Origin of the sequence: Mycobacterium sp. 852002-51152_SCH6134967 (genome assembly GCF_001667105.1) — a bacterium.
Taxonomy (GTDB): Bacteria; Actinomycetota; Actinomycetes; order Mycobacteriales; family Mycobacteriaceae; genus Mycobacterium; species Mycobacterium neumannii_A.
Map to the genome: position 1 here is coordinate 54925 of NZ_LZIK01000038.1, position 54708 is coordinate 109632.

General features: G+C 66.4%; 61 protein-coding genes, 1 tRNA gene and 1 riboswitch (2 of these 63 cut by a window edge). Of the genes, 30 read left to right on the plus strand and 32 right to left on the minus strand.

All coding sequences use genetic code 11. The features are described from left to right. The 3 genes from A5790_RS12500 to A5790_RS12510 form a co-directional block, all read right to left on the minus strand. Nucleotides 1-5, minus strand: partial view of a serine hydrolase gene (locus tag A5790_RS12500; RefSeq protein WP_156656380.1) — the beginning only. It extends 1030 nt beyond the left edge of the window; 5 of the gene's 1035 nt are visible here — the first part of the coding sequence; its start codon is at nucleotides 3-5; the stop codon falls past the left edge of the window. A 124-nt stretch (nucleotides 6-129) separates the two neighbouring features. Beyond that, nucleotides 130-486, minus strand: coding sequence for a VOC family protein (locus tag A5790_RS12505; RefSeq protein ID WP_066844319.1), 357 nt, complete (start codon nucleotides 484-486; stop codon nucleotides 130-132). Nucleotides 487-500: 14 nt separating this feature from the next. After that, nucleotides 501-1772: a M18 family aminopeptidase gene (locus A5790_RS12510; protein WP_066844321.1), complete on the minus strand. Its 1272-nt coding sequence runs from the start codon at nucleotides 1770-1772 to the stop codon at nucleotides 501-503. 49 nt (nucleotides 1773-1821) lie between these two features. On the opposite strand from A5790_RS12510, the gene A5790_RS12515 reads away from it, so the two are divergent. Then, a complete protein-coding gene (locus A5790_RS12515) occupies nucleotides 1822-2856 on the plus strand; it encodes a Dyp-type peroxidase (protein WP_066844323.1) in 1035 nt (344 codons plus the stop codon). Beyond that, nucleotides 2856-3653, plus strand: a complete 798-nt coding sequence (locus A5790_RS12520; RefSeq protein ID WP_066844326.1) for a family 1 encapsulin nanocompartment shell protein — start codon at nucleotides 2856-2858, stop codon at nucleotides 3651-3653. Before A5790_RS12515 ends, A5790_RS12520 begins: the two co-directional genes overlap by 1 nt. Before the next feature lie 17 nt (nucleotides 3654-3670). On the opposite strand, the gene purQ is transcribed toward A5790_RS12520, so the two are convergent. Genes purQ through A5790_RS12535 form a run of 3 tightly spaced genes read right to left on the minus strand, consistent with a single transcriptional unit; the run spans nucleotide 3671 to nucleotide 5294 of the window. Then, nucleotides 3671-4345: a phosphoribosylformylglycinamidine synthase subunit PurQ gene (purQ, locus tag A5790_RS12525; protein ID WP_066844329.1), complete on the minus strand. Its 675-nt coding sequence runs from the start codon at nucleotides 4343-4345 to the stop codon at nucleotides 3671-3673. Beyond that, nucleotides 4342-4581: a phosphoribosylformylglycinamidine synthase subunit PurS gene (purS, locus tag A5790_RS12530; protein ID WP_064348053.1), complete on the minus strand. Its 240-nt coding sequence runs from the start codon at nucleotides 4579-4581 to the stop codon at nucleotides 4342-4344. Before purS ends, purQ begins: the two co-directional genes overlap by 4 nt. A gap of 35 nt (nucleotides 4582-4616) precedes the next feature. Next, nucleotides 4617-5294 carry an ATPase gene (locus tag A5790_RS12535; protein ID WP_066844332.1) on the minus strand — a complete coding sequence of 226 codons (678 nt, stop codon included), beginning with the start codon at nucleotides 5292-5294 and terminating at the stop codon, nucleotides 4617-4619. A gap of 46 nt (nucleotides 5295-5340) precedes the next feature. Between A5790_RS12535 and A5790_RS12540 the strand changes: the two genes are divergently transcribed. Continuing rightward, nucleotides 5341-5994 (plus strand): MBL fold metallo-hydrolase, encoded by a 654-nt coding sequence (locus tag A5790_RS12540; protein WP_066844336.1) that lies wholly within the window; start codon nucleotides 5341-5343, stop codon nucleotides 5992-5994. Nucleotides 5995-6010: 16 nt separating this feature from the next. On the opposite strand, the gene A5790_RS12545 is transcribed toward A5790_RS12540, so the two are convergent. The 4 genes from A5790_RS12545 to A5790_RS12560 form a co-directional block, all read right to left on the minus strand. Continuing rightward, the gene (locus tag A5790_RS12545) at nucleotides 6011-7648 is read right to left on the minus strand and encodes an FAD-binding dehydrogenase (protein ID WP_066844493.1); all 1638 of its coding nucleotides are present in this window, start codon (nucleotides 7646-7648) and stop codon (nucleotides 6011-6013) included. Nucleotides 7649-7672: 24 nt separating this feature from the next. Then, the gene (locus A5790_RS12550) at nucleotides 7673-8377 is read right to left on the minus strand and encodes a DUF2334 domain-containing protein (RefSeq protein WP_066844343.1); all 705 of its coding nucleotides are present in this window, start codon (nucleotides 8375-8377) and stop codon (nucleotides 7673-7675) included. Nucleotides 8378-8446: 69 nt separating this feature from the next. Then, nucleotides 8447-8944 carry a glutathione peroxidase gene (locus tag A5790_RS12555; protein ID WP_066844345.1) on the minus strand — a complete coding sequence of 166 codons (498 nt, stop codon included), beginning with the start codon at nucleotides 8942-8944 and terminating at the stop codon, nucleotides 8447-8449. Nucleotides 8945-8953: 9 nt separating this feature from the next. After that, nucleotides 8954-9511 (minus strand): TetR/AcrR family transcriptional regulator, encoded by a 558-nt coding sequence (locus A5790_RS12560; protein WP_066844348.1) that lies wholly within the window; start codon nucleotides 9509-9511, stop codon nucleotides 8954-8956. A gap of 83 nt (nucleotides 9512-9594) precedes the next feature. On the opposite strand from A5790_RS12560, the gene A5790_RS12565 reads away from it, so the two are divergent. After that, the gene (locus A5790_RS12565) at nucleotides 9595-10044 is read left to right on the plus strand and encodes a DoxX family protein (protein ID WP_066844350.1); all 450 of its coding nucleotides are present in this window, start codon (nucleotides 9595-9597) and stop codon (nucleotides 10042-10044) included. Here the strand turns inward: A5790_RS12565 and A5790_RS12570 are convergent. Together A5790_RS12570 and A5790_RS12575 are read right to left on the minus strand one after the other, a co-directional pair. Then, nucleotides 10003-12108, minus strand: coding sequence for a S9 family peptidase (locus tag A5790_RS12570; RefSeq protein ID WP_066844495.1), 2106 nt, complete (start codon nucleotides 12106-12108; stop codon nucleotides 10003-10005). The genes A5790_RS12565 and A5790_RS12570 overlap by 42 nt on opposite strands. A 29-nt stretch (nucleotides 12109-12137) precedes the next feature. Beyond that, nucleotides 12138-13037 (minus strand): phosphoribosylaminoimidazolesuccinocarboxamide synthase, encoded by a 900-nt coding sequence (locus A5790_RS12575; protein ID WP_066844352.1) that lies wholly within the window; start codon nucleotides 13035-13037, stop codon nucleotides 12138-12140. Nucleotides 13038-13068: 31 nt separating this feature from the next. On the opposite strand from A5790_RS12575, the gene A5790_RS12580 reads away from it, so the two are divergent. Together A5790_RS12580 and A5790_RS12585 are read left to right on the plus strand one after the other, a co-directional pair. Beyond that, entirely contained in the window at nucleotides 13069-13686 is a 618-nt protein-coding gene (locus A5790_RS12580) for a hypothetical protein (protein WP_064395203.1), read from the plus strand. 110 nt (nucleotides 13687-13796) lie between these two features. Beyond that, the gene (locus A5790_RS12585) at nucleotides 13797-14678 is read left to right on the plus strand and encodes a type IV toxin-antitoxin system AbiEi family antitoxin domain-containing protein (RefSeq protein ID WP_066844354.1); all 882 of its coding nucleotides are present in this window, start codon (nucleotides 13797-13799) and stop codon (nucleotides 14676-14678) included. On the opposite strand, the gene A5790_RS12590 is transcribed toward A5790_RS12585, so the two are convergent. Genes A5790_RS12590 through purB form a run of 4 tightly spaced genes read right to left on the minus strand, consistent with a single transcriptional unit; the run spans nucleotide 14658 to nucleotide 18837 of the window. After that, complete coding sequence (locus A5790_RS12590) at nucleotides 14658-15233, minus strand: DUF1707 domain-containing protein (RefSeq protein WP_066844355.1); 576 nt, start codon at nucleotides 15231-15233, stop codon at nucleotides 14658-14660. The two genes, A5790_RS12585 and A5790_RS12590, sit on opposite strands and share 21 nt — an antisense overlap. Then, entirely contained in the window at nucleotides 15220-16182 is a 963-nt protein-coding gene (locus A5790_RS12595; RefSeq protein WP_369829785.1) for a tellurite resistance/C4-dicarboxylate transporter family protein, read from the minus strand. Before A5790_RS12595 ends, A5790_RS12590 begins: the two co-directional genes overlap by 14 nt. Before the next feature lie 10 nt (nucleotides 16183-16192). Next, nucleotides 16193-17422 carry a cytochrome P450 gene (locus A5790_RS12600; protein WP_066844357.1) on the minus strand — a complete coding sequence of 410 codons (1230 nt, stop codon included), beginning with the start codon at nucleotides 17420-17422 and terminating at the stop codon, nucleotides 16193-16195. Next, on the minus strand, nucleotides 17419-18837 hold the full coding sequence (gene purB / locus A5790_RS12605) for an adenylosuccinate lyase (protein WP_066844360.1): 1419 nt from the start codon (nucleotides 18835-18837) through the stop codon (nucleotides 17419-17421). Before purB ends, A5790_RS12600 begins: the two co-directional genes overlap by 4 nt. Nucleotides 18838-18877: 40 nt before the next feature. On the opposite strand from purB, the gene A5790_RS12610 reads away from it, so the two are divergent. Continuing rightward, on the plus strand, nucleotides 18878-19741 hold the full coding sequence (locus A5790_RS12610; protein ID WP_066844363.1) for a DUF429 domain-containing protein: 864 nt from the start codon (nucleotides 18878-18880) through the stop codon (nucleotides 19739-19741). Here A5790_RS12610 and A5790_RS12615 read toward each other — a convergent pair. Both A5790_RS12615 and A5790_RS12620 read right to left on the minus strand, forming a co-directional pair. Next, complete coding sequence (locus A5790_RS12615) at nucleotides 19738-21156, minus strand: APC family permease (RefSeq protein ID WP_066844366.1); 1419 nt, start codon at nucleotides 21154-21156, stop codon at nucleotides 19738-19740. The genes A5790_RS12610 and A5790_RS12615 overlap by 4 nt on opposite strands. A gap of 15 nt (nucleotides 21157-21171) precedes the next feature. Next, entirely contained in the window at nucleotides 21172-21801 is a 630-nt protein-coding gene (locus tag A5790_RS12620) for a TetR/AcrR family transcriptional regulator (RefSeq protein ID WP_064395196.1), read from the minus strand. Between the two features lie 127 nt (nucleotides 21802-21928). Between A5790_RS12620 and A5790_RS12625 the strand changes: the two genes are divergently transcribed. Further along, a complete protein-coding gene (locus A5790_RS12625) occupies nucleotides 21929-22753 on the plus strand; it encodes an alpha/beta hydrolase family protein (RefSeq protein WP_197696778.1) in 825 nt (274 codons plus the stop codon). On the opposite strand, the gene purD is transcribed toward A5790_RS12625, so the two are convergent. Continuing rightward, nucleotides 22750-24018, minus strand: coding sequence for a phosphoribosylamine--glycine ligase (purD, locus tag A5790_RS12630; protein ID WP_066844377.1), 1269 nt, complete (start codon nucleotides 24016-24018; stop codon nucleotides 22750-22752). The genes A5790_RS12625 and purD overlap by 4 nt on opposite strands. 91 nt (nucleotides 24019-24109) lie before the next feature. On the opposite strand from purD, the gene A5790_RS12635 reads away from it, so the two are divergent. From A5790_RS12635 to A5790_RS12645, 3 genes are read left to right on the plus strand one after another with little or no spacing between them, the layout of a single operon-like run. Next, nucleotides 24110-25339, plus strand: a complete 1230-nt coding sequence (locus A5790_RS12635; RefSeq protein WP_066844500.1) for a cytochrome P450 — start codon at nucleotides 24110-24112, stop codon at nucleotides 25337-25339. A gap of 27 nt (nucleotides 25340-25366) precedes the next feature. Then, the gene (locus A5790_RS12640) at nucleotides 25367-25975 is read left to right on the plus strand and encodes a TetR/AcrR family transcriptional regulator (RefSeq protein ID WP_066844379.1); all 609 of its coding nucleotides are present in this window, start codon (nucleotides 25367-25369) and stop codon (nucleotides 25973-25975) included. Between the two features lie 52 nt (nucleotides 25976-26027). Then, the gene (locus A5790_RS12645; protein WP_066844502.1) at nucleotides 26028-26528 is read left to right on the plus strand and encodes an EspA/EspE family type VII secretion system effector; all 501 of its coding nucleotides are present in this window, start codon (nucleotides 26028-26030) and stop codon (nucleotides 26526-26528) included. Between the two features lie 31 nt (nucleotides 26529-26559). Here the strand turns inward: A5790_RS12645 and A5790_RS12650 are convergent, their stop codons facing one another. From A5790_RS12650 to A5790_RS12670, 5 genes are all read right to left on the minus strand, one after another. Next, a complete protein-coding gene (locus A5790_RS12650; protein WP_066844381.1) occupies nucleotides 26560-27786 on the minus strand; it encodes a hypothetical protein in 1227 nt (408 codons plus the stop codon). After that, complete coding sequence (locus A5790_RS12655; protein WP_066844384.1) at nucleotides 27776-28207, minus strand: carboxymuconolactone decarboxylase family protein; 432 nt, start codon at nucleotides 28205-28207, stop codon at nucleotides 27776-27778. Before A5790_RS12655 ends, A5790_RS12650 begins: the two co-directional genes overlap by 11 nt. Nucleotides 28208-28209: 2 nt before the next feature. Beyond that, nucleotides 28210-29061: an NAD(P)-dependent oxidoreductase gene (locus tag A5790_RS12660; RefSeq protein ID WP_082961693.1), complete on the minus strand. Its 852-nt coding sequence runs from the start codon at nucleotides 29059-29061 to the stop codon at nucleotides 28210-28212. Next, nucleotides 29058-29819: an SDR family oxidoreductase gene (locus A5790_RS12665; RefSeq protein ID WP_066844387.1), complete on the minus strand. Its 762-nt coding sequence runs from the start codon at nucleotides 29817-29819 to the stop codon at nucleotides 29058-29060. Before A5790_RS12665 ends, A5790_RS12660 begins: the two co-directional genes overlap by 4 nt. Before the next feature lie 85 nt (nucleotides 29820-29904). Next, nucleotides 29905-31371 (minus strand): aldehyde dehydrogenase, encoded by a 1467-nt coding sequence (locus A5790_RS12670; protein WP_066844506.1) that lies wholly within the window; start codon nucleotides 31369-31371, stop codon nucleotides 29905-29907. Nucleotides 31372-31510: 139 nt separating this feature from the next. On the opposite strand from A5790_RS12670, the gene A5790_RS12675 reads away from it, so the two are divergent. The 10 genes from A5790_RS12675 (at nucleotide 31511) to A5790_RS12720 (ending at nucleotide 39268) form a co-directional block, all read left to right on the plus strand. Continuing rightward, entirely contained in the window at nucleotides 31511-32119 is a 609-nt protein-coding gene (locus A5790_RS12675) for a TetR/AcrR family transcriptional regulator (RefSeq protein WP_066844390.1), read from the plus strand. Then, nucleotides 32116-33324: a cytochrome P450 gene (locus A5790_RS12680; protein ID WP_066844393.1), complete on the plus strand. Its 1209-nt coding sequence runs from the start codon at nucleotides 32116-32118 to the stop codon at nucleotides 33322-33324. Before A5790_RS12675 ends, A5790_RS12680 begins: the two co-directional genes overlap by 4 nt. Further along, entirely contained in the window at nucleotides 33324-34151 is an 828-nt protein-coding gene (locus A5790_RS12685) for an SDR family oxidoreductase (RefSeq protein WP_066844396.1), read from the plus strand. Before A5790_RS12680 ends, A5790_RS12685 begins: the two co-directional genes overlap by 1 nt. Then, nucleotides 34148-35500: a cytochrome P450 gene (locus A5790_RS12690; RefSeq protein ID WP_066844398.1), complete on the plus strand. Its 1353-nt coding sequence runs from the start codon at nucleotides 34148-34150 to the stop codon at nucleotides 35498-35500. Before A5790_RS12685 ends, A5790_RS12690 begins: the two co-directional genes overlap by 4 nt. A gap of 7 nt (nucleotides 35501-35507) precedes the next feature. Further along, complete coding sequence (locus A5790_RS12695) at nucleotides 35508-35717, plus strand: ferredoxin (RefSeq protein ID WP_066844401.1); 210 nt, start codon at nucleotides 35508-35510, stop codon at nucleotides 35715-35717. Nucleotides 35718-35719: 2 nt separating this feature from the next. Beyond that, on the plus strand, nucleotides 35720-36265 hold the full coding sequence (locus A5790_RS12700) for a nuclear transport factor 2 family protein (protein ID WP_066844403.1): 546 nt from the start codon (nucleotides 35720-35722) through the stop codon (nucleotides 36263-36265). A gap of 91 nt (nucleotides 36266-36356) precedes the next feature. Continuing rightward, entirely contained in the window at nucleotides 36357-37484 is a 1128-nt protein-coding gene (locus A5790_RS12705) for an NDMA-dependent alcohol dehydrogenase (protein WP_066844407.1), read from the plus strand. A 5-nt stretch (nucleotides 37485-37489) separates the two neighbouring features. After that, entirely contained in the window at nucleotides 37490-37936 is a 447-nt protein-coding gene (locus A5790_RS12710) for a ketosteroid isomerase family protein (RefSeq protein ID WP_066844410.1), read from the plus strand. Further along, nucleotides 37926-38804: an SDR family NAD(P)-dependent oxidoreductase gene (locus A5790_RS12715; protein WP_066844413.1), complete on the plus strand. Its 879-nt coding sequence runs from the start codon at nucleotides 37926-37928 to the stop codon at nucleotides 38802-38804. The genes A5790_RS12710 and A5790_RS12715 overlap by 11 nt, the downstream gene beginning before the upstream one ends. A gap of 59 nt (nucleotides 38805-38863) precedes the next feature. Then, nucleotides 38864-39268 carry an HIT family protein gene (locus tag A5790_RS12720; RefSeq protein ID WP_066844508.1) on the plus strand — a complete coding sequence of 135 codons (405 nt, stop codon included), beginning with the start codon at nucleotides 38864-38866 and terminating at the stop codon, nucleotides 39266-39268. On the opposite strand, the gene A5790_RS12725 is transcribed toward A5790_RS12720, so the two are convergent. Next, entirely contained in the window at nucleotides 39256-40674 is a 1419-nt protein-coding gene (locus tag A5790_RS12725) for a cell wall metabolism sensor histidine kinase WalK (RefSeq protein ID WP_066844416.1), read from the minus strand. The genes A5790_RS12720 and A5790_RS12725 overlap by 13 nt on opposite strands. Before the next feature lie 32 nt (nucleotides 40675-40706). Continuing rightward, nucleotides 40707-41420 (minus strand): response regulator transcription factor, encoded by a 714-nt coding sequence (locus A5790_RS12730; protein ID WP_197696775.1) that lies wholly within the window; start codon nucleotides 41418-41420, stop codon nucleotides 40707-40709. A 100-nt stretch (nucleotides 41421-41520) separates the two neighbouring features. Between A5790_RS12730 and A5790_RS12735 the strand changes: the two genes are divergently transcribed. Next, nucleotides 41521-42342 (plus strand): hypothetical protein, encoded by an 822-nt coding sequence (locus tag A5790_RS12735; RefSeq protein WP_066844422.1) that lies wholly within the window; start codon nucleotides 41521-41523, stop codon nucleotides 42340-42342. A 2-nt stretch (nucleotides 42343-42344) separates the two neighbouring features. Here A5790_RS12735 and A5790_RS12740 read toward each other — a convergent pair whose 3' ends face one another. Then, entirely contained in the window at nucleotides 42345-42671 is a 327-nt protein-coding gene (locus A5790_RS12740; protein WP_066844425.1) for a hypothetical protein, read from the minus strand. Between the two features lie 50 nt (nucleotides 42672-42721). Between A5790_RS12740 and A5790_RS12745 the strand changes: the two genes are divergently transcribed. Both A5790_RS12745 and A5790_RS12750 read left to right on the plus strand, forming a co-directional pair. After that, nucleotides 42722-42793, plus strand: a tRNA-Thr gene (locus A5790_RS12745). 144 nt (nucleotides 42794-42937) lie between these two features. Next, on the plus strand, nucleotides 42938-44893 hold the full coding sequence (locus A5790_RS12750; protein WP_066844429.1) for a serine/threonine-protein kinase: 1956 nt from the start codon (nucleotides 42938-42940) through the stop codon (nucleotides 44891-44893). Nucleotides 44894-44937: 44 nt separating this feature from the next. On the opposite strand, the gene A5790_RS12755 is transcribed toward A5790_RS12750, so the two are convergent. Then, nucleotides 44938-45684 carry a SigB/SigF/SigG family RNA polymerase sigma factor gene (locus A5790_RS12755; RefSeq protein ID WP_066844511.1) on the minus strand — a complete coding sequence of 249 codons (747 nt, stop codon included), beginning with the start codon at nucleotides 45682-45684 and terminating at the stop codon, nucleotides 44938-44940. Between the two features lie 5 nt (nucleotides 45685-45689). Then, nucleotides 45690-45884 carry a hypothetical protein gene (locus A5790_RS25980; protein ID WP_066844432.1) on the minus strand — a complete coding sequence of 65 codons (195 nt, stop codon included), beginning with the start codon at nucleotides 45882-45884 and terminating at the stop codon, nucleotides 45690-45692. Between A5790_RS25980 and A5790_RS12765 the strand changes: the two genes are divergently transcribed. Further along, the gene (locus A5790_RS12765; RefSeq protein WP_066844435.1) at nucleotides 45883-46683 is read left to right on the plus strand and encodes an alpha/beta fold hydrolase; all 801 of its coding nucleotides are present in this window, start codon (nucleotides 45883-45885) and stop codon (nucleotides 46681-46683) included. The genes A5790_RS25980 and A5790_RS12765 overlap by 2 nt on opposite strands. Further along, nucleotides 46680-47840: a PP2C family protein-serine/threonine phosphatase gene (locus A5790_RS12770; protein ID WP_066844438.1), complete on the plus strand. Its 1161-nt coding sequence runs from the start codon at nucleotides 46680-46682 to the stop codon at nucleotides 47838-47840. The genes A5790_RS12765 and A5790_RS12770 overlap by 4 nt, the downstream gene beginning before the upstream one ends. Here the strand turns inward: A5790_RS12770 and A5790_RS25985 are convergent, their stop codons facing one another. Further along, nucleotides 47841-47996: a hypothetical protein gene (locus A5790_RS25985; RefSeq protein WP_197696776.1), complete on the minus strand. Its 156-nt coding sequence runs from the start codon at nucleotides 47994-47996 to the stop codon at nucleotides 47841-47843. It abuts the gene before it with no gap. A 90-nt stretch (nucleotides 47997-48086) separates the two neighbouring features. On the opposite strand from A5790_RS25985, the gene A5790_RS12775 reads away from it, so the two are divergent. Continuing rightward, nucleotides 48087-48587, plus strand: coding sequence for a MarR family winged helix-turn-helix transcriptional regulator (locus tag A5790_RS12775; RefSeq protein WP_066844441.1), 501 nt, complete (start codon nucleotides 48087-48089; stop codon nucleotides 48585-48587). A gap of 17 nt (nucleotides 48588-48604) precedes the next feature. Further along, a complete protein-coding gene (locus A5790_RS12780) occupies nucleotides 48605-49021 on the plus strand; it encodes a DUF5313 domain-containing protein (RefSeq protein ID WP_066844444.1) in 417 nt (138 codons plus the stop codon). Between the two features lie 39 nt (nucleotides 49022-49060). Here A5790_RS12780 and metE read toward each other — a convergent pair whose 3' ends face one another. Together metE and A5790_RS12790 are read right to left on the minus strand one after the other, a co-directional pair. Further along, nucleotides 49061-51328: a 5-methyltetrahydropteroyltriglutamate--homocysteine S-methyltransferase gene (metE, locus tag A5790_RS12785; protein WP_197696779.1), complete on the minus strand. Its 2268-nt coding sequence runs from the start codon at nucleotides 51326-51328 to the stop codon at nucleotides 49061-49063. Nucleotides 51329-51450: 122 nt separating this feature from the next. Then, a riboswitch (cobalamin riboswitch) is annotated at nucleotides 51451-51659 on the minus strand. Nucleotides 51660-51711: 52 nt separating this feature from the next. After that, nucleotides 51712-52356: a GntR family transcriptional regulator gene (locus tag A5790_RS12790; RefSeq protein ID WP_066844450.1), complete on the minus strand. Its 645-nt coding sequence runs from the start codon at nucleotides 52354-52356 to the stop codon at nucleotides 51712-51714. 69 nt (nucleotides 52357-52425) lie between these two features. On the opposite strand from A5790_RS12790, the gene A5790_RS12795 reads away from it, so the two are divergent. After that, nucleotides 52426-53778 (plus strand): LLM class flavin-dependent oxidoreductase, encoded by a 1353-nt coding sequence (locus A5790_RS12795; protein WP_066844453.1) that lies wholly within the window; start codon nucleotides 52426-52428, stop codon nucleotides 53776-53778. Next, a protein-coding gene (locus tag A5790_RS12800) for a CaiB/BaiF CoA-transferase family protein (protein ID WP_066844456.1) crosses the window boundary here: on the plus strand, nucleotides 53778-54708 show its 5' portion. The gene runs 254 nt beyond the window's last position; only the first 931 of its 1185 coding nucleotides appear in the window; its start codon is at nucleotides 53778-53780; its stop codon lies off the right edge, out of view. The genes A5790_RS12795 and A5790_RS12800 overlap by 1 nt, the downstream gene beginning before the upstream one ends.

Genomic DNA, 54708 nt, shown 5'->3' on the forward strand with positions numbered 1-54708 from the left:
CTCATCAACAGCGCGGCCGCGAGAGCCGCCGTAGCCGCACGGACCGGTCGCGTCACAGGATCGACGTTAGGGGGCGCGCCTGGTTTACACCCGCAAAACATCGAGCGGTCCCGCTTACCGCGTGTGCGATCAGGGGTGGTCGGCCGAGCCGACGCAGAACTGGTTGCCGTCCGGATCGGCCAGCACCACCCATCCGAAATCACCCATGCTGTGCCGCCCGAGTTCGGTGGCCCCGAGCTCGACGAGCCGCCTGACCTCCGGCTCGACGTCGTCGGCGCCGAGGTCGAGATGGAGACGATTCTTACCCGGGGTGGGATCGTCAACCTTTTGGAAGCCGAGGCCGGTAGCGCTGCCCGGTTGCGAGACCGTCACGAAAAAGCCTGGCGCCATGGGGTTTACCTCGCCGCCCAGCGCACCGGCCCACCACTCGGCGAGCCGGTCTGGGTCGGTGCTGTCGAAGGTGACGTTGAGCACGGCGAGGGTCATGCGCCGACCCTAGATCACCGCGGTGACAGAAACGCCGTCAACGCCGCGGCATAGGCGGTGACGTCGCCGGCGCCCATCACCTCCCGAGCGGAATGCATGGCCAGCTGCGGAGCACCGACGTCGACGGTCGGGATGCCGGTGCGCGCCGCGGTCATCGGCCCGACCGTCGACCCGCACGGAAGGTCGGCCCGGTGTTCGTAACGCTGCAGCGGCACCCCGGCTTGCGCGCACGCCAGCGCGAACGCCGCGGCGGTGCGCCCGTCGGTGGCGTACCGAAGGTTCGGCTGCACCTTGAGCACCGGTCCCGCATTGACCTCGATCAGGTGTCCTGGTTCGTGGCGCTCCGGGTAGTTCGGGTGCGTGGCGTGCGCCATGTCGCCGGACGCCACCATCGAGCCGGGCAGGCGCCGCAGGAAGTCCTCACGCCCGCCGCCCGCGCTGAGCGTGATGCGCTCGAGCACGGTCAACAGCAGGTCGGACTGGGCGCCGTGGTCGGACTGCGAGCCGACCTCCTCGTGGTCGAAGAGCACCAGCACCGGCGAATATCCGCTCGGCTCGGCCGCCAGGAACGCGTCCAGCCCCGCGTAGCAGGTCGCCTGGTTGTCCAGCCGCGGGGCGCTCACCAGGTCGCGGTCGGCGCCGACGAGCCGCGACGGGGCCAGGTCATGGGTCATCAGGTCGGCGCCCAGCACATCGTCGACCGCCACCCCTGCATGCTCGGCCACGTGATCGAGGAAGGACCTTGGTCCCTTCTGGCCTGCAGGGTCCGTGCCCCACACCGCGTTGACGTGGCGCTGCGGGTTCAGCTCGACGGCCTTGCGGTCCTCGGCGAGGTGGATGGCCAGCTGCGGCACCCGCAGGATCGGCTCGTCGATCCGGATGAGCCGGTGCGCCAGCCCGCTGTCGGTGCGCACCGACAACCGGCCGCTGATCCCCAGATCACGGTCGAGCCACGAGTTCAGCCACGCGCCGCCATAAGGCTGCAGCGCGACCACCCGCCAGCCGGCGACGAACCGGTCAGGGTGCTGTTTGACCCGAAGGTTGGGGCTGTCGGTGTGGGCGCCGACGATCCGAAACGGGGTGTTTCGGCTGCCTCCGTTGGTCCGCCAGGCGATCAGCGATCCGGCCCGCAGGACGAAGAAGTCGCCGTGGGTGGGCCAGGCGTCGGCTTCGGACAGTTCGCGAAAGCCGGCCTCGCGCAGGTGCGACGCAGCCGTCTCGCAGGCGTGGTACGGCGACGGCGACGCGTCGATGAACTCGCAGAGGCTCTGGGGGCTAGCTGCCATTCCTTCATCTTTACCGGTGAATCAAGATCGATGACGCTAGGGTCCAGTTGTGCCCGAGATCCAACCACAACCGGTGCTCGAACCGTTGACGCCTGCGGCCGTCTTCCTGGTGGCGACGATCGTCGACGGTGGAGAGGCAACCGTGCACGACACGTTGCCCGATATCTCGGGGCTGGTGCGGGCCATAGGTTTCCGCGACCCAGCCAAGCGGCTATCGGCGGTCACCTCGATCGGCTCGAAGGCCTGGGACCGGCTGTTCACCGGCCCTCGACCGGCCGAACTGCACCCCTTCACCGAGATCCGCGGCGACCGCCACCACGCCCCGGCCACCGAGGGTGACGTGTTGTTTCATATCCGGGCGGAGTCGATGGACGTCTGCTTCGAGCTGGCCACCAAGCTGGTCGATGCCATGGACGGTGCGATCGCGATCGTCGACGAGACGCACGGCTTCAGGTTCTTCGACAACCGCGACCTGATGGGTTTCGTCGACGGCACCGAGAACCCCGACGGTGCGCTGGCGCGGTCGGCCACCCAGATCGGCGAGGAGGACCCCGATTTCGCGGGCGGCTGTTATGTGCACGTGCAGAAGTACGTGCACCACATGGCCGCGTGGAACTCGCTGTCGGTGGAGGACCAGGAGCGGGTGATCGGGCGCACCAAGCTCGACGACATCGAACTCGACGATGCGGTCAAACCGGCCGATTCCCATGTCGCGCTCAACGTGATCACCGACGACGACGGCAACGAACTGAAGATCGTGCGGCACAACATGCCGTTCGGACAGGTCGGCAAGGCCGAGTTCGGCACCTACTTCATCGGGTATTCGCGGACGCCGGTCGTCACCGAGCAGATGCTCGACAACATGTTCCTCGGCGACCCGCCCGGCAACACCGATCGCATCTTGGACTTCTCGACCGCGTTGACGGGCGGTTTGTTCTTCACCCCGAGCCTCGACTTCCTCGACGATCCTCCCCCACTGCCCAATTCGGTCGGCGCCGATCAGGACGAGCCGGCGCCGCCCGTGGCCACCTCCGCCGAATACGAGGGCTCGCTGGCCATCGGCAGCCTGAAAGGAACCCGCTGATGAACAACCTGTACCGCGACCTTGCACCGGTCACCGAAGAGGCCTGGGCCGAGATCGAGCTCGAGGCGACACGAACGTTCAAGCGCCACATCGCCGGTCGTCGTGTGGTGGACGTCAGCGAGCCGGGTGGGCCCGTCAAGGCAGCGATCAGCACCGGCCACCTGCGTGACGTGACGCCTCCGGGCGACGGCGTGGTCGCGCACCTGCGGGAGGCCAAACCGCTGGTGCGACTGCGCGTGCCGTTCACGGTGTCGCGCGCCGCGATCGACGATGTCGAGCGCGGTTCGCAGGACTCGGACTGGGATCCGGTCAAGGACGCGGCCATGAAACTGGCGTTCGCCGAGGACCGGGCGATCTTCGAGGGCTATGAAGCGGCGTCGATCGAAGGCGTCCGGGCGTGCAGTTCCAACACCGCGCTCGCGCTGCCCGACGACGAGCGCGATATTCCCGACGTCATCTCTCAGGCGCTTTCCGAGTTGCGGCTCTCCGGTGTGGACGGGCCGTATTCGGTACTGCTGTCGGCAGAGGTGTACACGAAGGTCAGCGAAACCACGCAGCACGGCTATCCGATCCGCGAGCACCTCAACCGGCTGGTCGACGGCGACATCATTTGGGCGCCCGCCATCGACGGTGCGTTCGTATTATCAACGCGTGGAGGCGATTTCGACCTGCAGCTGGGCACCGACGTGTCGATCGGCTACCTGTCGCACGACGCGGGAACCGTGCAGTTGTATCTGGAGGAAACGCTGACGTTCCTGTGCTACACCGCCGAGGCCTCGGTGGCCCTGACCCCGTGACCTTCTTCGCCCGCGCCCTATGCGCTGAGGACGCCGTCGAGTGCGCTGTAGAAAAGGCCTAGCCCGTCGTCGGACGGTCCGGTCAGCGCCTCGGTGGCGTGTTCGGGATGCGGCATCAGGCCCACGACGCGTCCGTTGGCCGAGCTGATGCCTGCGATGTTGCGCTGTGAGCCGTTGGGGTTGTCGCGGTACCGGAACACCACGCGACCTTCGCCCTCGAGCTCGTCGAGCACCTTGTCGCTGGCCACGTACCGGCCCTCGCCGGACTTCAGCGGAATCAGCACGTCGGCGCCGGCCTCGTACCGCGACGTCCACGCCGAGGAGTTCGATGCCACTTCCAACCAGATGTCGCGGCAGACGAAGTGCAGCCCGATGTTGCGGGTCAACGCGCCCGGCAACAGACCGGACTCGCACAGCACCTGAAAACCGTTGCAGATCCCCAGAACCGGCATGCCGCCATCGGCGGCCCGGATGACCTCGCCCATCACCGGTGCGAACTTCGCGATCGCTCCGGCACGCAGATAGTCCCCGTAGGAGAACCCGCCGGGCACCACCACGGCGTCGACGCTCTTCAGATCGGCGTCGGCATGCCACAGCGAAACGGGCTCGGCGCCTGCCAACCGAACGGCGCGTGCGGCGTCGACGTCGTCGAGAGTGCCCGGAAATGTGATGACGCCCACACGTGCCGTCACGATTGCTCCCTGCTGACCGACCAGTCCTCGATCACGGTGTTCGCCAGCAGCGATTCCGCGATCTCGGCCAGGGTGTCATCGTCGATACTGTCGTCGACCTCGAGCTCAAAACGCTTGCCCTGCCGAACATCTGAGACGCCGTTGAAACCCAGACGGCCCAATGCGCCGACGATCGCCTGCCCCTGCGGGTCGAGGATCTCGGCCTTGGGCATCACGTGCACCACCACCCTTGCCACGCGTCAACTGTACCGGCGGTTCCGTCGCGCGCGACTCACCGGCACGAACCGAGATACGCCTCGCACAACGGGGCGGCCAGCGCGTCGAGCACTTGCGCGTCGGGCATCGGCGGCCATGACACCTGCAGGGGCAGCATCGACCACAGTGCGAGTTCGACGAGGCTGCCGCTGGTGGGATGGGCCAGCAGATACTGGTGCACCACCTTCTGTCCCGAGACGCTGATCACCGCGGCGAGGCGCTCGGGATCGGCGGTGGTGATCGACGGCGACACCAGAGGCGCCGTCAACTGGCAGGTCCGCAGCCGCAACTGCGCCGAGCCGAGCACCGAACGGGTGAGGGGTCCGTTGTGCGCGACATCCCCGCGCCAGTGCAGCACCTGCGCCCGCAACTGCCACTGACCAGCGGGATTGGTCACTTGCGCCCTGGCAGCCACGACGTAGTCGCGCGGGTCGGTAGGCACGGGCGGGCTGGCGCAGAGTTCCTCGAACAGAAACCGCGGCGCGGGGGCGGTGACCGCCAGCCCGGCCAGCCCCGGCCACCGGTACACCGAGGCCAGCGGCAGCGCGCTGGAGGCGGGCCATGCCACATCCGGGATCGCATCGCAGATCGGCGGGCATACGCCGGGGACCGCCCGCGCGGGTGGGCCGGGCACAGGGCCGACCGTCAACGCCACGCCGAACGCGGCGAGGGCCACTGCAAGCAGCAATCGCACGACTCAACTACCCCCTGAACACGGCCGGCGCCGCCACAATATAGGCATGCAATTGACCCATTTCGGACATTCCTGCTTACTGGCCAATTTCAAGAGCGATTCCGGCAACGAAGCGACGATCCTGTTCGACCCCGGCGTCTTTTCGCACGGATTCGAGGGCATCACCGGCCTGTCGGCGATCCTGGTCACCCATCAGCATCCCGATCACGCCGACACCGAGCGGCTTCCGGCCCTGCTCGACGCCAACCCGCAGGCCGCCTTGTACGCCGATCCGCAGACCGCCGCGCAACTCGGCGACCCCTGGCGCGCGGTCAACGTCGGCGACGTCCTTTCCATCGACCACCTGACCGTGCGGGGCGTCGGCGGCAAGCACGCGGTGATCCACCCGGAGCTGCCGGTCATCGACAACATCTCCTACCTCGTCGACGACGGGACCCATCGCGCCCGGCTCATGCATCCCGGTGACGCCCTGTACGCGCCCGGCGAACCGGTCGACGTGCTCGCCACCCCCGCGGCCGCGCCGTGGATGAAAATCTCCGAAGCGGTCGATTATCTGCGCGCGGTGGCGCCGATGCATGCGGTGCCCATCCATCAGGGCATCATCGATCCGAGCGCCCGCGGGATCTTCTACAGCCGGCTCACCGAGATGACCGACACCGATTTCCAGGTGCTCGAACCCGAGGACGGCACGCAATTCTGACTCGCGGTTGCTGAAGTCAGGCCGTGTCGCGTGCGGCCGCGCGGCCCGCCGCACGCCCGGAGAACACACAGCCGCCGAGAAATGTGCCCTCCAGCGACCGATAACCGTGCACCCCCCCACCGCCGAAGCCCGCCGCCTCCCCGGCGGCGAACAAGCCGTCGAACACGTTGCCGTCGGGCTTGAGCACGCGTGCGTCGAGATCGGTTTCCAATCCGCCCAACGACTTTCGCGTGAGAATGTGCAACTTCACCGCGATCAGCGGCCCTGCCTTGGGATCGGTCAACCGGTGCGGTGCCACGACGCGGCTGACGCGGTCGCCGAGGTAGTTGCGTGCCACGCGGATCGAGGCGATCTGCGTGTCCTTGGTGAATTTGTTGGCCACCTCGCGGTCGCGGGCGGTGACCTCGGCCTCGACGGTCGCGTAGTCCAGCGGCAGCACATCGGGGACGTCGTTCATCGCCGACACCAGGCCGCGCAGCGAGTCGGCGCTGACGAAGTCGACACCACGGTCGACGAACGCCTGCACGGGCGCAGGCGCCCCGGCACGGACCCGCGCCAACACGTCGCGGATGCTGCGACCGGTGAGGTCGGGGTTCTGTTCCTGGCCCGACAGCGCGAACTCCTTGGCGATGATGCGGGCGTTGAGGATGAACCAGGTGTAGTCCTGACCGGTCTGCGCGATGTGTTCGAGCGTGCCGAGCGTGTCGAAGCCGGGATACAACGGCGACGGCAGCCGGTTGCCGTTGGCGTCCAACCACAGTGACGACGGCCCGGGCAGGATGCGGATCCCATGCAGCGGCCAGATCGGGTCGTAGTTCGTGATGCCCTCGGTGTAATGCCACATGCGGTCACGGTTGATCACCCGCGCCCCCGCCGCTTCGGTGATGCCGATCATGCGCCCGTCGACGTGTGCGGGCACACCGGACAGCAGCTGTTCGGGCACGCGGCCCATCCGGTTGGGCCAGTTCTGCCGCACCAGGTCGTGGTTTCCCCCGATACCGCCACTGGCGACGATCACCGCCTGAGCGCGAAATTCGAACTGTCCGACCGGTTCTCGCGAGGTGGCCACGCCGCGCGCCGCGTCGGAGGGTTCGAGCACCGTTCCGCGTACGCCGACGACGGCACCGTTGGAGACGATGAGCTCGTCGACCTTGTGCCGGTGCGCGTACCGGACCCGCCCGGTCAGCCGGCGAGCGAAGATGTCGACGATCGCGGGGCCGGTGCCCCAGGTGATGTGGAATCGCGGCACCGAGTTGCCGTGTCCGCGCGCGTCATATCCGCCGCGCTCGGCCCACCCGACGAGCGGGAACGTCTGCAGGCCGCGTTCGCGCAGCCAGCCGCGTTTCTCGCCGGCGGCGAAATCGACGTAGGCGTACGCCCATTGGCGCGGCCAGTGGTCCTCCGGCCGGTCGAAGCCCGCCGAGCCGAGCCAGTCTTGAAGCGCCAGCTCGTGGCTGTCGCGGATACCCAGCCGCCGCTGCTCCGGGCTGTCGACGAAGAACAGCCCGCCGAACGACCAGTACGCCTGGCCGCCGATATTGTTGGCGTTCTCCTGGTCGACGATCAGGACGCGGCGGCCGCGCTCGACCAACTCGCAGGCCGCCACCAGACCCGCCAGCCCGGCTCCGACGACGATGACGTCAGCATCTGCCATGGCCGCCACGTTAGCGGGCGGGTGCTAAGCGGCGGCGGTCATAGCGGCGTCCGGACGCCACTTGTAGACATCGGGCACGCATCGGTGCATGAGTGCGAGGTCGACGGCGTCGAGCATCGCGTGTCTGATGCCCGGCCTGCGCAAGTGCCGGGCGGCGACGGCGACTCGAACGATTCCGCCTCGCCGGGCCGTCCGCTCGGCCGACAGCACCAGCGTGCGGCACCACCACGGTTCGCGCAGGAAGCCTTCACCGACACCGAGCACGCGCGACCGTACAGCCGTTGCGCGGACCAGGTCGGTGATGTCTGTCAGTCCGGCGAGAAGACGAAAGCCCCTGCGCGGCAACATCAGTGCGGTGCCATCGGATACGGCCCATCCCGGCGCCGCGAAAAGCCGGGTACGCAAATCCATGTGCTCCATCACGCGGTCGGCGGCCATCAGCCGCAGGCCGGCCTCGTGTGCGGGCAGCGTCGCGAACTCGCCGCGGCGCTTCTTGGTCGCGGCTTCGTCGAAGCCGTGTAACACGATGGCGTCACCGCAGTCCCGCCGGGCGGCGAGCCACTCGACGGCGGCGCCGTCTTCCTCGAGCCGGTAGCCGCCCTCGATCCTCGGCGCCACCAGCAACGAAACCGGCACACCCCGGGCGTCGAGCTGGGCGCAGAAGTCTGCGACCTCGGGCATCGTGCGCTCGGTGATGCCGGAGAGGGAGACGATCAGCTGTCCTGCCACGCCGTCAGTGTGGCAACCTCAGGTGTCGCAACGGTTTACAACACGCTGACGGCAGGTGGCCATCGAACGCTATTGCGGCAGGACGTCCTCGATGGCCGCGATCACCTCGAGGGCGTCGGGTTCGGTGCGCGGCCGGAACCGCTTGACGACCGTTCCGCCCGGTGCGAGCAGGAACTTCTCGAAGTTCCACTGGATGTCGCCGGCCTCACCGCTGTCGTCGGGCGTCTTGGTCAACTCGGCGTACAGCGGGTGCCGGTCGGCGCCGTTGACGTCGGTCTTGGCCAGCAAGGGGAACGTCACGCCGTACGTCGTCGAGCAGAACTGCTGAATTTCCTCGGCCGAACCGGGCTCCTGGCCCATGAACTGGTTGCACGGCACGCCGATCACGGTCAGCCCGCGGTCGCGGTAGTCCTTGGCCAACTGTTCGAGCGCGGTGTACTGCGGAGTCAGACCGCATTTGGAGGCGACGTTGACCACCAGCGCGGCGCCGTCGGCCAGTTCGCCGAGCGTGGTGTCGCGGCCGTCGAGGGTGGTCACAGCGATATCGGTCAGCGGAGTCTGGGGCATGCCCGCACGTTACCCGGTCTCGAACAGCATGCCCGCGACCCGGTGCACGGTGGCCATCGGATCACCGTCGGCGTCGATCGCCTTGTTGAGCCACAACAGCGAAAAGCCGTGTACCAGTGACCAGGCCGCGAGCGCCGCCGCCTGAGGGTCCTCTGCGGCGCGCGGATCGTCGAGGGTGCCGACGCCCTGCCTCAGTTGCGCACCCGCCGCGTCCCGGGCCGATTTCAACTCCGCATCGTCCGGGTCGACGAGCGAGCGGTCGAACATCACCGCGTAGTGCCCGGGATGGTCGAGTGCGAAGCGCACGTATGCCAGTGCGGCATCGATGAATTCCGGCTCTGCCTCGGCGAGCGCGGCGGCCAGCTTGCGCCAGCCCTGCGCGGCCAGCGCGGTGAACAGGCCGCGCCGGTCGGTGAAGTGGTGTGCGGGTGCGGCATGCGACACCCCCGCGACCCGTGCGAGCTCTCGCAGCGAGATTCCGTCGGCGCCGCGCTGGGCGACCAGACTGGCCGCCTCGGCGAGGATGACGGCCTTCAGATCGCCGTGGTGATAGGACGCCCTGCTCATGCGGCCATCATAGCCAAAATCTTGACACTGGCTAGATGGGTGCCTACCTTGGCAACTAGTCACTGTCAAGATTGGAGTTCGTCATGGCTGTACTGGTCACGCTGATAGTCGGGACGCTCGGCGCCCGGCTGGTCGGCTTGTCGGGCGTGGACTACGTCGACAGCTGGCCGTCGGCGATCGCCGTCGGACTGGCCGCGATGTTCGCGCTCACCGGCGTCGCGCACTTCGTCAACCCGCTGCGCCGCGACATGATCGCAATCGTTCCGCCACGATTACCCGCCCCCGCGCTGCTGGTCACCGTCACCGGTGTGCTCGAACTCGTCGGCGCGGTGGGTCTGCTCTATCCGCCCACCCGCGCCACCGCAGCGGTCGGTCTTTTCGTGCTGATGATCGCGATGTTCCCGGCCAACGTCTACGCGGCACGGATGCCCGACCCGCCGAAGTCGATGACGACCCGGCTAAATCTGCGCACCGTCGAGCAGATCGTGTTCCTAGGGGCGGCGCTGGTGATCGGCCTGGGCAGCGTCCAGTAGCCACGCGTACTGGAATGCGGTTTCCTTCCAGCGTTCGTATCGCCCGCTGATACCGCCGTGGCCGGCATTCATCTCCGTCTTCAGCAGCACGGGATGACTGTCGGTCTTGGCATGGCGGAGCGCGGCCACCCATTTCGCCGGTTCGACGTAGTACACCCGGGTGTCGTTGAGCGACGTCATGGCAAGTATGCGCGGGTAATCCCTCGTCTCGACGTTCTCGTAGGGCGAGTAGGACTTCATGTACTCGTAGACGTCCTTGTTCTCCAACGGGTTTCCCCACTCGTCCCACTCGGTGACCGTCAGCGGCAGCGACGGGTCGAGGATCGTGGTGAGCGGGTCGACGAACGGCACCACCGCGAGAACGCCGGCGAACAGCTCCGGAGCCATGTTGGCAACGGCGCCGACGAGCAGACCGCCCGCGCTGCCCCCGTAGGCCACCAGGTTCTCCGGCCGGGTGACGTCGGTGTGCACGAGATGCTGTGCGGCGGCGATGAAATCGGTGAAGCTGTTCTTCTTCTCGAGCATCTTGCCGTGCTCATACCATGGCCGGCCGAGTTCGCCGCCGCCCCGGACGTGCGCGACCGCGAACACCATTCCACGGTCGAGCAACGACAGTCGCGCGATGGAGAACCGCGGATCTTCGCAGGCCTCGTAGGCGCCGTAGCCGTACAGCAGCGTGGGCGCCGGATACTGCAAGCCGATCTTGTGCACGATCGAGATCGGTATCCGCACACCGTCCGGCGCGGTCGCCCAATCACGCCGCTCCACATAGTCTTCGGGCCGGTAGTCGCCGAGCACGGGCTGTTCGCGTAGCAGCGTCCGTTCGCCGGTGGCCAGGTCGACGTCGTAGATGCGCACCGGGGTGGTGTAGGAGGTGGAGCCGATGCGTAGTTTGGGTGCGCTCCAGTTGGGGTTGGCGCTCAGTCCCGCCGACGTCAGCTCGGATTCGAAGGTGAAGTCTTCGGGACTGCCGTATTCGCCGCCGGGATGGAGGGGCCAGAGCTGGATCCTCGGCAGCGCCTCACTGCGGTAGCTGACGACGAGGTGCTTTTCGAAAGCGTCGACCGAATCGAGGCGGACGTCGGCGCGGTGTTCGATCAGGGTACGCACCGCAGTGGGGTCGCCGACTGGCACCTCGACCAGGGTGAAGTTCTCGGCACCGTCGTTGTGCAGGATGAGAAACCGGTCCTCGCCGCCCACGACGGCGTGCTCGACGGAGTACTCGACGAAGTCGCGGCGCGGCCAGACGATCGTGAATTCGGCGTCCGGGTCGGTCGCGTCCGCGTAGCGCACCTCGGAGGTGACGGCGCTGCCGGCGGCGATGATGACGTACTTGTCGCTGCGGGTGCGCCCGACGCCGAGCCAGTACCGTTCGTCGGGTTCGTTGTAGACCTTCTGCGCGGGCTGGCCCGAGCCGAGGCGGTGTCGCCAGATGGTGTCCGGGCGCCACGCCTCGTCGAGGGTCGAGTAGTAGAGCGCGCGGTTGTCGGCCGCCCACGTCGCGCCCGGACCGATACCGGCGATGGTGTCCTCGTACAGTTCACCGGTGCGTAAGTCCTTGAACCGCAGCGTGTACCGCTCGTCCCCTTTGAGGTCGACCGAGTAGGCGAGGATGTTGCCGTCCAAGCTGACCGAGGCGGCGCCGAGCGAGAAGAACTCGTGGCCTTCGGCCTCGACGTTCTCGTCCAGCAGCACCTGTTCGCCGGGGATCTCGGTGTTCTCGTCGAGCACCGGGGGCGTCCAGTCGTCGAGATCGGCGACAGGGCAACGGCAGTGCACGCTGTACTGCTTGCCCTCGAAGCTGCGGCCGTAGTACCACCACGCGTCGCGCCTGGTCGGTACAGAGAGGTCGGTCTCCTTGGTGCGAGCCTTGATCTCGTCGAAGATGGCCTGTCGCAGGGACGCAAGGTGCTCGGTGACATGCTCGGTGTAGGCGTTCTCGGCCTCCAGATGCGCGATCACCTCGGGGCTGGTCTTGTCGCGCAGCCACTCGTAGGGATCGAGGAACACGTCGCCGTGATGCTCACGCCGGGTGTCGACGCGCTTGGCCACCGGCGGCTTCATCATCTGTTGATTCGCTCCGCAAGCGTCGCTCATGCACCGATCCAGTCATCGAACTTCAGACCCGAAATGCGTTCGTAGGCCTCGATGTAGCGGGCGCGAGTGGATTCGACGACGTCCGGCGGCAACGGTGGCGGAGGGGTATCGCCGCCGCGGTCCCATCCCGACTCTTCAGAGGTGAGCCAGTTGCGGACGAACTGCTTGTCGAAGCTGTTCTGCACGACGCCTTCTTTCCAGTCGTCGGCCCGCCAGTACCTGCTCGAGTCGGGGGTGAACACCTCGTCGGCCAGTCGCAGTTCACCGTCCTCGTCCACGCCGAACTCGAACTTGGTGTCGGCGACGATGATCCCCGTCGTCAGAGCATGCTCGGCGCCGCGGCGGTAAGTCTCCAGTGTCCGATCGCGCAGTTGTTCGGCCAGCTGCTCACCGATCAGCTTGACCACGTCGTCGAACGAGATGTTCTCATCGTGTTGGCCCAGTTCGGCTTTGGTCGCGGGGGTGAACAGCGGCTCGTCAAACCTGCTGGCCTCGACCAGCCCGGCGGGAAGCGGGATACCGCATACCGCGCCCGTCTTCTGATAGTCGATCAGCCCCGAGCCGGTGAGGTAGCCGCGGGCCACCGCCTCCACCGGCAACATCTCGAGCTCCTGTACCACCAGCGCGCGGCCGAGCACGTCGGCGGGGATGCGCTCGTCGTCGGGTGGACCGGCGAGGTGATTGGGCGTGCCTGCGCTCCGGCTCAACAGGTCGAAGAAGAACACGCTCATCGCCGTCAGGATGCGGCCCTTGTCGGGGATCTGCGAGTCGAGGACGTAGTCGTAGGCGGAGATGCGGTCGCTGGCCACGAAGAGCAGCGTCTCGTCGTCCACGCGATACAGTTCGCGAACCTTGCCGCTGGCCAGATGCTGGTAGTCGGACAGAGCGGGGCGCATCGGGCCAGCCTATCGGGCAGCATCTAGTTCCATGACTTCGCGCTTTATCCCCTATGCCACCACGCCGACGCGGATCTTGGCCCAGCTCGTCAGTGACTTCGTGGTGGTCGCCTGGACCACGGTGTGGGTGCTGGTCGGCATGGCTGTGCATTCAGCGGTCTCCACGATCGCGGCGGTGGGCCGCCAGGTCGAGACCGGCGCCAACGGTGTCGCCGACAACCTCGATGCGGCCGGCGAGCGCACCGACGACTTCCCGCTGATCGGCGATGCGCTCAGCAAGCCGTTGCGCGCGGCCAGCGAGGCAGCACTCGACATCGCAGGCGCCGGTCACAGCCTCGACACCACGGCGTCGTGGTTGGCGTGGGTACTGGCGCTGGCGGTCGCCGCACCGCCGATCCTGTTCGTCGCGATGCCGTGGCTGTACCTTCGGCTGCGCTTCTTCCGCCGTAAATGGACCGCGATCACGCTGGCCCGCACCCCCGCCGGTGAGCAGCTGTTGGCGTTGCGAGCGCTCGCGAACCGGCCGCTGGCCAAGCTGGTCGCCGTGCACGCCGATCCCGTCGAGGCGTGGCGTCTGCACGATGCCGACGCGATCCGCGGCCTCGCGGCGCTGGAGTTGCGCTCGTCAGGCGTCGCCCGCCACCTCTAACCGGCTCCGCCGCCGCGATTTGTGCACATCGAGGAGCGCTCACCGCTCCCGGATGTGCACAAATCGCTCCGAGGGAACCGTCCGGAGGCGCCGATGCGTCGAACTGGAACATGCTCGACGACCATCTTCGGCAGCACGACGGTGTGATCACGCTGGCGCAGGCTCGACAGTGCGGCCTCAGCAGGCACGCGGTAAATCGACGTGTGCGATCGGGCCATTGGCTTCGGTGTTCGCCTGGGGTGTTCTTCGCCAATGACCGAGCCTTCACCGACTCCGCACGCATCAGGGCTGCCGTGTGGTCTCTCGGTCCGCGAGCGACAGCCAGCGGATTGGCGGCGGCATGGTGGCACGAGATCACCCGGTTCGCCCCGGACAAAGTCGAGATCACGGTTCCGCGGGTGAGCAACTACCGACCGAGACCCGGCGCGCGGCTGCGTCGGCGCGATTTGTCACCCCGTGACGTCGTCGAGCGGGCCGGGCTGCGGGTCACCGCCATGCCGCTGACCGTGATCGAAGCCGCGGTCCGACGCGGCGGCGGACCGAAACTGATGGACGCCGCCCTGCAGCGTCATCTCGAGCTCGCCCAACTGTGGCGCGCGCACCTGCGCAACAAGGGCAGACACGGTTCACCGGCCGCACGGCGACTCCTTCGTGCGGCCGAAGACGGTGCGCGTTCCGAAGCCGAACGACTCTTCGTCAAGCTCCTGCGCGACGCCGGATTCACCGGCTGGAAGACGAACCATCCCGTCGGTGGCTACAAGGTGGACGTCGCATTCACCCGAGCGAAGGTGACGATCGAGGTCGACGGTTGGGCGTTCCACACCGACAGCGAGGCATTCCAGATCGACCGCAACCGGCAGAACGTGATCGCGCTGTTGAACTGGAAAGTGTTGCGTTTCACCTGGCTTGACTTGACGGCGTATCCCGAGCGGGTGATCGCCGAGGTGGCCGCCGCGACCAGTCAACAACCCTCATCCCAACATGCGCCGTAACGTGTGACCGAACGGATAGCGCGCAGTCACCGACCCGAATCGCACCCGGCCGCGCGCTACGAGATGCAGCTTCTGCGAGGGCGGGCCGTACGGCACCTTGAGAGTGGTGCTGCCTGCGAATGTCTCGACGCCGTTGAGGTCGGCGGTGGCGCCGTCGGGCAGGATCAGCTCCGTCGAGCTGAGGTAGTCATCGATGTCCAGGACGACGGTCGGGCTCTGCAACGTCGCGGCGGTGAAGTCGAGCGTGGTGTCGCACATCCGGGTATTGAGGTCGATGCGCGCAGGTACCGTCCACGGTCCACGTCGCGAGATCGACGACATCCGACCGCGCAGCTGTTCGCCTCCGACCGCAACGGGCTGCATCGCATCCGTCGAGGGCAGGTCGGCGATCACCTTGCGCAGCTCGCCGCGGGTCCGCGCGGCAAGCACGGCGTCGATCCGCTCGCTGAACTCATCGAGCGTGAGCATGCCTTGGCCGACTGCCCGTTCGAGCAGTTGCCTCACGTGATCGCGGTCGGTGTCAGATATCCGCACGTTCGCGTCATCGATGTCCATGCCCCGAGGGTAGGTGGCGGAACCGCGCGCTCACTCGCAGCACTCCGGCGATCGAGACAGCGATCCACGCAGCAAACGCTATCCAGAAGAACACCAGCGAAATCGTCGGCAGGCCATGCCATCCGGTCTCTACCGCCATGGCGTGGCAGGCCGCCGAGTACATGCCCAGCGGGAAGACCATCGCCCACCACACGCCGGCGAACCGCCGGGCATCCGGCCGTCCGAGGTGCCGCACAGCGAAGTACACGAGCGGCGGAATCCATGCCGACGCCAGACACCACGTCGCGACGGTCGCCCCAAGAACGGCGTCGATGCCTGCGCGATGGATGTGGTCGCCCGCCAACGTCGCGATCGCGAGCCCACCCATCAATATCCACGCGTCGGGCTCGAACCCACCGGGATCCAGACGCGCAGCGAACGCACGCGCCAGGATCAGCGCGGTCATGACCCCGTAAATCGCGAGGGCAACGATCCATATCGCGACGGCGATCAGCAGTAAGGCATGCCACCCCGTGTCGTGCGCAAGGGCGACCGCGACGATCGCCAAACCGGACGAGCCGACGCTGCACAGTTCCCACGCCCCGCGTGCCCGCCCCTGCAGTTCCGTCCAGGACCGACTCGCGAAGTTGCGCGCTGTCAGGACGATCAACACCGACCACACCAGCGCGGCAGGTACGGCCAGAGCCCACATGATCGCCGAGTTCGCCATCAACCGGCTGTCGAGCACCGCACACGCCGCCACGAACGTGAACAAGCCGATTGTCACATCGAGGTCAGACAAATCGGGCGGCCGCCGAAGCCACGAAACCACAGCTGCAGCAACGAGAACCAGCAACGCAAGGACAGCCAGCACGGCCAGAGCGCCACTGACGTACGTCAAACCGTGGTCGACCGCGGCGATGGAGACGATACCGGTCGCCATCACGAACGCGAACGCGTCGGGCCTCACCGCCAGCCGCTCACCGCAGCTCGACTACCAGATGGCGGATACCGGTGTGCCGATTGCTCCGCGTCCATTCGACGGGTTTGACCAGACGGGCTTCGGAGAAGCGGGTCAGCAACTCTTCGAACAACACACGTAGCTCGAGCCGCGCCAGGTTCGCGCCCAGACAGTAGTGCACACCCTGGCCGAAGCCCAGGTGCGGATTGGGCTGACGCGCGATGTCGAACACGTCGGGTTCGGTGAACACCGCATCGTCGCGATTGGCCGAACCCTCCCAGATCTGGACCTTCTGCCCGGCCTCGATCTCGCATCCCCCCAACGTCACGTCGCGAGTTGCGGTGCGCCGCTTGGACGGTGAGGGCGACGACCAGCGCACCATCTCCTCGACCGCCGAACCCAGCAACGCGAAGTCGCCGCGCAGCGCGGTCAGCGAGTCGGGGTTCTCGATCAACGCCAGCAGGCCGCCCGCCACCGCGTTGCGTGTCGTCTCGGCACCCGCACTGAACAACAGGCTGAAGAACAGGTAAAGCTCCAGGTCGGATAGCGCACCGTCGTCCTCGGCGCCGTCCAGGCAGGCGTTCGCGACCACTGACAACATGTCGTCGGTCGGCGAGGCGCGCTTGGCGGCGATCAACTCCTGTCCGTAGGTGTACATCCGCGAACCCGCTTCTTCGGCGGTCAACTGGCCGACAGACGCTTTTCGTGATCCTCCGAAGTCGAACTGCGGCTCGATGGCGTGAAACAGCCAATGTCGTTCAGACTCCGGAACTCCCAGCAGGATGCAGATCATCTGCATCGGCAACTCGGCCGCCACGTCGACCAGGAAGTCAAACGGCTCGCCAGGCGAGACGCAATCCAGCAGGCGTCGCGCCCGCGAGCGAAGATCGTCTTCGACCCTGCGGATCATCCGCGGCGTCAGGCCGGAGCTGACCAGCCGCCGGATCTGCGAATGCCGCGGGTCGTCCATCATGTTGAGCACCTGACCGGCGATCGCCAGATCCTGCAGCAGCGTGCCGCCGTAGGGCCGGGAGCCGCCGGTCACCGACGAGAAGATCTGCGGATCACGAAACACCGCGAGCGTTTCGGCATAGGTGGCCACGGACCAGAATCCCTCGCCGTCGGGCGTGTGCTCGGTCGGCTCGTGCCAGTACACCGGGGCCTCGCGCCGATGCAACGCGAACAGTTCGTGGGGAAAACCGTTCGCGAAGTTGTCCAGATCGGTGAAATCGATCCCGCCCAGGGTCACAAGATGGCACCCGAAGTGTATTTGGCCGCTTCGGGATAGCGGCTCACCAACTCGTCGACCGCCGCAACCACGCGGTCCACCTGATCGCCTGCCGCACCGGTGAACGCCTGCTTGTCGGCCAGCGCCGCGTCGAGCGCCGGCCGGTCCAGCGGCAGCCGCGAATCGGCCGCCAACCGATCCAGCAGATCGGGTTCCTGACCCTTCTCCCGCATGGCCAACGCCACCGCGACGGCGTGCTCCTTGATCACCTCGTGCGCGGTTTCGCGGCCCACCCCGGCACGGACCGCGGCGATGAGGATCCGCGTCGTCGCCAGGAACGGCAGGTAGCGATCCAGCTCGCGCTGAATCACCGCGGGATAGGCGCCGAACTCGTCGAGCACCGTCAGGAACGTCTCGATCTGTCCATCGACGGCGAAGAACGCATCCGGCAGCGCCACGCGGCGCACCACCGAGCAGAACACGTCGCCCTCATTCCATTGCGCGCCAGCCAGTTCGGCGGCCATGGAGCCGTAGCCGCGCAGCACCACCTGCAACCCGTTCACCCGTTCACACGAGCGCGTGTTCATCTTGTGCGGCATCGCCGACGACCCCACCTGTCCGGGTGCGAAGCCCTCGGTGACCAGTTCGTGGCCGGCCATCAGCCGAATGGTCTGCGCCAACGACGACGGTCCTGCGCCCACCTGCACCAGCGCGGAGACGACGTCGTGGTCCAGTGAGCGCGGGTACACCTGCCCGACACTGGTGAAAATCTCGGTGAACCCCAGGAATTCGGCGACGCGCCGCTCGAGCTCGGCCAGCCGCGAGGCGTCGCCACCGAACAGGTCGAGCATGTCCTGGGCGGTGCCCATCGGACCCTTCACCCCGCGCAACGGGTAGCGGTCGATTAACGAGCGCAGGCGCTGCAGCGCGATCAGCAACTCCTCGGCCGCCGAGGCGAACCGCTTGCCCAGTGTGGTGGCCTGTGCCGCGACGTTGTGGCTGCGGCCGGCCATCACCAGGTCGCGATACAGCACGGCGCGCTCGGCCAGCCGGGCCACCACCGCCACTGCGTGGGAGTGCACCAGTTCCAGCGAGCGCCGGATCTGGAGCTGCTCGACGTTCTCAGTCAAGTCGCGACTCGTCATGCCCTTGTGCACGTGCTCGTGGCCGGCCAGCGCGTTGAACTCCTCGATGCGCGCCTTGACGTCGTGGCGCAGCACGCGCTCGCGGGCGGCGATCGATCCGAGGTCGACCTGTTCGAGCACCCGCTCGTAGTCGTCGACCACGCCGGAGGGCACATCGACGCCCAGTTCCGCCTGGGCGCGAAGCACCGCGAGCCACAGCCGGCGCTCCGCGACGACTTTGGCTTGCGGTGACCAGATCGCCACCATGTCCTCGCTGGCGTACCGATTGGCCAGCACGTTGGGGATCGTCACAAACACTCAGCTTACGACCCGGGTAGTGCAGGCTGGTCCCATGTACTTCGTTGGGCTCGATCTCGCGTGGGCGGAGGGAAACCAATCCGGGGTGGCAGTCCTCGACGTCGACGGACGGCTCGTGCAGGTGGGCGCGGCGGTCAGCGACGACGACATCGAGGCGGCCCTCGCGCCGTTTGTCGATGGCCCATGCGTCGTGGGGATCGACGCGCCGCTCATCGTCAACAACCCCAGCGGGTATCGGCTCGGCGAGACGTTCTACAACCGGGACTTCGCACCGTTCGAGGCGACCGCCCAGCCCGCGAACACGGGCAACCGTCTCTTCGATCCACCCCGCGCCGAGGTGCTCTGCCGACGCCTGGGCCTGGATCCCGACCCGCTGTCGCGCGGCGACCGGCGCGCGATCGAGGTCTATCCGCACGCGGCGACGATCTCGCTGTTCAAACTCGGCAAGACGCTCAAGTACAAGCGGCGCGCCAAGGATGTCGCCAAGCGCAAGGACGAGCTGCTAAGAATGCTGGGGCTAATCGAGGGGTTGAACGACGCGACACCGCGGCTTCGCGTGCGCAGCAGCCCCGCCTGGCTCGAACTTCGCAAACGGATCGAGGCCAGCGATCGAGCCTTCCAGCTGAACGCTTGTGAGGATCCCGTCGACGCGGTGCTCTGCGCGTACGTCGCGCTGTACTTCGAGCGGCGGCGCGAGGACGTCACGATCTACGGCGACCGCGAAGGCGGCTACATCGTCACGCCCGCACTACCGCCGGGGCTGACGCCAGCTCCCCGGGCCCGTGCGGCGGCCAACCCCGAGGGCGGCGACTTGTTACCGCGCCTGGAGCAGGTTCAACAACTGATCGAGCGAGCTCAACGCGAGCTGACCGAGATCCGCAGGCAGTTGGGCGGTTAGTCCGGCGACTGCGCGAGCTGAGTCGGATCGTTGATGCCCGCGTCCTTGATGCCGAGTCGCCTGTTGATCACCATCGTGATGAGGAAGAGCACGATTCCGATCACCACCAGGATCCCGCCCAGCAGATACTGCGTGCCCGGGCGGCCCGACAAGGGCGTCACTAAATACACCGACGTGATGAAACCGATGATGGGCAGGACCGTGGGTGTTCGGAAGTGCCTGTCATCCTCGGGGACATCGCGACGCAGGACCAACACCGCGACGTTGACCGTCGCGAACACCGCCAACAGCAGCAGCGATGTGGTGCCGCCGAGCACCGAGAGCGCCTTGCTGCTCGCGAACGCCGAGACGTAGAAGATCAGCCCGAACGCGATGATGGTGGTGAAAATGATTGCCACCCAGGGGGTGTGGCGGGTCCGGTGCACCGAGCCCAGAACCGGCGGAAGTACATGCTGGCGTGCCATGCCGTAGATCAACCGGCTGGCCATCAGCATGTTGATCAGCGCGGTGTTCGAAACCGCGAACATCGTGATGAACGGGAACAACTCGTCGATCGGAAGGCCCGGTGCGGCGGCCTCGACCACGCTCACCAGTGGGGTGCTGCTCTCCCTCAGTTCGCCGATCGGCACCATCGCCACCGCGATGATCGACACCAGGATGTACACGACACCCGCGATACTCAGGCCGGTCAACAAGACCTTCGGGAAGATCCGGACGGGGTCTTTGGTCTCCTCGGCCATGTTGACCGAGTCCTCGAACCCGACCATGGCGAAGAAGGCAAGCGAGGTCGCCGCGGTGATCGCGACGAATGTGCTTCGTTCCTCGCTGCTTTCGAACATCACGATGCGTGAGAAGTCGTGGTCGCCGGCCTGGGTGAAGGCCCACAGACCGACGAAGATCACCAGCAGCAGACCGCTGATCTCGATGATGGTCAGGCCGACGTTGAGTTTGACGCTCTCACTGACGCCGCGCAGGTTGATCGCGGCGAGGACGGCCATGAAGCTCAGGGCGATGAGCGTGACGCCCGCCTTACCCCAATCCAGGCCGAACCCCTTGATCAGGTTGGCCGCGAACGCCTGTGATGCGGTCGAGGCCGACGTGATACCGGAACACATCACCACGAACGCGACCAGGAATGTGAAGAACTGGATCCCGAATGCCTTGTGCGCGTACAACGCTGCGCCCGCGGCTTGCGGGTACTTGGTGACAAGCTCCAGATAGGAGAACGCCGTGACGGTGGCGATGGCGAACGCGAGCAGGAACGGCAGCCACGCCGCCCCACCCACTTCTCCGGCGACTTGACCGGTCAGCGCGTAGACACCGGTACCGAGGATGTCACCGACGATGAACAGCAGCAACAACCCCGGACCCATGACCCGCCGAAGTTCCGGTTGCGTGTCGGTCGGCGTACTCATCGGCCTCCTACTACGTCACACCTGCGCCACTCGCTCGTCGATTGGTGCCAACACGTCTATCACGTCGATCAGCGTTGCGCGTGCTGTTGCGCGAGGCCCGTCACCCTCGGCGACGAGCGCCGCCACCACCGCACCGTCGACCGCGTTGACCAAAGCGGTGAGGTACTCGGCGCGCACCGAGCGACCCGACCGCTCGATGACCTCGATGACGGCATCGGTGCGCTGGCGCATGATTCGCCGTTGGATGTCGCGCAGCATCGGGTGGCGCGCGCACGCGATGTAGCGCTCGTAGCGTGAGATCAGCTGCTCGCTGACCCGTTGCCCCGCCACATCGTCGACCAATAGATCCACCAGGATGTCGGCGGTCGACTCCGCGCCTCGCCGGCGCCGCGACAGCATCGCCACCCGGGCTCGCAACTGCTCGGCCTCACGCTCGCCGACGTATTCGACGGCCCTGGCAATCAGATCGTCCAGCGACGAGAAGTAGTAGGTCGTCGACGCCAGCGGCAGGCCGGCGCGACGGGCCACCGCGCGATGTCGCACCGCGTCGAAGCCGCCCTCGCACAGCAGATCGGCAGCGGCGCTGACCAGCGCAAAGCGTCGACGTTCTCCCTTGGGAGTGACCGCTGCCGTCACCTTTAGCATGCTGCCAGTCGGGCGGCCCTACCATCGCGCTTTCGCCTAATCGTCAGGTTTTCGAACCGAAGTCGGGGCTGGTGTTTCTGGTGCGACGGGCCAGCCGCCGCTCGTCGGGCAGACAACCCGCGATGGCATCATGGCCGCCATGCCCGAACTGAGCCGCCGTTCGCTTCTGCGCCTCGGGGTCGGCGCGGCCGCCGGAGTGGCGGCGCTGCGGATGGCGCCCGCGGCCCCGGCCGCGCCCGCCGCACCCACCTACGTCGACGGGTCCTTCGTCTCGGCGGCCCGCGGCGGGCAGAAGACCAACTGGGCGATCGCCCGTCCGCCCGGCCAGACCGCGCCGCTTCGTCCGGTCATCGCGCTGCACGGTAAGGGGCAGGACGCAGCGGGTGTGATGGCCGGCGGTGTGGAACAGGGCTTGGCCGACGCGGTCGCCGCGGGCCTGCCACCCTTCGCGGTCGTCGCCGTCGACGGCGGTGGAAGCTACTGGCACAAGCGGGCCTCCGGTGAGGACTCCGGGGCGATGGTGCTCGACGAGCTGATCCCGATGCTGGGCTCACAAGGTTTGGACACCTCACGAGTCGGCTTCCTGGGCTGGTCGATGGGCGGCTACGGGGCGCTGCTGCTCGGGGCGCGGCTCGGCCCCGCCCGCACCGCCGCGATCTGCGCCGTCAGCCCCGCGCTGTGGACGTCCCCCGGAGCCGCCGCGCCCGGTGCGTTCGACGGCGCGGAAGACTATGCCACCAACAGTGTTTGGGGCCTGCCCGCGTTGGCGTCGATTCCGATCCGGATCGACTGCGGGACCGGCGATCCGTTCTACTCGGCGACCAAGGAGTTCATCGCGCAGCTGCCGAATCCGCCCGCGGGCGGCTTCTCGCCGGGTGGGCACGATGCCGGGTTCTGGAGCGCGCAGCTGCCCGCCGAGCTGTCCTGGATGGCCCCGCTGCTGACGTCTTAGACGCTGATGCGCCCCTCGGCCGCGGCAAGGGCGATGTCTCTGCGAAAGTGGCTGCCCGGCAGCCGAATCGATTCGATCACCTGGTAGGCGGCCTCACGCGCTGCCGACAGATCCGCGCCGGTACCCACGATGGAGAGCACGCGGCCTCCCGAGGACACGACGGCACCGTCCTCGCGGCGACTCGTGCCCGCGTGCAGCACACCGTCGACCTCGGCACCGGCGATCACGTCGCCGACACGCGGGCGAGACGGGTAGTTCTCCGCGGCCAACACCACGGTCACGGCGGCGCCGTCGCGCCATTGCAGCGGCGGCTCGTCGGCGAGGCTGCCCGTTGCGGCCGCGTACAGCAGCTGACCCAGCGGCGTCTCCAGCAGGGCCAGCACCGGCTGGGTCTCGGGATCGCCGAAGCGACAATTGAATTCGATCACCGCCGGGCCTCGTGACGTGATCGACAGGCCGGCGTAGAGCAACCCCGAGAACGAACTACCGCGCTTGACCAGTTCGGTGGCAACGGGTTTCACGATATCGTCGACGATGTGGGTGACCATGTCCTCGGGCAGCCACGGCAGCGGCGCGTACGCCCCCATACCGCCGGTGTTGGGGCCGGTGTCGTTGTCGCCGACCCGTTTGAAGTCCTGCGCGGGCAGCATAGGCACCACGGTCTCGCCGTCGACGACGCAGAACAGCGACACCTCGGGCCCGTCGAGGTACGACTCGAGCAGCACTGGATGTCCCGCGTCGAGCAGGCCCGCGGCATGAGCCCTGGCGGCCGCGCGATCGGTGGTGACCACCACACCCTTGCCCGCGGCCAGACCGTCGTCCTTGACCACCCACGCGGCCTCGCCGCTGTCGGGGCCGAAGCGGTCGAGCGCCGCGTCGAGGTGAGCGGGGTTGTCGACGACCTCGCTCCTGGCGGTGCGCACACCGGCGGCCGTCATCAGCTCCTTGCCGAACGCCTTCGAACCCTCGATGCGGGCCGCGTCCTTGCTCGGCCCGAAGCAGGCGATCCCGGCGCTGCGCACCGCATCGGCGACGCCGAGCACCAGCGGTACTTCCGGCCCGATGACGACGAGGTCGACCTCCAGCCGCTGCGCCAGCCTGGTTACGGCCTCACCTGAGGTGATATCGACGTCGTACTGGTCGGCGATCGCGGCGGTACCCGCATTGCCCGGCGCGATCGACAAGTCTTCGACCTGCGGGTCACGCCGCAGCGCCAGCAGCAACGCATGTTCACGGGCACCGGATCCGATTACCAGGACTCGCACAACTGCTCACCCTAACCGCAGTCTCGATCTCGGTTCGGTCGACGACGCTAGTTAGGCCATACACTTGACTAACCAGTGTATGGTCGAGTGTATGACGCAGGCCACATGCCCGTTCGGACCCGGATATGACTTCACCGACCCCGAGGTGCTGCTGCGCGGTATCCCCGACACCGAATTCGCTCAGCTGCGCAAGACCGCGCCGGTGTGGTGGAACGAGCAGCCCGAGTCGATCTTCGACGACGGCGGCTACTGGGTGATCAGCCGCCACGAGGACATCAAGGCCATCTCGCGCAACGGCGAGCTGTGGTCGACCAACCGCAAGGGGGCGGTGATGCGCCTTCCCGAGGGCGTCACCTCGGATCAGCTCGAGCTCACCAAGGCGCTGCTGATCAACCACGACGCGCCCGAACACACGAGGCTGCGCAAACTCGTGTCGCGGTTGTTCACCCCGCGCGCAATCACCACGCTCGAGGAGCGGTTGGCGACCGCCGCACGCGAAATCGTCTCCGAGGCAAAGCAAAAGGGCAGTGGCAATTTCGTCGACGACATCGCGATGCGCCTGCCGCTGCTGGCCATCGCCGACCTGATCGGTGTGCCCGAGGCCGATCGCGAGAAGTTGTTTGGATGGACCAACGCGATCATGAACACCGACGACCCCGACTTCGACTCCGATCCGACCGCCGCCAATGCGGAGCTGATGGGGTACGCCTACGCGATGGCCGAGGAGCGCCGTCGGTGCCCGGCCGACGACATCGTGACCCGGCTGATCGAGGCCGACCTCGACGGGGAGTCGCTCGACGATGTGGAGTTCGCGTTCTTCGTGATCCTGCTGGCGGTCGCCGGAAACGAGACGACCCGAAACGCGATGACCCACGGTATGAACGCGTTCTTCGAGAATCCCGAGCAGTGGGAGCTGTTCAAGCGCGACAGGCCCGCGACCGCGGCCGACGAGATCGTGCGGTGGGCCACCCCCGTGCACTGCTTCCAGCGGACCGCGCTGGCCGACACCGAACTCGCCGGTGTCACGATCCGCGAGGGCCAGCGGGTGGGCCTGTTCTACAGCTCGGCCAATTTCGACGAAGAGGTCTTCGACCAGCCGTTCCGGTTCGACATCTCGCGCGACCCCAATCCGCACCTCGGTTTCGGCGGCAACGGCGCCCACTACTGCATCGGCGCGAACCTGGCCCGCATGGAGATCAAGCTGATCTTCAACGAGATCGCCGACCAGATCCCCGGAATTGCCAAAGCCGGTGAGCCTCAGCGCCTTCGGTCGGGCTGGATCAACGGCGTCAAGGACCTGCAGGTCTCTTACACCGGCTGACCGGGCGGGCTGAGTAGGATTTTCGCCGTGCGCACACACGGTTGGTCCGGCTCGGCGCCGTCGACGGATGAGGAGGCGGTGGCCCGAATCCTCGACGCCGCGGGCAAGGCGATCGACGCGCGCGGTGCCGAGTTCTCGATCAGCGACGTCGCGCGCACACTCGGGGTGACGCGGCAGACGGTCTACCGGTACTTTCCGAGCACCGACGCGCTGCTTCAGGCCTCAGCACAGCGTGCGGCCACCGGCTTTCTAGACCGGCTCGCCGACCACCTGCAGGGGTTGACCGACCCGCAGGAGGCGGTCGCCGAGGGCATTGCCACCGCGCTGGAGTGGCTGCCACAGGACAAACACATGGGACTGTTGCTGATGCCCGCGCGGGCCAGCGAGTTCAGTCAGACGGTCACCTCGGATGTGGCGTTGGAGTTCGCCAATTCGATGCTGCGCCGCTTCGACGTTGACTGGGCCGCGCAGGGGTTCGACGACCACGACCTCGACGAACTGGCCGAACACCTGCTGCGGATCATCCAGTCGTTCGTCATCGACCCGGGGCGTCCCCCGCGCCGCGGCCCTGAGCTGCGGAGCTACCTGCGACGCTGGGTCGGCGCGTCCGTGGCCGCTCCGACCGCGGCCCGCTAGGCGCCGCAATTGGTGCTCGGCCGGCCGTCTGGTGGGCCGTAAACTCACGATCGTGAGTGTCGTCGATGCCTTCCTCTCGACGTGGGCGCGGGCGCGCGCGACGTTCGGTGAGGGCATCCCGCAGGACGGCGGCGGGCTGGACCACAGTGCCCGCCTGGAGTCCCTGCGGGACGAGGTGGAGTCGGCGACACCGGGTTCGGATTGGACGGGCGCGGGCGCCGAGGGCTATCGAGACCGGAACGCCAGGCAGGCAAGGGCTCTGGGGGCATTGGCCGACCTGGATCGCCGCCTCGCGGCTGAGGTGGACAGGTCGGCCGCGGTGGTCGCGGCCGGCAGGCGTGAGCTCGATGCGGTCCGTCAGTGGGTGCTGGACGCGGCGGCGACGACGCCCGAAACCCCGGCCGGCCAACAGATGCTGTGGCCGGTGGTCAGCAAGGGCGCAGGCGAGGTCGCCGAGATCATCCAGCGCTCACACAGCGACCTCGCTGCCATTGCGGCCAGGATGCGCACACTCGGTGCGGAGTACGAGGAACTCGGTAGATCCGCGCGCTGAACAGACGGGTGCGCCCCGCTGACCACGAGGCTCAGAGCACGGTCAACGGCAATGACTTGCGGTCTTCGAACTCCCATGTCGAACCGCCGCTGACCCTGACAACCGACACCTCGGAGAATTCCTTGGCTTCGCTGTCCGTGTCGACGACCCGCGCGGTCCACTCCTGGGCGGTGCCGGTGACCTCGACATCGAGATGCTTGTCGATCGCCGTGACGGCGGCCTGCAACGGACGCACCTCGTCGGGGGTCACCAGCGACACCCACGCGCCGTCCTCGTGCGCCGCCGAACGCCGCACGTGCACCACATCCGGACCGAACTCGGCGTCCACATAGGCCGCCGGGTTGAGCATCGGATGCAACTGCAGTGTGCGCACGGCGCCTTCGATGCCGCCGGGCAGTCTCAGCGCGCGGTGGATGCGTTCGGCGGCGATGCCGGCGATGCCGATCAGCTGTTTGGTGCAGATCTCGGTCGCCAGTTCGGTGTTGGTGCCCGCGCGCTTGCCCACCGCGATCACGAACGACAAGTTCAGCAAGTGCATCTGCAGGGTCACCTCGTCGGCAATGCGCACCAGCGCCGAGTGTGAGAACGCCCCGAAGTCGAAGTCCGACACCAGCGGTCCCGAGTAGTCCGACTGGCCCTCGTCATCGCGGTTGATTGGATCGAATTCGGTTCTGGCGGCGCGGGTTCGGCGCATCACGTCCAACACCGGGTGATCGTCCACCTCGGGATAGGACTCGTCGATCACGACCGTCCACGCACAGTGCGGATGCCGGTCGGCCGGTGTGCGTGGAGGCCGGTGGATCGGACGGATCTGCGCGCGACGGTTTGTGGCGGCCGCGGTCGCGTCGAACGTCGGGTCCTCGATGTCGTGACACATGCCGCGCACGTAGTCCTCGCCCATCGGCTCCACGTCGAGCAGCGCGCCGCAGTGGTCGAGGTGGAACTCGCCGTGCCACCGGTCGTGCACGGTGTAGCGGAAGTCCATGAACTGCGGTGGGGCGCCGATGTCGAGCTGCATGCCTTTGAAGATCGTGACGACGTCGTCACCCTCGAAGTCCAGTGCCCGCTGCATGCGTTTGGCGTAGATCGGGCTGGCGCCCATCCACTCCTCGATCGCGACCTGCAACATCTCCTCGCGGCCGAAATTTGCGATGATCCAGGCCATTCCGGACCGGTCGATCAATTGACCGATCAGCAGCAGCTCGGGCAGCAGGACCGCGAGTTCTTCCCGCGACAGGGACGCATACCTACTCGTCATGGACCGTCCCACCGGAATGCATCTTCACCGCGGCGTTCACATTGGCCTTCTTGTCATCCGCCGGACGCTTCTTGCGGTTCTTGATCACCTTGCTGACCGCGCCGTCGAGCTTGGAGCCCAGCGGGAACCCGAGGTAGTGGGTCAGGAAGACGGCCATCTCCTTGAGCTCGTCCTCGGTCATCTCCCCGTTGGCCAGCGCCGCGTTGGCCTGGATTTCGGCGAGGTCGGAGTTCCCGACGGCGGTCACGGCGGTCAGCGTCATGATCCGCTTGTCGCGCATCGACAGCCCGGGGCGCGACCAGATGGTGCCGAAGAGGTGGTCGACGGTGAGGTCGAAATACGGATCACCCTCGATGTTGGGCATCTCCCAGCCGTAGACCTCGTTCATCTTCTCGAGGCCCTTGCGGCGCAACTCGTCCATCGTCACTCCTTCGTGTGCGGCACGCCGAGCCCGGCGGCCAGGTTCTGCAGCGCGATCTCGGCCAGCGGGAGTTCGGTCCCGGTGGCCTCGCCCAGCGCGAGCGCCAGGCTGAGATCTTTTTCTGCGAGTCCACGTGTGTGCGTGAACATGTCGTACAGCCAGTGGTCCGGCGTGAGGTCACTCATGTCGTCGCGCACGATGATCGCGCCCGGCCCGCCGCTCTGCGCGTCGCTATGACGGACCACCCGGCCGAGCTTCTGCAGATCCAGGCCCGCCGCCTCGGCGAGCCGCATCGCCTCGCAGGACGCGGCGAACCCGATGAAGGTCAACATGTTGCGGGCCAGCTTCATCCGGGTTCCGGCCCCGGGTTCACCAGCGCGGACCACCAGCGACGCCCACTTCTTGAACACGGGTTTGACCTTGGCGAACGCCTCGTCGTCGGCGCCGACCATCACGGCCAGCTCACCCTTGTCGGCCGCCCCGGCGCCCCCGCTCACCGGCGCGTCGACGATGTGAATCTCCTTGTCGCGCAACTGCTCGGCGAGCTCGCCGGCCGTGTCGGGCTCGATCGTCGAGTGGATCGCGATCACGGTGCCCGGCGCGGCGTGTTCGCCGAGTTGTCCCACCACGTCGCGCACCTGGGCATCGTTGAGCACGGTGACGCTGATGATGTCGGCCTTCGCGACATCGGCGACGCTGTCGGCAACACCGGCGCCGAGCTCGACCAACGGGGTCATCGCCTCGGTACGCACGTCGAACACGACCAGCCCGCCGGGCCAGTCGACCAGACGCTTGGCCATCGGCGCCCCCTGGTTGCCCAGGCCGATGTATCCCAGCTTGACGTCGTCGCTCACCTGATGATCTGCCCGCCGTCGACGTTGAAGATCTGACCGGTGATCCACTTGGCCTGATCCGACAGCAGGAACAGGCACATGCCGACCAGGTCCTCCGGTTGTCCCATGCGCGACAACGGGATTCCCTTGACGATGTCCGCAACCATCTCCTGAGGCGTGGTGGTGCGGTTGGCCTCGGTATCGATGGGGCCCGGCGCGATCGCGTTGACCCGGATGTTCTGCCCGCCCAGCTCGGTCGCCAGCTGCTGGGTCAGCCCGTTGACCCCGACCTTGGCCAGACCGTAGAAATTCGAGTACAGCCACGCCGCCGTCGAGGATTGGTTGACGATCGCCCCGCCGCCGCGTTTGGCCATCTTCTTGTACACCGCCCGGGTGCAGATCAACGCGCCGTCCATGTTCACGCTCATGAACTTCTTGTAGTAGTCCCAGTCCACGGTGATCAGGAAGTCCAGTTTCATGCCGCCGAAGATCGCGGCGTTGTTCACCAGGTAGTCGATGCCGCCGAACTCCGAAAGCGTCTGCGCGGCCATCTCCTTCGCCGATTCCGGGTCGGAGACGTCGACACGCACGGCGAGCGCGCTGCCGCCCTCGCCCTTGATACCGTCGGCCACCTTCTGCGCGCCCTCGGTGTTGATGTCGGCAACCACCACTGCGGCGCCCTCGCGCGCCAGCGCCTCGGCATACGCTTGGCCGATACCGCCGCCGGCGCCGGTGACGATCGCCACCTTGTCCTTGAACTGGTCCTCGTAGAGCCCCATCGTGTTCCTTCCTCGTTGCCGAATGTGGGGTTGTGTCACGCCTCGCGACGTTTTGCGTGCGGGTAACCCACGTTCGGCGTGATCGTCACACCGCCGTAGCGATCGCCTTGATTTCCAGGTATTCCTCGAAGCCCGCCAGTCCCATCTCGCGACCCAGCCCGGACTGCTTGTATCCGCCGAACGGCATATCCGCCGAATACCAGACGCCGCCGTTGATGTTGACCGTGCCGACCCGCATCCGTGCCGCGACCCGGTTCGCGCGTTCTTCGTCGGCCGAGAACACCGTGCCTGAAAGGCCGTACGCCGAATCGTTGGCGATGCGGACCGCGTCGTCGTCGCCGTCGTGGGCGATGACCGTCAGCACCGGTCCGAAGATCTCCTCCCGCGAGACCTTGGCGTTGTTGTCCAGTCCGGTGATGACGGTGGGCTCGATGAAGAAGCCGGTATCGCGATCGGCGGGGCGGCCACCGCCGACGGCGAACTTGCCGCCCTCCTCGATCGCCGAGTCAAGGTAGCCCTGAACCCGGTCGCGCTGGCGCGCGGAAATGAGTGGGCCGCAGATGGTTCCGGCGTCCCGGGGGTCGCCCGGCTTGAGTCCGCCCATCGTCGCCGCCGCGGCCTCCACCGCCTCGTCGTAGCGAGCCCGCGGCACCACCAGTCGGGTGGTGATGGCGCATCCCTGTCCGGCGTGCATCGACGCGGTGAACGCCGACATCGAGCAGGCGGCGGCCAGGTCGGCGTCGTCGAGCACGAGGAACGCCGACTTGCCGCCCAGTTCCAGGAACACCTTCTTGATCGTCGCGGCGCCATCGGCCATCACGCTACGACCGGTCGCCGTCGACCCGGTGAACGAAACCATGTCCACCCGTGGGTCTTTGGACAGCAGCGCACCGACCCCGTGATCGCTGGAGGTGACGATGTTGACGACGCCCGGCGGGATGTCGGTGTGCTCGGCGATCAACTCTCCGACCGCGGCCGCACACCACGGGGTGTCCGGGGCCGGCTTGAGCACGATGGTGTTGCCGGCGGCCAACGCCGGGCCGATCTTGGCCAGGTTGATCTGGTGCGGGAAGTTCCACGGGGTGATGGCGCCGACGACGCCGACGGCCTCGCGGGCGAGGCGGCGGCGGGTCTTGATGCCCATCGGCGACGCGACCCCGAGATCGGTGTTCCACTCGTAGGACTCGGCGGTGTCGGCGCAGAAGCTCAGATCGTCGACCGGTCCCTCGAGCTGAGCCGCCGACGTCAACATCCGGGGCGCGCCCACCTCGCCGATCGTGATCTCGCGCAGTTCCTCGATGTGCTCCTTCAGGACGGCCTGCAGCTGGCGAAGGCAACGCACCCGCAAGTCGGTGTCGGTCGACCAGTCGGTCTCGTCGAAGGCGCGCCTGGCCGCCTCGATCGCACGACCCATGTCGTCGGCGGTGGCGTCGGCCGCGACACCCAGCACTTCCTCGGTGGCGGGGTTGACGGTTTCAAACGACCCGCCGCTTCCCGCGACGAGCTTGCCGTCGATGAGCAGCTGACTTTCCCGATTCGCCAGCACAGCCATGCCGTCTCCGTTCACCATTGCTGGACAAGTGTCCGAATTGTTGAACCGAACGATAGTCCCCTCGCAGTGCGGCTGGCAAGCATAGCGTTTACTAGCTGCATACTTGCGGAGCCGAGCCCGTGTCCGATAACTTGGACAGGTGTCCAGCGAGCCCGTGGTTGCGGTCCCAGCCCCGGCGCCTGTCAGCACCGCCGAGACACCGCGGAACCGTCGCCAGGAGGAGACGTTCCGCAAGGTGCTCACCGCCGGTGTCGAGATGCTGCGCGAATCCTCCTACGCCGACCTGACGGTGCGCGCCGTCGCCGCTAGGGCCAAGGTCGCCCCGGCCACCGCCTACACCTACTTCTCGTCGAAGAACCACCTGATCGCCGAGGTGTACCTGGACCTGATGCGTCAGGTGCCGTACTTCACCGACGTCAACGACAGCCGGGTCGCCCGCGTCGAGAAGACTCTGCGCGCGATGGCGCTGATGGTCGCCGACGAACCCGAGGTCGCGGCGGCGTGCACGACCGCGCTACTCAGCGGTAGCGACTCCGCAGTGCGCGCGGTACGCGACCGCATCGGTGCCGAGATCCACCGCCGCATCCGCTCGGCCATGGGCCCAGAGGCCGACCCGCGCGCATTGGCGGCCCTGGAGATGACGTTCTTCGGCGCGCTGGTCAACGCGGGTAGCGGCGTCTTCACCTACCACCAGATCGCCGACCGGCTCAGCTACGTCGTCGGCCTCATCTTGGGAGACGAGCAGTGACCATCAGCGAAATCGTTCTTGACCCATACGACTACGACTTCCACGAGGATCCGTATCCGTACTACAAGCGGCTGCGGGACGAGGCACCGCTGTATCGCAACGACGAACTCGGCTTCTGGGCCCTTTCGCGGCACCAGGATGTCCTGCAGGGTTTCCGCAACAGCACCACGTTGTCGAACAAGTTCGGCGTATCGCTGGATCCCGCGTCCCGCGGACCGCACGCCTCCAAGACCATGTCCTTCCTGGCGATGGACGACCCCGACCACTTGCGACTGCGCACACTGGTGTCGAAAGGTTTCACGCCTCGGCGCATCCGCGAGTTGGAGCCGCGCGTCACCGAGATCGCCGTGCAGCACCTCGATGTCATGTTGGACAAGGCACGCTCGAACGAGACCGTCGACTACGTCGGCGAATTCGCGGGCAAGCTGCCGATGGACGTCATCTCGGAGCTCATGGGTGTGCCGGAGCCCGATCGCGACCAGGTGCGGGCGTGGGCCGACGGTGTCATGCACCGCGACGAGGGTGTCACCGACGTACCGCCCTCGGCCGTGGAGGCATCGATCAACCTGATCGTCTACTACCAGGGCATGGTGGCCGAACGCCGCAAGGAGCCGAGCGACGACCTGACCACCGCGCTACTGGAGGCCGAGATCGACGGCGACCGGCTCACCGACGACGAGATCATCGGCTTCATGTTCCTGATGGTGATCGCCGGTAATGAGACCACCACGAAACTGCTTGCCAATGCGGCCTTCTGGGGCCACAGGAACCCCGACCAGTTGACTCCGGTCTACGCCGACCTGCAGCGGATTCCGCTCTGGGTCGAGGAAACGCTGCGATACGACACCTCGAGCCAGATCCTCGCGCGCACGGTCTCGGGCGAGCTGACGTTGTACGACACCACCATCCCCGACGGTGACGTGTTGCTGTTGCTGCCCGGGTCGGCTCACCGCGACGAGCGGGTGTTCGAGGACCCCGACCGTTTCCTCATCGGCCGCGAAATAGGTTCCAAGCTCATGAGTTTCGGCAGCGGTGCCCACTTCTGCCTCGGTGCGCACCTGGCGCGGATGGAGGCCAAGGTCGCGTTGACCGAGTTGTTCAAGCGAATCCGCGGATACGAGGTGGACGAGGCCAACGCCGTCCGCGTCCACTCGAGCAATGTCCGCGGATTCGCTCACCTTCCCATCACTGTGGAGACTGTCTGATGCCCCGGTTCGACCCCCTGCCCGAACGACGACCCGTCATCGTCGCCGGCGCCTCATCCGGAATCGGAGAGGCGACGGCGATCGAGATGGCCGCGCGCGGCTTCCCAGTCGCGCTGGGCGCCCGTCGCGTCGAGAAACTCGAAGACATCGTCGGCAAGATCAACGCCGACGGCGGCGAGGCCGTCGGGTTCCATCTCGACGTCACCGACCCCAACTCGGTGAAAACGTTTGTCGCCCAATCGGTGGAGGCACTCGGCGAGATCGAGGTATTGGTGGCCGGTGCCGGTGACACCTACTTCGGCAAGCTGGCCGAGATCAGCACCGACGAGTTCGAGTCGCAGCTGCAGATCCACCTCGTCGGGGCCAACCGGCTGGCGTCGGCGGTGCTCCCGGGCATGCTCGCGCGCCAGCGCGGCGACCTGATCTTCGTGGGATCCGACGTGGCGCTGCGCCAGCGGCCGCACATGGGCGCCTACGGGGCGGCGAAGGCGGCGCTTCTGGCCATGGTCAACAACTTCCAGATGGAACTGGAGGGCACCGGCGTGCGCGCCTCGATCGTGCACCCCGGCCCGACGAAGACCAGCATGGGCTGGAGTCTGCCCGCCGAGAAGATCGGCCCGGCACTCGAGGATTGGGCGAAGTGGGGCCAGGCCCGGCACGATTACTTCCTGCGGGCGGCCGACCTGGCCAGGGCCATCGCCTTCGTGGCGGAGACCCCTCGCGGCGGGTTCATCGCCAACATGGAACTTCAGCCCGAGGCGCCGCTGGCCACCGCGCCGGCGGAACGCCAGCAACTCAAGTTGAACGAGGAGAACCTGAAGTCATGACGACCGCCATCGTGCCCCGGGTTTCCGGTGGTGAAGAAGAGCACGGACACCTCGAGGAGTTCCGCACCGACCCGATCGGCTTGATGCAACGGGTCCGCGACGAGTGCGGTGACGTCGGCTGGTTCCAGTTGGTGGACAAGCACGTCATCCTGCTGTCCGGCGCCGAGGCCAACGAGTTCTTCTTCCGTTCGGCCGACGAGGATCTCGACCAGGCCGAGGCCTATCCGTTTATGACGCCGATCTTCGGCAAGGGTGTGGTGTTCGACGCAAGCCCCGAGCGTCGCAAGGAGATGCTGCACAATTCGGCGCTGCGCGGTGAGCACATGAAGGGCCACGCGACCACCATCGAGGGCGAAGTCAAGAAGATGATCGCCGACTGGGGACCCCAGGGCGAGATCGAGCTGCTCGACTTCTTCGCCGAGTTGACGATCTACACCTCGACGGCCTGCCTGATCGGGCTGAAGTTCCGCAACGAACTCGACCACCGGTTCGCCGAGTACTACCACGATCTCGAGCGCGGCACCGACCCGCTGTGCTACGTCGACCCCTACCTGCCGATCGAAAGCTTCCAGCGCCGCGACGAGGCGCGCGTCAAACTTGTTGCGCTGGTTCAAGAGATCATGAACCACCGGTTGGCCAATCCGCCGACCGACAAGTCCGACCGTGACATGCTCGACGTGCTGGTGTCGATCAAGGACGAGGACGGCAACCCGCGGTTCTCGGCCGATGAGGTCACCGGAATGTTCATCTCGCTGATGTTCGCCGGGCACCACACCAGTTCTGGAACCTCGGCGTGGACCCTGATCGAGCTGATCCGCCACCCCGAGATCTACGCCAAGGCGCAGGCCGAACTCGACGAGCTCTACGCCGACGGCCAGGAAGTCAGCTTCCACGCGCTGCGCCAGATTCCGTTGCTGGACAACGTGGTCAAGGAGACCCTGCGGCTGCACCCGCCGCTGATTATCCTGATGCGGGTGGCCCAGGGCGAGTTCGAGGTCGCCGGATTCCCCATTCACAAGGGCGATTTCGTGGCCGCCTCGCCGGCGATCAGCAACCGGATCCCTGAGGACTTCCCGGACCCCGACGCCTTCAACCCGGACCGCTACAACAAGCCCGAGCAGGCCGACGTCGTCAACCGGTGGACGTGGATCCCGTTCGGCGCGGGCAGGCACCGCTGCGTCGGCGCGGCGTTCGCGCAGATGCAGATCAAGGCGATCTTCTCGGTCCTGTTGCGCGAGTATGAGTTCGAGATGGCGCAACCGGCCGACAGCTACCGCAATGACCACTCGAAGATGGTGGTTCAGCTGCAGCGGCCCGCCAAGGCTCGGTACCGCCGTCGGACCAAGTAGGTACCGAATGGGCTGCTACAGAGTCGAAGTGGATCTTGACCTGTGTCAGGGTCACGCGATGTGTGAGCTCGAGGCGCCGGACTACTTCCGGGTGCCCAAACGCGGCAAGGTCGAAATCCTCGATGCCGAACCGCCCGACGACGCCCGCGACGAGATACAGAACGCGGTCGACATGTGCCCGACCCAAGCACTGGCCATCACAGAAATAGGAGATTGACAATGCCGTCACTACCCCGCGAAGCACTCGACAACTGGGTCGAGCAGTGGCTGGAGGCCAACCGGGAGGCCGAACGCAACGGCGACTGGAAGCCGTTGGCCGAGTTCTACACCGACGACGCGACCTACGGCTGGAACATCGGCCCCAAGGAAGACGTGATGTGTGTCGGCAAGGACGAAATCCGCGACGTCGCGCTGGGTTTGGAGATGGAGGGCCTGGAGAACTGGGTCTACGAGTACCAGAAGGTGCTCGTAGACGATAAGCAGGGCGAGATCGTCGGCTTCTGGAAGCAGGTCGCGAACAAGTCCGACGGCACCACCGATGAGATCTACGGCATCGGGGGCAGCTGGTTTCGCCTCAATGCTGATCTGAAGATCGAATGGCAGCGCGACTTCTTCGATTTCGGCCACGTCGCCAAGGGCTACGCGAAGCTGATCGAATCCGGCGACCTGTCGCCCGGTATGCAGAAGCGCATCGAGCGCTCCCTGGCCGGCGAGAAGTTGCCCGGTTACTACCCCCTCGGCCAGGCCCCGGTGCCGATCTGGTGACCCGGCCAAGCAGTTGATTGGGGGTGGGTGTGACCTACCTAACTACTGCCTCTACCCTGAGGTCACCGGTACTAGCGGAAGGCACGTTCGAATGAAGACAAAAGGTGCTCTCATCTGGGAGTTCAACCAGCCGTGGTCGATCGAGGAGATCGAGATCGGAGACCCCGTCAAGGACGAGGTCAAGGTGCAGATGGAAGCGTCGGGGATGTGCCACTCCGACCACCATCTGGTGACCGGCGGCATCCCGATGGGCGGCTTCCCGGTGCTCGGTGGCCACGAGGGCGCGGGCATCGTGACCGAGGTGGGTCCGGGCGTCGAGGACCTCAAGCCCGGCGATCACGTCGTGATGTCGTTCATCCCCTCCTGCGGCAACTGTCCCTCGTGTCAGGCCGGCATGCGCAACCTGTGTGACCTCGGCGCCGGACTGCTCGGCGGCACCGCGGTTTCCGACGGCACCCACCGCATCCACGCCAAGGGGCAACCCGTCTTCCCGATGACCCTGCTGGGCACATTCTCGCCCTACATGGTCGTGCATCGCAGTTCGGTCGTGAAGATCGACGAGTCGATCCCGTTCGAGGTCGCCTGCCTGGTCGGTTGCGGGATCACCACGGGCTACGGCTCGGCCGTCCGCAGCGGTGACGTCCGACCCGGTGAGGACGTCGCGATAGTCGGTGTCGGCGGTGTCGGCATGGGCGCGCTGCAGGGCGCAGTCACCGCGGGTGCGCGCCGTATCTTCGCGATCGACCCGGTGGAGTGGAAGCGCGATCAGGCGCTGAAATTCGGCGCCACGCATGCATATCCGGACTGGGAGTCGGCGATGGCCGGCATCGCGGAGGTCACCTGGGGCCTGATGGCGCAGAAGGTGATCGTCACCGTGGGTGAGCTGCACGGCAAGGACGTCGACAACTACCTCAACCTCACCGCCAAGGGCGGCACCTGCGTGGTCACCGCCATCGGCAGCCTGCTCGACACCGAGGTGAACCTCAACCTGGCGATGCTGACCTTGCTGCAGAAGAACCTGCAGGGCACCATCTTCGGTGGCGGAAACCCGCACTACGACATCCCGCAGCTGCTGTCGATGTATCAAGCGGGCAAGCTGAACCTCGACGACATGGTCACGCGGCAGTACAAGCTGGAGCAGATCAACGACGGTTATAAGGACATGCTCGAGGGCAGGAACATCCGCGGCGTCATTCGCTACACCGACGACGACCGGTAGAGCTCGTGTCTGCCGAAACCGTCGAGAAGACACCCGCTTTGGCGGCCTCCCACAATTCGTGGAGATGCGTGCACTCCCACGACAAGGAGGGCTGGTTGGCCCTGATGGCCGACGATGTCGTCATCGAGGATCCGATCGGGCAGTCCTTCACCAACCCCGACGGCACGGGGATTCGCGGGAAGGAGGCGGTGTCCGGCTTCTACGACGCCAACATCGCCTCAAACGATCTGCGAATTACCTGCGAAGAGACGTTCCCGTCGAGTTCGCCGCACGAGGTGGCTCATATCCTGGTGCTGCGCAGCAAATTCGACAACGGAATGACCAGCACGGTGCGCGGAGTGTTCACCTACAAGGTCAACGACGCCGGACTGCTCACCAACCTTCGTGGCTACTGGAACATGGACATGATGCAGTTCGGGCAAGCGGGCGGCCAGACATCGGATGGCAAGTAGCCCGTCTCTGACCGGGCGGGGCGCGGTTGTCGTCGGCGGTTCGCGCGGTGTCGGGCTGGCGGTGGCTGAACTGCTCGCTGCCCACGGTGCTGGGGTAGTCGTCAACGGCCGCGATCCGCAGGCCGTAACGCAGGCGACGCAACGGATTCCGGGAGCATGCGGAGTATCCGGCTCGCCCGCCGACCCGGAGATCGCCGACGGCCTCATCGACACTTGCGTCCAGGAGTTCGGTCGCATCGACATCCTGATCAACTGTGCGGGCACAGCCGAGCCCGTCGGATCGTCGATTCTCACGATCACGTCGGGCCAGTTCCGCGAGCTGCTCGACGCACACCTCAATACGGCCTTCGAGACCTGCCGAGCCGCCGCGCCCAGGATGGTCGCTCAGGGCGCAGGAGCCATTGTGAACACGAGCTCGTTCGCGTTCCTCGGCGATTACGGCGGTACGGGCTACCCGGCGGGGAAGGGCGGCGTCAACGGGCTGACCCTGGCGATCGCCGCCGAACTCAAGGAGCACGGCGTGCGCGCGAATGTCGTCTGTCCCGGCGCCAGGACGCGGCTTTCAACCGGAGCGGATTACGAGGCGCACATCGCCGCCCTGAACCGTCGCGGCCTGTTGGACGAGGTGAGCATGCAGGGTGCCCTCGATGCCGCGCCGCCGGCGTACGTCGCGCCGACCTACGCCTATCTGGCCAGTGACCTGGCCAAGGACGTGACCGGACAGATCTTCATCGCCGCCGGCGGATTCGTCGGGCGCTTCGACAGGCCGACGCCGACGATTCTGGCCTACCGCGACCACCACGACGCCGCACCCTGGTCCGTTGCCGAGCTTCACGACCATTTTCGGCCGAAAGCCGGACACAGCTGACGGCGGCGGATAGCCGACGCGCCCTCGACCGCGGCGCGTCGCTCACTATGCTCGACGCCATGGCGAGCGTGTTCACGAAGATCATCAACGGGGAGCTACCAGGCCGGTTCGTCTACGAGGACGACGACATCGTCGCCTTCCTGACGATCGCCCCAATCACCCAGGGCCACACGCTCGTTGTGCCCCGAGCCGAGATCGACAACTGGCAGGACGTCGAGCCGGCAGTCTTCGGCCGCGTGATGGAGGTGTCTCAGCTGATCGGCAAGGCCGTGGTCAAGGCGTTCCCAGCCGATCGGGCCGGTGTGATCATCGCCGGACTCGAGGTGCCGCACCTGCACGTGCACGTTTTCCCCACCAACGACCTGGCCGATTTCGGGTTCGCCAACGCCGACCAGAACCCGTCGCAGGAATCCCTCGACGAAGCCCAGGCCAAGATCAAGGCGGCGCTGTCTCAGCTGACCTGAGCCGCCACATCGGCGATGCGCGGCAGGCTGACCCGAAACGTGCACCCCTGCCCCGGCGCGGTGGTGACGTCGACCGTTCCGCCGTGGGCCAGAACCAACGAGTCGACGATCGACAATCCCAGCCCGGTGCCGCCGCTCGCCCGAGTGCGTGACGAGTCCGCGCGATAGAACCGTTCGAACACCCGCTGCGCGTCGTCTTCCGTCATACCCGGCCCCTCATCGCACACCTCCAGCACAGCGCGGTCACCCGCGGTGCCCACCCGCACGGTCACCCCGGCGGTTTCGGGGGTGTGCTGAAGCGCGTTCGTCATCAGGTTGCCCAGCACCTGGCGCAGCCGGGCTTCGTCGCCAAGCACCTCCGGGGTGCCCGGCCCGTCGAGCACCTTCAACCTGATCGCTCGCTTAGGGGCGATGGATTGCGCGTCGTGGACGGCGTCGGTGGCCAGCGTGAGGAGATCGACGCGCCGGTGCTCGAGCGGGCGTTGTGCGTCGAGGCGGGCGAGTAGCAGAAGGTCCTCGACAAGCAAACCCATCCGGCCGGACTCGCTCTCGATGCGGCTCATCAGCATCTCGACGTCGCGTGCCGCGCCCTGCCGGTACAGCTCGGCGAATCCACGGATGGTGGTCAGCGGCGTGCGGAGCTCATGGCTGGCGTCGGTGATGAACCGTCGCATCCGCTCCTCGGAACTGCGGGCCTGTTCGGCGGAGGCCTCCGAGGCCGCCATGGCGGTTTGGATCTGGGCGAGCATGCCGTTGAGCGCCAACGACAACCGGCCGACCTCCGTGCGCGGATCACGCTGAGGGACACGGCGATCGAAATCGCCCGCTGCGATCGCCGCCGCGGTCTGCTCGACTTCGACCAGTGGACGCAGGCTGCGGTGCACCACTGCATAGCCGACCACCCCGAGGACCACCAGTACCGCCAGCCCGATCCCCACCTGTGCGTAGACCAACTCGCGCACTGTGGTCTGCACGGCGGAGAAGTCGACGGCGACGGTGACGACCCCGTCGGGGCTGCGGACCGTCATCGCGCGCCACTGCACATCGGAACCGTTGAGCGAGCCGATGGTGACCGGTTCCGAACCCACGTCGTTGTCCGCAGGCAGCGCCGGTTCGGCATCTCGGTCGTTGACGGCAATCCAGATGTGTCCGTCGGCGCCGACGCCGCGGACATAGAAATTCGTCGGTGGGCGTGCGGGGTTGGGGCTCTCCAGCGCGTTGTCGGCCCCTTGGCGCGGCGCCTGGGCCCACCCGCGTGAAGCGTCGAGCAGTTCTTGGTCCACGCGGTTGCTCAGGGTGTGGCGCAGGATCGTGGTGACCGCCACGCCGGATGCGAGCAGACCGCACGCCACCAGCAAGAGGGTGGCCGCCACCAGCGCCACCCTCAGCGGCACGCGTGCGGTCATCTATTCATTGTCGGCGCGCGGGCGGTTCTGCGTCACCGCGGCTCGCGGAGCACGTACCCGACACCCCGCAACGTGTGCAACAGGCGCTTTTCGCCCGTGTCGACTTTTCGCCGCAGATAGGACACGTAGGACTCGACGACGTTGACGTCGCCGCCGAAGTCATAGCGCCAGACGTGGTCGAGGATCTTGGGCTTGGACAGCACCGTTCCGGCATTGATGATGAAGTACCGCAGCAGCGTGAACTCCGTCGGCGACAACGAGACCGGCTCCCCCGCCTTCCACACCTCGTGGGTGTCCTCGTCGAGTTCGATGTCGGAGAAGCACAACCGGGAGTTGCGTGGCTCCTCGACGCCTCGGCCGGAGCGGCGCAGGATCACCCGCAACCGGGCCACCACCTCTTCGAGGCTGAACGGTTTGGTCACGTAGTCGTCACCGCCGAGGGTGAGGCCGGCGATCTTGTCCTGCAGCGAGTCGCGCGCGGTGAGGAACAGTGCCGGTGCGTCGATACCGTCGGCGCGCAGTCGTCGCAGCAGCCCGAAGCCGTCCATCCCGGGCATCATCACGTCGAGGATGACGGCGTCCGGGCGTACCTCACGGGCCTTGTCCAGCGCGGCGGCTCCGTTGGAGGCGGTATAGACCTCGAACCCCTGAAACTTCAGGCTGACGGACAAGAGCTCGACGATGTTGGCCTCGTCGTCGACGACGAGGACCTTGGCCTCCGGTGTGTTCTCGGGTAGTGCAGGCATGGCCACCTACTCACTGTCCGTCTGTCACCGGTGATGTTCCTGCCAGCAGGCTGTGTACTTCCTGTGAGTCTTCATCTTGCGCCGTCCATAGACTGAGGTGATGAACTTCGGCAAAGCGCTGACCGATATCGCGACCGCACCGGCGCGAGCCGCCCTGGCTGTCGCCGACGCGGGACTGGCCATGGCGACCGGGGCGGTGAGCATGGCGCAGCGCACGCTCGGCGAAGCCGTCGAGGGTGGGCCCGGATCGGCGTCGTTCGCCACCATGCTCGGCCTGAACGACGCGGTCGAGCGGGCGAACCGACTGGCACGCCTGATGGACGACGACGCCCCGCTGGGCCGGGCGTTGGCACCCAACGGACCCCTGGACCGGCTGTTGCGACCGGGCGGACTGGTCGATCAGCTGACCACCGAGGGCGGCCTGCTGGATCGCGTGACCGCGGACAACGGTGCAGTCGCCCGGGCGGTGGCCCCCGGCGGTCTGGTGGACCAGTTGATGGCCGAAGGCGGTCTGGTGGACCGCATGACCACCGACGATGGCGCGTTGTCACGGGTGATCGCCCCGGGCGGGCTGGCCGACCAGCTACTGGCCAACGATGGTCTCGTGGAGCGGGTACTGCGCGAGGACGGCGTGGCCGACCGCTTGCTGGCCGAGGACGGCCTGCTGGACACGCTCACCGATCCGGACGGTCCGTTGCTCAAGCTGGCCGACGTCGCGGACACGCTGAACCGGTTGGCGCCCGGCCTCGAAGCGCTGGCGCCGACGATCGACGCGCTGCACGACGCCGTCGTGACACTGAGCCAGGTCGTCAATCCGCTGAGCAATATCGCCGACAGGATCCCGCTACCCGGTCGCCGGCCGCGCGCCAGGACGTCGTCAAGAACGGTGACCTCTCAACGCATCATCGACGTCGAGGAGTGAGCTCAGGCGTCGGCTTCGATGGTCTGAATCGCCGCTGACACGCTCTCCGGAGTCGGGGGCTGGTCTTCGGGCTGCCAGCGCTGCAACAGCAGCACGGCAGCGCCGCGCAGTATCCGCACGTAGTCGTCGACATCGGACTGCTTGTAGGACTCGATGCGCTGGGAGATATCAGGAACCAGCGGCTTGATGGCGGTGGCGATACTGAGGCCTCGACCACCCTCGATGCTCGTGTTTTTGTCGAGCAGCGCGAGGAGTCGCTCGACGTCGGACCGCGTGAGGCCCGGGTACACCTGCGGGAAGTCGGCGAGTAGATCGTCCTTGACAGTCACGGGCAGCGGAGTTCCCCGAACCGGCGACCCGATAAACTCGAGGCTCGCAGGCCTCCTTAGCTCAGTGGTAGAGCACTCGCCTTGTAAGCGAGCGGTCGTCAGTTCAATCCTGACAGGAGGCTCCGACTCTATTTCGCGGCAGGCTCCAGGATTCGAAAAATACCGACCCCGCTGCAGAAATCGGCGCACTTCGTCCGGGGTTGTGACAAGAACGCCTGGGCCACTCCGCTCGCCGATACGATAAGGCGACCTGGAACGAGGTTGTCATGACTGATTCGACCGCCGACTATCCGTTCGAATTGACTCAATCTCAAGCGGCGACCGGTGCCGCCAGCGAATACGGAACTCGTACCGGAACATACGAACCCTCGTTCGCCGGGCTCAGCCCATCGACCCGCCTCTCACAAATCGAGGTCGGTCAGCGGCTCGACGACTTCGATCTGCTGCTTCAATTAGGCACCGGCGCATTCGCCAAGGTCTTTCTTGCCCGGCAACGGTCTATGCAACGGTTGGTGGCGGTCAAGATTTCCGCGAATGAGGGCCACGAACCGCAAACCCTGGCTCAGCTGGATCACGACTACATCGTCCGGGTTTTCGACCAGCGGATTCTGCGCGAACAGAATTGGCGGCTCCTGTACATGCAGTATCTGCCCGGCGGGACCCTGCTGGACGTGGTCGAGGCGATTCATCGCGCGAAGGGGCCACCCAAAACCGGTCAGACACTGCTCAACGCGGTGGACAACGCACTGGAGGCGCGAGGGGGAATCCGTCCCACGGAATCAGCGACGCGCACTGCGCTCGCCTCGCTCCCCTGGCCGGACACCGTCGCGTGGCTGGGGAAGCGGCTCGCAGAGGCGTTGGATTATGCGAATTCACGAGGTGTGTTGCACCGCGACATCAAGCTGGCGAATGTCCTCCTTGCCCCCGACGGGACGCCCAAACTCGCGGACTTCAACATCAGCTTCGCCCGCAACGTAAAGGGCACGAGTCCCTTCGAATACTTCGGCGGTTCACTCTCATACATGTCCCCCGAGCAACTATTGGCTTGTCAGCCCGGGCACACCCTCGACATGGCTGCCCTCGATGCCCGCAGCGACATCTACTCCCTTGCCGTCGTGCTGTGGGAGCTGCTGACCGGCCACAAGCCGTTCGATGACTCGGCGGCGCAAGCCGCGCGGGCGAACGCAGCCAATGCTGTCGGCGACACCACCGCGCTCGAGCTGATGTTGACCACCCGCGCAGAGGGGATTTCGCCGACAACACTGGCTGCGCTGCCGGAGGATTGTCCGCCGGCACTGCGTAGAGTGCTGCTCAAAGCACTGAGCGCCGAGCGTGAACAGCGCTGGGCTTCGGGAGCCGAACTCGCCGAGCAACTCCAGCTGTGTCTCGATCCGAAGGCTCGTGACTTGGTTGATCCGCCAGCTCGAAGTTGGCGGCTGCGGCTACGGCCGTTCTTTGTACCAATTGCCTTCCTGGCCATCATGATTCCCAACCTGCTGGCCAGCGCGTACAACATCCAACACAACCAGCTGCTTATCGTCAGTCAGCTCTCCGAGAATGCGCAGGACCGGTTCATGCTGGTCACCACAGTGGTCAACGTGGCGTTTTTCCCGCTCGGCGCTGCGGTGCTGCTTTATTGGTATCGCTACATCGTCCTAGTTCCGCGGCGTTTACGACGTGGACCAGCGCCGCCCGCAGCGGCCTTGGCCCGAGCGCGTCACGACTGTCTTCTCGCAGGCGATCGGGCGGTATTCATCGTTTTCGGCTTGTGGTTGCTGTCAGGGTTGACTTTTCCGCTCACCATGCAATTCGCAGCAGGGGGGATTCCCGGTAGGTCTGCCATCCATTTCTTCGGATCAATCACGATCTGTGGTGCAATCGCGATCGCGTATCCGTTCTTTCTGTTGACTTTCTACATCGTGCGCAGCGTCTATCCGGAACTCGTGGCACACGGAAAGACGAGCCCTCGGGAAACCGAACAGTTGCGGGCACTCAGCCGTCGACTGGCACGCTATCTGGCGATCGCAGCCTCCGTGCCGTTACTCGGCGTCGTCGCTGTGACCTTCCTGACTCCTGACGAGATCGCCGAAGTCATCGTGCCCATCCGGGTGCTGTGTATCGGGGGAATCGCGGGGTTTGTACTCGTGTACTGGCTTTCGCGGCAGATCGAATCTGACGTCGCAGCGCTCGAGCGGGTGATTCGCAACAGGGTGGCCCACTAGCTTCCGCTTGGAGCTTCCCGTTCTGGGGTTGGCGCAGGACAATATCAGCTCGCTGCGGCGAGGAACGATTCTTTGACCTGACTTCTCAACGTTTCCAACGCCTTTGCGAGCAGGCGCGACACATGCATCTGCGAACAACCGACCTGCGCGGCGATCTGACTCTGCGTCATGTCCTCGAAGAAGCGCAGCGTCAGCACGTCGCGTTCCCGGGTCGGTAGGGCCGCGATCAACGGCCGTACGGTTTCGACGTCGAGCACCTTGTCGAAGCCGGCGTCGTCACCGCCGAAACTGTCCCCGATGGACGCCGAATCGTCGTCGCGCATCGCAGGTATATCGGTCGACAGCGTCGAATAGTTCGACCCGGCGATGACCGCTTGCACCACCTGTTCGCGATCGACGCCGAGATCCTCGGCGATCTCGCTCGCGGTCGGTGCGCGCCCCAGACCCTGCGCCAGCTTCGCGGTCGCCTTGTTCACCCGCATCTGGAGGTCTTTGACGGTGCGCGGGACCTTCACCGCCCACGCGTGGTCACGGAAGTGCCGACGAACCTCGCCCATCATCGTCGGTACGGCGAACGACAGGAATTCTGCTCCGTTGTCGACGTCGAACCGATTGAGCGCATTGACCAGCCCGACACGCGCTGCCTGCACGAGATCTTCGTGCGACTCACCGCGGTTGCGGTATCGACGTGCGATGTGATCGGCCAGCGGCAGGCAACGCTCGCAGATCAAATCGCGTTGGCGGTGGTAGGCGCCCGAACCCTGTTTCAGCGTCTTGAGATGACGGAACATCTCGGTCACATCGGAATAATCGGAATTTGGTCCAGCCACGGGTACGTCCGTCCCTCGAAGAATTTCAAAATGGGCTCGCGGATCTGAACCTGATCGAGCACGTATACCCCCGTAATGACCAGCCGAAACGCGCCGACAACCCGGGCGGACAGCGGTGTGAGGCGCAGTCGATGGTCGGTGGCTTTTAAGCTGCTGGTCATGGACGTTTGGACCAGGAACAACATCAAGATCGTTGGAAACCGGAGCGGTCCGACGCTATTCCTGGCCCACGGTTTCGGGTGCGACCAGAAGCTGTGGCGGCTCATCGTCGACCGGCTGCAATCGGACTTTCGCATCGTGTTGATGGACCACGTCGGCTCCGGGGCCTCGGACCCCAAGGCGTGGGACGCCACCAAGTACTCGTCGCTGGACGGCTACGCCGACGACATCGTCGACATTCTGCGTGACCTTGATCTGCGCGACGTGGTGTTCGTCGGCCACTCGGTGGCGGCGATCATCGGTGTCCTCGCGGTCATCACCGAGCCCGACCGGATCGCCAAACTCGTCATGGTCACGCCGTCGCCTCGCTACATCGACGACGACGGCTACCACGGCGGGTTCTCGAGGGCTGACATCGACGAACTTCTGGAGTCCCTGGAACTGAATTACCTTGGCTGGTCGCATGCCATGGCCCCGGTGATCATGGGTAATACTGACCGACCGGAGCTCGCCGAGGAACTCGAGGCGTCGTTCTGCCGAACCGATCCCGACTGCGCGCGGGTGTTCGCCCGCGCCACGTTCCTGTCCGATAACCGCGCCGACCTGCCGCGCGTCTCGGTACCCACGCTGATCCTGGAGTGCTCCGAGGACGCGATCGCACCGGCATTCGTCGGAGCCTATGTGCATCAACATATTTCTGGCAGCCAACTGGTCACGCTCGATGCGACCGGCCACTGCCCCCACGTCAGCGATCCAGACGCCACGGCTCAATCGATCGCCGAGTTCGCCCTAGCGACATGACCGAGTTGGATCTCGACGACCACTGGGAGAACGCGCCGACCGGCAACGCGATCGCCCATCCCAACGGCCGCATCATCCGAGCCAACGCGACCCTGGCCAACTGGCTCGGCTATGAGCGTGATCGCTTGCACGGCAAGCTGATCACCGACCTGTTGACCGTCGGCGGGCGCTTGCACTACGACACCCATTTCCGGGCGATCCTGCGGATGAGCGGAAAGCTCGATGGCGTGACGCTGGATTTTCTGACCGCCGACGGAACGCGGCTACCGATATTCCTCACCGCCAACATGGCCTACGACGCCGAAGGACATCCAGAACTGTTGCGCGTCAGCGCGGTCGACGCCAGGGATCGGCGGTCGTACGAGCAGGAACTGCTGGCGCAGCGCGAGCGCGCCGAGACCGAGCGCAGCCGGGTACAGGCGTTCGCCGAAACCCTGCGTCGCTCACTGCTTCCGCCGCTTCTCGCACCGCCGCCGGGACTGGACGCCGCCGCGTACTACCACACCGCGTCGGACGACGACGTCGGCGGCGACTTCTACGACCTGTTCCCGCTGTCACGCTCCACGTGGGGTTTCTTCCTCGGCGACGTCGCCGGAAAGGGCGTCGACGCCGCCGTGGTCGCCGGCCTGGCACGGTACGTGCTTCGCTCGGCCGCGGTCGCCGACCACGATCCGGTGAAGGCGCTTCACGTACTCAATTCGGTGCTGATGCAGGACGTCGAGATCGGCGCCAATCGGCTGTGCACGGTGATCGACGGAAGCCTCACGATGCGCGGCGACGGTTTCGACGTCTCCCTGGCCAGCGGGGGCCATCCCCCGCCGCTGCTTCTCAGCGCCGACGGATCGGGTTACTACGCCGACACCGTCGGCGGTCATGCCGCCGGGATCACCGATGACGCACGGTTCGTCGCTCACAAATTTCACTTGGCCCCAGGGGACACCATGGTGCTCTACACCGACGGACTGACCGAGGCGAGCACCGGAATCGGCCATCAGCGCTACGACGACGAAGGCGCGCTGCTCGCCTTCGTCGACGCCCACGCACCCGCCACCGCCGACACCATCGTCAACGCGTTGAAGGAACTCCTCACCAGCTTCGGGCCCGGAGTCAAGGACGACGCCGCGGTGCTCGCGCTGGGGGTGCCCGCGAACACTTAGTCAGGTCTCGTCGGCGACGTCGTGCCGGTCCTGATGCCCACCGGGAGCGTCCGGATCGTCGTCGCGGTGGTCCAGGTCGTCCTGCAGTGCGCGTTGTTCCTCGGTCGCCTTGGTGGCGTCCATCGGAGTAGCGGGCGGGTCGTTCTGCGTTGACATTCGACAAGAATCGACCGCTCGCTTTACGACGAAACCCCTGTGACCAGAAGTACATTGCTAGGACCCTAACTATTAGGCCACGATGGAGTTATGTCCACGTCATTGCCCGCCCGGGTCGACCCGCTTGCGCTCGAACAGCAAGTCTGCTTCGCGCTGGCGGTCACGAACCGGGCCGTGCTGGCGATATACCGCCCCCTACTCGAACCACTCGGCCTCACCCACCCTCAGTACCTCGTCATGCTGGCGCTGTGGGACCACTACAAGACCTCAGAGACGGCAGAGCCGCCCACAAAACCGTTGTCGGTCAAGGACATCGCGAGCGCTTTGCAACTCGACTCGGCGACGCTGTCCCCGATGCTCAAACGCCTCGAGTCGCTGGGCTTGATCACCAGGGCACGCAGCGCCGTCGACGAACGGGCCACGGACGTGCGGCTCACCGAGGAAGGTGTGCGGTTACGGCACCGCGCGCTGGAGATACCGCCTGCCGTCGTCGAGCGCCTCGGCGTGGACCTCGACGAACTCGAAACGCTTCGCAACGTGTTGAACCGTGTGAACACCGCCGCCCTCGCCGCGGGCGCACTCGACAACTGACTACTCAAGGAGGATTCGTGGCTGCCGCCCGCCCCAACATCGTTCAATACCTCACCTATTCGTATGGACGCCGGCTTCCGGACTCCATGCGCGAGTGGGTGGCGCGCGACCTGGCCGGTCCGGGCGCGCTGCGCCGCCACATGATCCGGATGGCAATTCCCCCTCTGTTCGTGTTGGCTCCGTTCTGGTTGCTTCCGGCCTCGCTGTACGTACACCTGGAAATGACTGCGCCGATCTACATTTGGGCGATCCTCATGGCGCTCGCGCTCAACAAGATCTGGCGTCGGCACCGCCTGACCCAGCACGGACTGGACCAGAACCTGGTCGACGAGATCAAGCGCAAGAAGGATGCGCGGATGCACGAGGACTACATCCGCCGCTTCGGCCCACGCCCCGAAGAGGCTCGCTGGCAGCAGAACAGCAGCCCCTTCTAGGCCACGCGGAGTCGCCGGTGCCGTGCAGTCACGCTGTGATCAGTGAGGACGAACCTCGTTCGCGGCGGCGACCAGGTTGCGCAACGAGGCGGTCACCTCGTCGGTCCTGCGCGTCTTGAGACCGCAGTCCGGGTTCACCCAAAGACGCTCGGCGGGAACGGAGTTCAATGCTTCTCGCAGCGCGGAAGCCATCTCGCCGACGGCGGGCACCCGCGGCGAGTGGATGTCGTACACGCCGGGGCCGACGCTGTTGGCGAACCCGGCCGCGTTGAGGTCGCCGAGCACCTCCATGTGCGAACGCGCCGCCTCGATCGACGTTACGTCGGCGTCGAGGTCGGCGATCGCACCGATCACCTCGCCGAACTCCGAGTAGCACAGGTGCGTGTGGATCTGTGTCGAGTCATCGACGCCCGATGTCGACAACCGGAATGCGTCGACCGCCCAGCGCAGATAGGCATCCTTGTCCTTGGAGCGCAGGGGCAACAGCTCGCGAAGCGCGGGCTCGTCAACCTGGATGATCGCGATACCCTCCGACTGCAGATCGACGGTCTCGTCGCGAATCGCCAGCGCCACTTGGGCCGCCGTTTGCGCCAACGGCTGGTCGTCGCGCACGAACGACCACGCCAGGATCGTCACGGGTCCGGTCAGCATGCCCTTGACCGGCTTGTCGGTCAGTGACTGCGCATAGGTGATCCATTCGACCGTCATCGGTTCGGGCCGGCTGACGTCGCCGTACAGGATCGGGGGGCGAACGCACCGGCTGCCGTAGGACTGCACCCAGCCGTTCTGTGTGGCGAAGAATCCGTCGAGCTGCTCGGCGAAGTACTGCACCATGTCGTTGCGCTCGGGCTCGCCGTGCACCAGCACGTCCAGACCGATCTCCTCCTGCAACCGGATGACGTCGGCGATCTCGGCCTGCATCCGGCGCTTGTACTCAGCGGCGTCGATCTTGCCCGCGCGCAGGTCCGCTCGGGCCACCCGGATTGCCGATGTCTGCGGGTACGACCCAATGGTCGTCGTCGGCAGAACGGGCAGGTTCAGCCGCGCCTGCTGCGCCGCGCGGCGCTGGTCGGCGGGACCGCGTTCGGCGCCGGCCGCAGTGATGGCCGAGATCCGCGCTCGCACATCGTCATTGTTCAACCGGGGATCGGCGCGCCGCGACGCGATAGCCGCGTTGGACGCCGCGATCTCACCGTCGATCGCCTCGCGTCCGTCCTTCAACCCGCGGGCGAGCGCCACGACCTCGGTTACCTTCTCGAAGCCGAACGCCAACCAGCTCCGCAAGGCGCCGTCGATAGAGGGCTCCGCATCGAGGGTGTACGGGACGTGCAGCGTCGAGCACGACGTCGAAACCGCGACGTGCTGCGCCGACCCCCGCAGTGTTGTCAGGGTGCCGAGAGCCGATTCCAGGTCGGTACGCCAGATGTTGCGGCCGTCGACGACACCGGCGACGAGAAGTTTGTCGGCCAGTTCGGGCACCGCGGCGACCGCGGACACGCCGCCCGCGACGAGGTCGACACCGATTGCTTCGACCGGAGTTCGCGCGAGCGCGGGCAAGGCATCTGTGAGCTCGCCGAAGTAGGTGGCCACCAAGATCGCCGGCCGCTCGGTCACCCGCCCGAGCTGCGCGTAGGTGCGCTCGGCGAGTTCGGCTGCGGTGTCGACGAAGTCGGTCACCAGAACGGGTTCGTCGATCTGCACCCACTCCACGCCCTGCTGGGCGAGAAGCGCCAGCAGTTCCCCGTACAACACGGTCAACTCGGCGAGCCGGTCGATCGGCGTGCCCGCTCCGTCCACCGCCTTGCTCAAGGCGAGGAACGTGATCGGTCCGATGACCACAGGACGGGCCGGAATACCCTGTGCGCGAGCTTCTTCGAGTTCGCCGAGGATCTTTGCCGGGTTCAGCGCGAAATGCGTATCCGGACCGATTTCGGGCACGATGTAGTGGTAGTTGGTGTCGAACCACTTCGTCATCTCCAACGGAGCGATCACATCGTTGCCGCGCGCAGCGGCGAAATAGCGGTCCAGGTCATCGGACACGTCCGCGACCCGCGGCGGCAACGCACCCACCATGGCGGCGGTGTCGAGCATCTGGTCGTAGTAGGAGAACGTGTTCACCGGAACGGAATCCAGCCCTGCGGCCACGAGCGCTTCCCAGGTGTCGCGGCGCAGTTCGGCGGCCACGGACTCGAGTTCGTCGCGTCCGACGGTGCCGGCCCAGTACTTCTCGACGGCTCGTTTGAGTTCACGGTTCGGCCCGATGCGCGGGGAACCGAGGATGGTGGCATAGAACGGTGTTGCGGTCATGACGACGTCCTCATCGGTACGGCGGATGTTCATCGCCGGAGGGTGTCGTGCCGAGTGAGGTCACGCATACGCAACCCGCTTCGGCCACAGCCCATTCCACGAGGCGATGAACCACCGGACGCGGCGCGCCCGGTACATCTGGCAGGTCTTCGGACTCGCAGGCTCGCACATGGTCGTGCACCTAATGGCCGTCGCTTCCCAGCCCGTGGGGCCAGTGCTGATGACGGCGGTCGTTCCTGCATACCGCTGCGGGACAGTCCCGGATTCTCACCGGGTTCCCTCTTGCACCGCACCCGAATCGGCGTGCGGCACTTGATGCCGACGGCCCTCCCTCGATTCCGAGATCGGTTCGCCCGCAAACCAGCTGCGCGACCAGCCTACCCCTACCGCCGGGCCAGCCACTCGGCCAGGGACCTGCCTGCCTCCAATACATGACGCTCCGCGATGTCGCGCGCGGCGTCGGCATCACGATGCTCGAGCGCATCCAGTAGCTCCTCGTGCTCGGACAGCGAGTGCTTCTCATGTTCGGGGAAGACGGTGAGGAAGTTCGTGGGCACCACCCGCGCGGCCTGCCGGATCTGCGTCAGCAACCGTGGCGAGTGCGCGGCACGGTGGATGGCCTGGTGGAACAGCCAGTTCGCCTCGCCGATCGTGTCGTCCCCCGACCGCGTGGCGACATCGGCGGCCAGCTGCCGCAGCTGTGCGAGTTCGTCGGCGGCCACCCGTTCGGCCGCCCACGCGGCCGCCTGCCCGGTGAGCACACCGAGGATGGTGAAGCTGTCCTGCACATCGCGCGGACTGATTCCGATGACCGTGATGCCGCTGCGCGGCGCCACTTTCACCAGGCCCTCAAAGGACAGTTCGAGCAACGCTTCCCGCACGGGCGTACGGCTGGTCGAGAACTCCTCGGTGATCGCGTCGAGGTCGACGCGGGTGCCGGGAGGCAGCGCTCCGGTGAGGATGCGGTCCCGCAACTCCCGGGCGGCCCGTTCACGCACGGTGCCGGAGATGTCGACGGACCGGGTCATGTTCTGACTTTAGCAGGCAAAACACCCCACATTTGAAATCTGATATATCAAATGTTAACTTTCAGGACCATGACCCGGACCGATCACATGGCGCTCGTCGCCTTCATGCAAGCCGGCAGCACCTCGGTGTACGCCGGATCGTGGCGTCACCCCGCCACCGAGCACGGCTACCTCGACGCCGGCTACTACGCCAAGATCGGCAGGCAGCTCGAAGAGGGCTGCTTCGACCTGATGTTCTTCGACGACCGGCTCGCCATGCCCGGAATCTACGGCGGTTCGGTGGCCGAGGCCGCGCGCTACGGCGCGCGCCCGGTCAAGCTCGATCTTGGTGTCGTGCTCGGCGTGCTGGCGCAAACGACGTCGCACATCGGGCTCGGTGCCACCTACTCGACCAGCTACTACGCCCCGTTCCACGTCGCGCGCACGTTCGCCACGCTCGATCATCTGTCCGGCGGCCGCGCCGCGTGGAACGTGGTGACGTCGGTCAACGACAGCGAGGCGCAGAACTTCGGCGTCGACAGCCACCTCGGCCACGACGAACGGTACGACCGCGCCGACGAATTCCTCGCCGTGGTGACCGGCTTGTGGGACACGTGGGAAGACGACGCGGTGCTGCACGACCGGACGTCAGGTCAGTATGCGGATCCGGCGAAGGTGCACGAACTCGGTCACGTCGGCCAGTACTTCTGCGCGCGCGGACCGCTGACTGTCCCCAGAACACCGCAGGGACGTCCCGTCATCATCCAGGCCGGCTCGTCAGGCCGCGGACGCGAATTCGCCTCGCGCTGGGCCGAACTGATCTTCACCGGCGACCCCGGCCTGGAGGTGGCGCGTGAGCACTACGCCGATCAGAAGGCGCGCATCGCCGATGCTGGGCGCGACCCTGATGCGGTGCGCATCTGCCCGATGGCTTATGCGGTCGTCGGCGAGACGGAGTCGCACGCCAAGGAGCGCGAGGCGATGTTCCTCAACGATCTGGTGCACCCGATGGCCTCGCTGACCCTGCTGTCGGAGCTGATGAACTACGACTTCGCCCGACACGACCTCGACGACCCGGTGACCGACGAGATGATCGCATCGGTTTCCGGAATCCGCGGACTCGTGCAGAACCTGCGCAATCACATCGGCGGCGACACCGTCACGGTGCGCGACCTCGCCGGCCACCGCGCCACTCTGCTGCAGGGACCGCGGTTCGTCGGCACCGGTGAACAGGTCGCCGACCAGATGGCCGAGTGGTTCACCGGTGACGCCTGCGACGGGTTCGTGCTGGCCGCAACGCATTTACCCGGCGCATTCGAAGATGTGGTCCGCATGGTTGTTCCGCAGTTGCAGCGTCGCGGCCTGTTCCGCACCCGGTACGAGTCCTCGACGCTGCGTGGGCACCTCGGGCTGCAGCGCCCACCCGCGCGGGTTCCGGCGTGATGCTCGACGGCCTGCGGGTACTCGAGTTCGCAACGCTGGCTGCGGCCCCATTGGCGGCGACGTACCTCGGCGAGTTCGGCGCCGAGGTGATCAAGGTCGAGGACCCCAGATACGGCGACCCCATCCGCACCTGGGGCAATCAGCGCAACGGCGTCGGGCTCATGTGGAAGTCGTTGTCGCGCAACAAGAGATCCATCACCTTGAACTTGCGCTGCGCCGACGGACAAGCCATCGCCCGCCGTCTGGCCGAACAGGCCGACGTCGTCGTCGTCAACACCCGACCGCAGACCCTGCAGAAGTGGGGACTGGATTACGAGAGCCTGCGCGCGCTCAACGACCGGATCGTGATGCTGCATATCACCGGCTACGGGCTGACCGGGCCCAAGAGCGAGCGCCCCGGCTTCGGCACGCTCGGCGAGGCGATGAGCGGTTTCGCCCACATCACCGGAGCGGCCGACGGCCCACCGACGCTGCCGCCGTTCATGCTCGCCGACGGGGTGGCGTCGCTGAACGCCGCGTACGCGGTGATGATGGCGCTCTACCACCGCGACGTGCACGGGGCGCCGGGCCAGTTGATCGACATCAACTTGATCGACCCGCTGGCCAGGCTGTTGGAACAGACGCTGCTCGGCTACGACCAACTGGGGTTGGTGCCCGAACGGGCCGGCAACCGGTGGGACATCTCGGCGCCGCGCAACACCTACCGCGCCGCCGACGACAGGTGGCTGGCGATGTCAGGCAGTTCACCGGCGTTGGCGCTGCGGGTGTTTCGCGCCATCGGTCGCGACGACCTGGTCACCGATGCCGACTTCTCGGACCCGCAACGCCGCCTCGCCCGGGCCCGCGAGGTCGACGCGGTGGTCGCCGACTGGGTCGCCACCAAGACCCTTTCCGAGGCGATGGCGGTGTTCGAGGCGCAGGAGGTGGCGG

Coding starts and splice junctions, on each gene's coding strand:
- A5790_RS12505 (WP_066844319.1), bottom strand. CDS start 486: ATGACCCTCGCCGTGCTCAACGTCACCTTCGACAGCACCGACCCAGAC.
- A5790_RS12510 (WP_066844321.1), bottom strand. CDS start 1,772: ATGGCAGCTAGCCCCCAGAGCCTCTGCGAGTTCATCGACGCGTCGCCG.
- A5790_RS12520 (WP_066844326.1), top strand. CDS start 2,856: ATGAACAACCTGTACCGCGACCTTGCACCGGTCACCGAAGAGGCCTGG.
- A5790_RS12540 (WP_066844336.1), top strand. CDS start 5,341: ATGCAATTGACCCATTTCGGACATTCCTGCTTACTGGCCAATTTCAAG.
- A5790_RS12545 (WP_066844493.1), bottom strand. CDS start 7,648: ATGGCAGATGCTGACGTCATCGTCGTCGGAGCCGGGCTGGCGGGTCTG.
- A5790_RS12555 (WP_066844345.1), bottom strand. CDS start 8,944: ATGCCCCAGACTCCGCTGACCGATATCGCTGTGACCACCCTCGACGGC.
- A5790_RS12560 (WP_066844348.1), bottom strand. CDS start 9,511: ATGAGCAGGGCGTCCTATCACCACGGCGATCTGAAGGCCGTCATCCTC.
- A5790_RS12565 (WP_066844350.1), top strand. CDS start 9,595: ATGGCTGTACTGGTCACGCTGATAGTCGGGACGCTCGGCGCCCGGCTG.
- A5790_RS12570 (WP_066844495.1), bottom strand. CDS start 12,108: ATGAAGCCGCCGGTGGCCAAGCGCGTCGACACCCGGCGTGAGCATCAC.
- A5790_RS12575 (WP_066844352.1), bottom strand. CDS start 13,037: ATGCGCCCCGCTCTGTCCGACTACCAGCATCTGGCCAGCGGCAAGGTT.
- A5790_RS12580 (WP_064395203.1), top strand. CDS start 13,069: ATGACTTCGCGCTTTATCCCCTATGCCACCACGCCGACGCGGATCTTG.
- A5790_RS12585 (WP_066844354.1), top strand. CDS start 13,797: ATGCTCGACGACCATCTTCGGCAGCACGACGGTGTGATCACGCTGGCG.
- A5790_RS12590 (WP_066844355.1), bottom strand. CDS start 15,233: ATGGACATCGATGACGCGAACGTGCGGATATCTGACACCGACCGCGAT.
- A5790_RS12610 (WP_066844363.1), top strand. CDS start 18,878: ATGTACTTCGTTGGGCTCGATCTCGCGTGGGCGGAGGGAAACCAATCC.
- A5790_RS12615 (WP_066844366.1), bottom strand. CDS start 21,156: ATGAGTACGCCGACCGACACGCAACCGGAACTTCGGCGGGTCATGGGT.
- A5790_RS12620 (WP_064395196.1), bottom strand. CDS start 21,801: ATGCTAAAGGTGACGGCAGCGGTCACTCCCAAGGGAGAACGTCGACGC.
- A5790_RS12635 (WP_066844500.1), top strand. CDS start 24,110: ATGACGCAGGCCACATGCCCGTTCGGACCCGGATATGACTTCACCGAC.
- A5790_RS12650 (WP_066844381.1), bottom strand. CDS start 27,786: ATGACGAGTAGGTATGCGTCCCTGTCGCGGGAAGAACTCGCGGTCCTG.
- A5790_RS12655 (WP_066844384.1), bottom strand. CDS start 28,207: ATGGACGAGTTGCGCCGCAAGGGCCTCGAGAAGATGAACGAGGTCTAC.
- A5790_RS12665 (WP_066844387.1), bottom strand. CDS start 29,819: ATGGGGCTCTACGAGGACCAGTTCAAGGACAAGGTGGCGATCGTCACC.
- A5790_RS12670 (WP_066844506.1), bottom strand. CDS start 31,371: ATGGCTGTGCTGGCGAATCGGGAAAGTCAGCTGCTCATCGACGGCAAG.
- A5790_RS12685 (WP_066844396.1), top strand. CDS start 33,324: ATGCCCCGGTTCGACCCCCTGCCCGAACGACGACCCGTCATCGTCGCC.
- A5790_RS12690 (WP_066844398.1), top strand. CDS start 34,148: ATGACGACCGCCATCGTGCCCCGGGTTTCCGGTGGTGAAGAAGAGCAC.
- A5790_RS12695 (WP_066844401.1), top strand. CDS start 35,508: ATGGGCTGCTACAGAGTCGAAGTGGATCTTGACCTGTGTCAGGGTCAC.
- A5790_RS12700 (WP_066844403.1), top strand. CDS start 35,720: ATGCCGTCACTACCCCGCGAAGCACTCGACAACTGGGTCGAGCAGTGG.
- A5790_RS12705 (WP_066844407.1), top strand. CDS start 36,357: ATGAAGACAAAAGGTGCTCTCATCTGGGAGTTCAACCAGCCGTGGTCG.
- A5790_RS12715 (WP_066844413.1), top strand. CDS start 37,926: ATGGCAAGTAGCCCGTCTCTGACCGGGCGGGGCGCGGTTGTCGTCGGC.
- A5790_RS12720 (WP_066844508.1), top strand. CDS start 38,864: ATGGCGAGCGTGTTCACGAAGATCATCAACGGGGAGCTACCAGGCCGG.
- A5790_RS12725 (WP_066844416.1), bottom strand. CDS start 40,674: ATGACCGCACGCGTGCCGCTGAGGGTGGCGCTGGTGGCGGCCACCCTC.
- A5790_RS12730 (WP_197696775.1), bottom strand. CDS start 41,420: ATGCCTGCACTACCCGAGAACACACCGGAGGCCAAGGTCCTCGTCGTC.
- A5790_RS12735 (WP_066844422.1), top strand. CDS start 41,521: ATGAACTTCGGCAAAGCGCTGACCGATATCGCGACCGCACCGGCGCGA.
- A5790_RS12750 (WP_066844429.1), top strand. CDS start 42,938: ATGACTGATTCGACCGCCGACTATCCGTTCGAATTGACTCAATCTCAA.
- A5790_RS12755 (WP_066844511.1), bottom strand. CDS start 45,684: ATGTTCCGTCATCTCAAGACGCTGAAACAGGGTTCGGGCGCCTACCAC.
- A5790_RS12765 (WP_066844435.1), top strand. CDS start 45,883: ATGGACGTTTGGACCAGGAACAACATCAAGATCGTTGGAAACCGGAGC.
- A5790_RS25980 (WP_066844432.1), bottom strand. CDS start 45,884: ATGACCAGCAGCTTAAAAGCCACCGACCATCGACTGCGCCTCACACCG.
- A5790_RS12770 (WP_066844438.1), top strand. CDS start 46,680: ATGACCGAGTTGGATCTCGACGACCACTGGGAGAACGCGCCGACCGGC.
- A5790_RS25985 (WP_197696776.1), bottom strand. CDS start 47,996: ATGTCAACGCAGAACGACCCGCCCGCTACTCCGATGGACGCCACCAAG.
- A5790_RS12775 (WP_066844441.1), top strand. CDS start 48,087: ATGTCCACGTCATTGCCCGCCCGGGTCGACCCGCTTGCGCTCGAACAG.
- metE (WP_197696779.1), bottom strand. CDS start 51,328: ATGACCGCAACACCGTTCTATGCCACCATCCTCGGTTCCCCGCGCATC.
- A5790_RS12790 (WP_066844450.1), bottom strand. CDS start 52,356: ATGACCCGGTCCGTCGACATCTCCGGCACCGTGCGTGAACGGGCCGCC.
- A5790_RS12795 (WP_066844453.1), top strand. CDS start 52,426: ATGACCCGGACCGATCACATGGCGCTCGTCGCCTTCATGCAAGCCGGC.